The organism is Aeromonas sp. QDB14 (assembly GCF_027707845.1).
GTDB classification, from domain to species: domain Bacteria; phylum Pseudomonadota; class Gammaproteobacteria; order Enterobacterales; family Aeromonadaceae; genus Aeromonas; species Aeromonas caviae.
This window is the reverse complement of the sequence record NZ_JAPCJD010000034.1, coordinates 1-48,699: the sequence shown is the minus strand read 5'-3', so window position 1 is coordinate 48,699 and position 48,699 is coordinate 1. Positions and strand designations below refer to the sequence as shown.

The following is a 48,699-nucleotide window of genomic DNA, read 5'->3' as shown; positions in this document are numbered from 1 at the left end:
CCAGGGCGGTGAAGATATCAAAGACCCGTTTTCCGGTAAATCGCAATGCGGCTCCGCTTAAGTGAACAGCATTGCGCACGGGGCGGGGTCTCAAGTGATGAAAAACAGACAAAACACACACAACAAAGGTTCACACGCAGAGTCAACCTTTCCCAAACCCGATGGCCATCGACCTTGGGAAAGGCGGGTCTTGCGACCCACCTTGCGTTATGGATTGAGAGCTATCAGTTCAGCTCGGTGACGCGGCTGGTACGCTTGCCATCGAAGCTGGTGGTACGCAGCCAGACCTTGCCATCCACGGTCGGCTTGGCGGCAGCGTCGTAGGCGCTCCAGCTCTTGCCATCCAGGCTGTACTGGATGGGCAGACCCGGCAGATCCACATTCGCTTCCAGCACACCGTTCACCACCTTGGCACCCGGTACGGAGAGGCGATATTCCACCCCGGCCTGGTCCAGTTTGGGCAGCACTCGCTGACCCAGCACGTTGGCAAACTGGTTCCACTCCTTGTTCAGGGTGGCCTTGTTGACATGCTTGGTAGTGCCGGAGAACTCGCGACCCTTCACGTAATCGAGCTCGAAGCCGCCCTTGTGCCAAGCGCGCTCGGCCACGGAGAAGATGCGCGGATAGACCATGTACTCGTACTGGGCATCGGTGCGCACGGTTTCACTCCATTGCTGACCGGAGATCCCCTTGAACTTGACCGGATCCTGATCCCCCTTGGCCACGAAGGCGTTGCCGTCGCGATCAACCGAGGTCTCGGCGTTCTGCGGCAGGTTTTCCGGGGCAAAGGCGAACACCTTGCGGGTGTCGTTGAAACGGGTTGCCCAGTAGTAGCCACGCTCAGCCGGGTGCACCTCGTTCGGGAAGTCGAAGTAGAGGTAATCCGGGTTGGACAGGACCACTTCGTAACCCTTGTGCGCCCACTTCATCGCTTCGTTGAAGCCACCCCAGTAGAGGGTTTCCCAGAAGTTGACACGGGTCTTGTCGGTGGCGAATACGCTGGCATCCGTGGCGTACTTCAGGCCATCTTCCCACGCCTGCAGGGTGGAGAAGCCGTGGCCCTTGACCATCTCGCCCACTTCCTTGGCGAAGTAAACCGGCAGTTCAGCAACGTCCTTGATCTTGCCATCGTCGATCATCTTCTGGCACATCGGGGACTTGCCAAACGGCTTGTCCTGCTTGCTGGAGTCGACGTTGCCTTTCCATGCCACCAGCTCTTCTTTCTTGGTGACGGCCGGATCCTGATAACCACCGCCCTGCATGATGTTCTTCGCCTCGTCACCACCGTAGTGCCAGGCGGTCAGCGGCTGGCCGGCGGCCTGGTGCATCTGGGCCACTTCATCCATCACCTTGGCCACGAAGGTGGCGGCACCCGGCTGGCAGGGGTTGATGAAGGACATCTTGTCGTAGAACTGTACCGAGGTGACGTTGGAGGTATCGGCCGGGTCAGTCAGACGGAACTGGTTGGCCTCGGCTTCTTTGCCCTCGCTCATCAGACGCTTGTAGCGTGCCTCCATGGAGACCACGGCGGCACGGGCGTGGGCCGGCATGTTGATCTCGGGGATCACGGTCACACCGCGGGCCTTGGCATAGCGTACCAGGTCGATGTAGTCCGCCTTGCTGTAGAAACCGGAGCCCTGGTTGTCACTGGTGGGGCCGGAGCCGAGCTGCGGCATCAGGCACTTGGTTTCGGACTCGTCATGGCAACGCTGGCTGCCGACGTCGGTCAGCTCCGGCAGGCCCGGGATCTCCAGACGCCAGCCTTCATCGTTAGTCAGCCCCAGGTGCAGCACGTTGAGTTTCATGGCGGACATCTGGTCAACCAGCTTCTTCAGGGTCTCGGGGCTTCTGAAGTGACGGGCTACGTCGGTCTGCATGCCGCGGTATTCAAAGCGTGGCGCATCCTCGACGCTCATCTGGCTCACCAGCTTGTCGTCAACGCCCAGCAGGGAGATCAGGGACTGGGCGCCCCAGAAGGCGCCGTCAACGTCGTGCCCCTGAATGACGGTGCCCTTCTGGCCGATGGTCATGTCGTAGCCTTCGGCCTGCTTGAGCTTGCTGCCGAGCTTGATGGTGACCGGGTAGCCGGTGTCGGAGAGGGTAACACCCAGCTTGGTCAGTTGCGCCTTCAGGGCCTCGGCGCGATCGCTCGGCAGGTCAAGGGCATTGAGCTTGATGGTGGAGAAGTCGACTTGCGGGCCGGCCTTGACCACCTGCTTCATCGGGCTTGGCAGGATGCGGTCGTCAATCTTGCCGGCAGGCAGCAGGGTACTGGTCTGGTTCGCGGCGAAACGGGTCTCGCTGTTCATCAGGATGTTGTTGTCATCCTTGGTGCGCTTCCAGCCATCGGCCGGCATCGGCTTCTCGTAGGTGCTGGCATCGTCGATGTTGCTCATGCTGGCCAGCACTTTCGGCTCGGCCCCTTCACTGGCGACATACCAGTTCGGCATGATGTCAGATTCGAACAATACCCAGTATTCCACCACCAGGGGCACCTCGACCGTGGCGTCCTTGGCAAAGCCCTGGAACTTCTCGGTCGGCGTCAAACGATAGAGGTCGCCGGTCAGGTGGGTGATGGTGAACTGGTCGTTGTCCACCCGCTGGATGCGGCGGATGGAGGAGACATAGATGCTCCAGTCCTTGGAGGTGACGTCGGCACCGGTATTGGTCAGGTGCAGCTTGGCAACGCCGCAGCTTGCCCACTCGGAGCCCAGGGCCTGGCAGTCAAGACCGGCGCCGGCACCGTCATTGGTGACGACTTCGTACTTGACGACGAGGTTGCTGGCGAGGGCGTCGACCACCGCTTGCCTGGCAGCATCGGCTGCAAGTGCGGGACCGGCGAAAACGGTAGACATGGCAATGGCTAACAGAGAATGTTTCAAGTTCATAACTGCTGCTCTCATTTGAAGTAAAGGTTGGATTTTATTGGCTTTTTTTATATGGGGCCCCGAGGCGGGGCCCTTAGTTATGTCAACAATGGACTTAGACTTGAGGTGAGCGAGTCGCTCGATTAACGCAGGGCTTTCATCTCACCGGCGATGATCTCGGCCAATGGGCCCAGAATCACCTGCAGGTTCTGCTCACCGAGCTTGACCACACCGGCCGCGCCCAGAGCTTTGAGCTTGCGCTCGTCAACGATGCTGCGGTCTTTCAGGGTCAGACGCAGACGGGTGATGCAGGCATCGATGGTCACCAGGTTCTCCTGACCACCCAGCACTTCCAGATACTGCTTGGCCAGCTCGGTGCGGTCGGTGGTTTGAGCCTGTACCGGTACGGCTTCGTCATCTTCACGACCCGGGGTTTTCAGGTTGAACTTGGCGATCACGGCGCGGAAGACCACGTAGTAGAGGCCGAAGAAGACCAGACCCTGTACCAGCAGCATGTACCACTGGGTCGCCAGCGGGTTGCGGCTGGAGAGCACCATATCCACCAGACCGGCGCTGAAGCCGAAACCGGCGATCCAGTGCATGGAGGCTGCGATGAACACGGAGATACCGGTCAGCAGGGCATGGATGACGTACAGTACCGGCGCCACGAACATGAAGGAGAACTCGAGCGGCTCGGTCACCCCGGTGAAGAAGGCGGCAAAGGCGGCAGCGATCATGATGGACGCAACCTTCTCTTTGTTCTCTTTCTTAGCGCTGTGGTAGATGGCCAGTGCGGCACCCGGCAGACCGAACATCATGATGGGGAAGAAGCCGGCCTGGTACATGCCGGTCACGCCCACGACAGCCTTGCCGGCGTCGATGGAGGATTGGCCACCCAGGAAGTTCGGGATGTCGTTGATGCCGGCCACGTCGAACCAGAACACGGAGTTCAGGGCGTGGTGCAGACCGACCGGGATCAGCAGACGGTTGAAGAAGGCATAGATGCCTGCACCGGTGGAGCCCATGCTGACGATGGATTCACCGAAGCTCACCAGGCCACCGTAGATGACCGGCCAGACGGCCATCAGGATGAAGGAGACGACGATCATCACCACGGAGGTCACGATCGGCACCAGACGACGACCGGAGAAGAAAGCCAGCGCCTTGTGCAGCTCCACGCTGCTGAAGCGGTTGTACAGCTCGGCGGCGATGACACCACACAGGATGCCGACGAACTGGTTGCTGATCTTGGCAAAGGCTGCCGGCACCTGGTCGGCCGGGATACCCTTGATCTGGGCCACGGCGCCCGGGCTCAGCAGGGTGGTGACCACCAGGAAGCCGACCAGACCGGCCAGCGCGGCGGAACCGTCTTTATCCTTGGACATGCCGTAAGCGACGCCGACGGCGAACAGAATGGGCATACTGTCGATGATGGCGGCGCCCGCCTTGATCAGAAACGCAGCCAGAGGGCTTCCGCCACCCCAACCGTTCGGGTCAATCCAGTAGCCAATCCCCATCAGGATCGCGGCGGCAGGCAATACCGCTACCGGCACCATCAGGGCACGGCCGATCTTTTGCAAATAACCGAGAATGTTCACGGTTCCTCTCCTTAGTTGGTGTTTTTCTAGAAATTAAGTGCTTATCACGTTCGACGCATAAGCCATCAAGGCTTGATTGGCAGTCTATGTGTTTTATTTCGCTGCGCAAATTAATAAACCAGCTTTCGTGATCATTATCACTCAACAGAGATAAAGGTAGCCGATAGATGTGGCTTAGTTCGCAATCTTTATTTACGCTATAAAACAACTTGAATCCGTGTCTGGTCCCTTGCCGTCATTCCCTGTGCGGCAACCGTACTGAGGTATATAGAATGCGCCTGATCCCGTTGAAGTCTGCCAGCCAGGTGGGTCTCTGGTCTGCCCGTTACATCGTTGACCGCATCAATGCGTTCAAACCCACTACCGAGCGCCCCTTCGTGCTGGGTCTGCCCACTGGCGGCACCCCGCTCAACACCTACAAGCGCCTGATTGAGCTGCATAAAGCCGGCGAGGTGAGCTTCCAGAACGTGGTCACCTTCAACATGGACGAGTACGTGGGGCTGCCCAAGGAACATCCGGAGAGCTACCACAGCTTCATGCACAACAACTTCTTCAATCACGTGGACATTCGCCCGGAAAACATCAACATCCTCAATGGCAACGCCGAGGATCTGGTGGCCGAGTGCCAGCGCTACGAAGACAAGATCAAGTCCTACGGCAAAATCCACCTGTTCATGGGCGGCGTCGGCAATGACGGCCACATCGCCTTCAACGAACCGGCCTCTTCCCTGGCTTCCCGTACCCGGGTCAAGACCCTGACCGAAGACACCCGCATCGCCAACTCCCGCTTCTTTGGCGGCGACATGGAGCAGGTGCCCAAGCTGGCCCTGACCGTGGGTGTCGGCACCCTGATGGACGCCGAAGAGATCCTGATCCTGGTGGTCGGTCACGCCAAGGCCCAGGCCCTGCAGGCCACCGTGGAGGGCAGCGTCAACCACATGTGGACCATCTCCACCCTGCAACTGCATCCGAAAGGGATTGTGGTGTGCGACGAACCTTCCACCATGGAGTTGAAGGTCAAGACGGTGCGCTACTTCCAGCAACTGGAAGCCGACAACATCAAACACCTCTGAGGAGCCCCCATGTACGCTCTGACTAATTGCACTCTCTACACCGGCAGCTGCGTGCTGACCGGTTATGGCGTGGTCATCGATGGCGACAAGATTGTCGCCATCTCCCGCCAGGCAGAACTGCCCGCCGGCATCGAGCAGATTGACCTCCAGGGCGCCAACCTCAGCGCCGGCTTCATCGACGTGCAGCTCAACGGCTGCGGTGGCGTCATGTTCAACGGTCACATCACCACGGACACCCTGGCCACCATGCAGGCGGCCAACCTGAAATCCGGGACCACCAGCTTCCTGCCGACCCTGATCACCAGCCCGGATGCGGACATGAAGCAGGCCGTCGCCGTCACCCGCGACTACATGGCCGCCCACCCCAACGAGGTGCTTGGCGTCCATCTGGAAGGGCCCTATACCAACCTCAAGCGCAAGGGGATCCACCCGGCCGAACAGATCCGCCAGCCCGCCGACGAGATGATCGACTTCTTCTGCGACAACGCGGACGCCATCGCCAAGATCACCCTGGCGCCGGAGCGCAACAAGCCCGAGCACATCCGCCGTCTGGTGGAAGCCGGCATCCTGGTCTCCGCCGGCCACACCGCCGCCAACTACGACCAGGCCATGGCGGGCTTTGACAACGGCATGCGCTTTGCCACCCACCTCTACAACGCCATGACCCCGACCCTGAACGGTCGCGAGCCCGGCGTGGTCGGTGCCATCTACGATCGCAAGGATGTCTATGCGGGCATCATCGTCGACGGCCACCACGTACACTGGGCCAACGTGCGCCTGGCGCACAGGATGCTGGGGGAGCGGCTGGTGCTGGTCACCGATGCCACCGCGGCGGCAGGTGCACCGGAAGGCTTTGAGAAATTTGATTTTTGCGGCGCAACCGTCTATTTCCGCGATGGTCAGTGCGTCGATGAGAATGGTACACTCGGCGGCTCCGCCCTCACCATGATCGAAGGGGTGGAAAATCTGGTCAAACAGGTCGGATTGCCGCTCGACGAAGCACTGAGAATGGCCACCCTTTACCCCGCTCGCGCCATTGGATGGGACTCGCGTCTCGGTAGTATCCAGGTCGGAAAAATTGCCAACCTCACCGTCTTTGATCAGGCCTTCGCGGTCTGCGGGACCGTGGTTAACGGACACTACACAACACAGTGACACTATGACTGGCGGACAAATAGCAAACGTAGATCTTATCAAGCAGGTAAACAGTGCGGTCGTCTATCGCCTCATTGACCTGCAGGGGCCCATCTCGCGGGTCAAAATTGCCGAGTTGAGTCAGCTGGCCCCGGCCAGCGTGACCAAGATAACCCGGCAACTGATCGAGCACGGTCTCATCAGGGAAACCTCGCCGCAAGCCTCCACCGGCGGGCGCCGCGCCATCTCCCTGACTACCATCAAGCATCGCTTCCAGTTTGTGTCCGCCAAGCTGGGTCGCGGCTACCTGCAGCTCTCCCTGTATGACCTCGACGGCAAGGAGCTCGATCAGCACATCACCCAGGTGACCGAGATCGAGCAGCAACCCGTGGTGGACATGCTGCTGCGGGAGATTGGCGCCTTCATCGACGCCAATCAGGATCGCAGCCGCAACCTCATCAGCATCGCGCTGACCATGCCGGGTCTGGTCAACCCGGAATCCGGCATGGTCATCTACACCCCCACCTACCAGATCCGCAACCTGGGGCTCGCCAAGCTCCTGGAGCACCACTTCAACCTCCCCTGCTACGTGGGCAACGACACCCGTTCGCTGGCGCTGGCCGAACACTTCTTCGGCGAGTCCCGCGACTGCATGGACTCCATCCTGGTGAGTGTCCACCAGGGGACGGGCTCTGGCATCATCACCAAGGGCAAGGTGTTTCTCGGCCAGAACCGCAACGTCGGCGAAATAGGCCACATCCAGGTCGAACCGCTCGGCAAGCGCTGCCACTGCGGCAACTTCGGCTGCCTCGAGACCATCGCCTCCAACGAGGCCATCGTCGACAAGGTGAAGGAGCTCATCAGCCGCGGCCACCTGAGCACCTTGCAGGAGAAGCACATCACCATCCAGGAGGTGTGCAAGGCGGCGGTGGCCGGTGACGAGCTGGCCCGCAGCGTGATCGAGAACGTGGGGGAGCACCTGGGGCGCGCCATCGCCATCACGGTCAACCTGTTCAACCCCCAGAAGGTGCTCATCGCCGGTGAAATCACCGCCGCCGAAGAGATCCTGATCCCGGCTATCCGCCGCTGTGTCGAGCACCAGTCTCTGCCAAGTTTCCATCGCGGCCTGCCCATCGTGAAGGCGCGCTTCCAGAACCAGCCCACCATCGGCGGCTTCGCCCTGGTCAAGCGCTCCCTGCTGGAAGGGGATCTGCTGCAGATCATCATGGAGCAGAAGTAAGGCCTACCCCTTCGGACACGAAAACGGCAGCCAGTGGCTGCCGTTTTTTTATGGTCTGTTTTCGCCGGTTCACCCCGCCCGGCACGGTTTGAACAGATCCAGCTTGCCGTCATAGACCTGGGTCTGCACGTCCATGATACCGAGCATGGAGTGGAACAGGTTGTCGTGGGAGAAGCGCTTGCTGGCTGCCTCCTGTTGCAGGCAATCCAGATTGAGCTGACGGTCTGCCTGCAACTGGGGAGAGAACCAGGTCAGGAGCGGCACCCGGGTCTGATCGTCCGGTGCGAACTTGTAGGGGGTGCCGTGCAGATAGAGCCCCATGGCACCGAGGGATTCGCCGTGATCCGACAGATAGACCAGCCCCACGTTGTACTGGCTCTCCAGGCTCTTGAGCTTGTCGATGAGCTGGGCCAGCACCTTGTCGGTGTAGCGGATGGTGTTGTCATAGGTGTTCACCAGCTCTTCGTTGCTGCAGTTCTCGATGTCGCTGCGCGGGCAGTCCGGCAGGAAGATGCGATCGGCGGCCGGGTAGCGGCGATAGTAGGTCGGACCGTGGCTGCCCATCAGGTGGAAGGCCACCAGCTTGCTGCCCTGCTTGCCCTGCATGTCGGCGATCTGCTGATCCAGCCCCTGCAACAGCACCTCGTCATGACAGGCATTGCCGGAGCAGTATGCGGGGAATGCCTTGGGCTCAATCTCGATGGTGGGGACGTTTTTGCACACCCCCTTGCAGCCGCCGTCGTTTTCCTTCCAGAGCACCGAGATCCCGGCATGTTGCAGCACGTCCAGCAAGCCGTCCTGGGACTGGGCCCTGGCCTCGTCATAGCCACGCCGGGTCATGTTCGAGAACATGCAGGGCACGGAGAGCGCAGTGGCGGTGCCGCAGGAGCGCACGTTCCTGAACGAGACGACATTGGCCTCCTTCTCGGTGAAGCCGTTGGTCTCCTTCTTGTAGCCGTTGAGAGAGTAGTTCTGGCTGCGGGCCGTCTCCCCCACCACCAGGAACATCAGGGTCGGCTTCTCGTGCTGGCCGATCACCCTGGCATCGGTGCCGATCTGCTGGTAGGGAATGGGAGTGGCGAAGACCACATCCCGGGCGTACTTGTAGAGCCCGTGCACATAGTTGGCGGGCACTATCTCCTTGCCGAGGGACTTGTTGTTGCGCCCGACCGAGGCGTAATCCTGGTAATAAAGGGCGGCAGCCCCCACCAGAAACAGCAAGGAGAGGGCGATGGAACCGAGGCGCAGACCCAGCCCCTTGTACCAGGGACGGGGGTACTCAATCTTCACCCACAGCAGGACCAGCACCGGCAGCAGGCCGGTCAGCAGGAACCAGAGCACCACGGAACCGTTGAGGTAGGAGCCCGCCTCCCCGCTGTTGGTTTCGATGATGTTCTGCATCATGCCCATGTCGAAGATCACCCCGTACTTGAGCATGGCGTAGCTGACGAGGGAGCCGGTCATGATGAGCACGGCGAAGAAGGGCTTGAGCAGATAACGGAAGGTAAAGGGCAGGAACACCGCGTTGAGGGCCGCCACCAGTACCAGGGGAATGGAGAGGACAAACCCCGCCTTGACGTGTTCAAGGGCGCTGAGAATACGATAAAAGTGCAGGAAAATGGGCCAGTTGAAGACCAGTGCAAACAGCAGCACCAGCAACAGATTGACCTTCATCACTCCCAGAGTGAGACGCATAGAGAGACTCCGACAAACCAGTGGAACTAACAACCTGCCAGCAGGCTTCGTGGTGACCATCCCGACACTCGGCCCTGAAAAACAGGACAAGAGCCAGGGAGGTCCAGATACGGGGTCATCCTAGGACGGCAAACTTAAGCGAACATTAAGAAAGGAAATCGAACCACAAGGGGAGGTGATCGGTCTGGCACATAAAAAAACGGCAGCCCGGGCTGCCGTTTTTGCGAAGGTGAACAAGGTGTCGCACCTGTGTGTTCGCGAACCTGAACAGGGTCGCGGCAATCTCGTCGGAGCCGGAGGAGAGGACCGTTGTGGTCGCCCTCCCCCCTGCCCTGGGTCTCACAGCGTTCCCGAGAGGCAATTACAGGGTCGCGGCAATCTCGTCGGAGCCGGGGAAGAGGACCGTTGTGGTCGCCCTCCCCTTGCCCTGGGGGATCACAGGGTCGCGGCGATCTCGTCGGAGATGGAGCCGTTGTGGTACACCTCCTGCACGTCGTCCAGATCTTCCAGCATGTCGATAAGGCGCATCAGCTTGGGCGCGGTCTCGGCATCCAGTTCCGCCTCGGTGGAGGGGATCATGGTCACTTCGGCGCTCTCGGACTTGAAGCCGGCGGCTTCCAGACCGTCCAGCACGGTGCCGAAGTCGTTCGGGGTGGTGTAGACCTCGATGGTGCCATCTTCTTCGGTCACCACGTCGTCGGCACCGGCTTCCAGCGCGGCGTCCATCAGGGCGTCTTCATCGGCGCCCACGAAGGTCAGCACCCCCTTCTTGGTGAACAGATAGGCCACGGAGCCGTCGGTCCCCAGGTTGCCGCCGCACTTGCTGAAGGCGTGACGCACTTCGGCCACGGTACGGTTGCGGTTGTCGGTCAGGCACTCCACCATGACGGCGGAACCGGCCGGGCCGTACCCTTCGTACACGATGGTCTCGAGCTGCTCGCCGTCACCGCCGCCGGCCCCACGGGCGATGGCGCGGTTGATGGTGTCGCGGGTCATGTTGCTGGTCAGGGCTGCCGCCACCGCCGCACGCAGGCGGGGGTTATTGGCAGGATCGGCATCACCCAGACGCGCGGAGGTGGTGATTTCGCGGATCAGCTTGGTGAAGATCTTGCCGCGCTTGGCGTCTTGCGCCGCCTTGCGGTGTTTGATGTTGGCCCATTTACTGTGACCTGCCATAGGGACTCTCCGTTATAGTTGGAAATTTCAGTAACACTGGTTGCGCCCAGAGGGAAACGGGAAAGGCCGCATCGCTGCGGCCTTTGTTGCCGATAACGGCTTATTCGTCACCCTTGACGGTGGTCGCAATCGCCAGCTCGCCCAGTTGGGCCGGGTTGGCAAAGCTCGGGGCGTCTGTCATCAGACAGGCGGCCGCCGTGGTTTTCGGGAAGGCGATGACATCCCGGATGTTGTCGGTGCCGGTCAGCAGCATGCTGAGGCGGTCCAGACCGAAGGCCAGGCCAGCGTGGGGCGGGGTGCCGTATTTCAGGGCATCCAGCAGGAAGCCGAACTTCAGGCGCTGCTCGTCCGGGGTGATCCCCAGGATGTCGAACACGGTGGACTGCATCTCGCTGTTGTGGATACGCACAGAGCCGCCACCCACTTCGTAGCCGTTGATCACCATGTCGTAGGCGTTGGCGTAAGCGCCCACCGGGTTCGCTTTCAGCTCGGCCGGGCCCAGGTTGCTCGGGGCGGTGAAGGGGTGGTGCATGGCCGCCAGGCCGCCTTCGCCATCTTCTTCGAACATGGGGAAGTCGATGACCCACAGGGGCTTCCAGACGTTCTCCACCAGGCCCAGATCGCGGCCCACCTTCAGGCGCAGGGCACCCATGGCATCGCACACCACTTTCTTGGAATCGGCGCCGAAGAAGATGATGTCGCCATCCATCGCGCCGGTGCGGGCCAGGATCTCGCGCACGATGGCATCAGAGAGGAACTTGGCCACCGGGGACTGCACCCCTTCGAGGCCGCTCCCGGCGTCGTTGACCTTCATCCAGGCCAGGCCCTTGGCACCGTAGATGCCGACGAACTTGGTGTACTCGTCGATCTGCTTGCGAGACAGCTCCGCGCCGCCCGGTACCTTCAGGGCCGCCACACGGCCTTTCGGATCCTTGGCAGGACCGGCGAACACCGCGAATTCCACCTCGGTCAAGAGATCTGCCACGTCCACCAGCTCCATGGGCAGGCGCAGGTCCGGCTTGTCGGAGCCGAAGCGGCGCATGGCTTCGTCGAAGGTCATGATGGGGAAGTCGCCCAGGTCCACGTTCAGGATGTGCAGCCAGAGCTTGCGGATCATCTCTTCCATGATTTCACGCACCTGGGGCGCGGTCATGAAGGAGGTCTCCACGTCGATCTGGGTGAATTCCGGCTGGCGGTCGGCACGCAGGTCTTCGTCGCGGAAGCACTTGACGATCTGGTAGTAGCGGTCGAAGCCGGACATCATCAGCAACTGCTTGAACAGCTGGGGGGACTGCGGCAGGGCGTAGAACTTGCCCTTGTGCACGCGGCTCGGCACCAGGTAGTCACGGGCCCCTTCCGGGGTCGCCTTGGTCAGCATCGGGGTCTCGATGTCGAGGAAGCCGTGCTCGTCCATGAAGCGGCGCACGAAGGCACTGGCCTTGGCACGGGTCTTCAGGTACTTGGCCATCTCGGGACGACGCAGGTCCAGGTAGCGGTACTTGAGGCTCACCTCTTCGCTGTTGACCTGGTTGAAGTCAAGGGGCAGCGGCTCGGCACGGTTGATGATGGTCAGCTCGTGGGCGAACACCTCGATGGCACCGGTGGCCATGTCGCTGTTGCGCTGGGAGTCGGGGCGGGTACGCACCACGCCGGTCACCTGGATGCAGAACTCGCCGCGCAGCTCGGAGGCCAGGGCAAAGGCGTCCGGCTTGTCCGGATCGAAGAACACCTGCACGATGCCCTCGCGGTCGCGCATGTCGATAAAGATGAGGCCGCCGAGATCACGACGACGATGGACCCAACCGCACAATGTAATGGTCTGCCCGGCATGGGCCTCATTGACCTGTCCGCAATAGATAGAGCGCATGGACTTCTTCCTTCGAAATGGTAGAGAGACGGTTCATCCTGGGTCGCCGGGCACGACTGGCAAGCACCGTCTGTCTCACAGCTGGCCAGATCCTGCTTCTTGCCCGGTTTGAAATCTGTCTCGGGTCATCCGGCTCCCCGAGCCGGATTCTTGCCGCCGTCCCAGGCATGCCCCCGCTCCCGACCGGGATGACGAGTGGGCGCCGGGGTATCGGCTGGCGTCGTTGTCTGGCCACTGCCGGGCCGCGATCATCGTCACCCGGGGGCTCGGTCGCGCGCATTACGACAATGTGGCAAACAAAAGGGTTGGCATTATAGAGGAAAACCTCCATTTGGGTAAAATGGCCCGCAGCCCCCTTTACCCTGTTTTTTGTTGTTCTGGCGCAAAAAGGAGGGCAAAAGTGCGCCAACCTGCCGACAGGAACCATCATGAGCCTCTATTTGGGCCTGCCCCAGTGGTCACACCCGGCCTGGCCCGGCCAGTTGCTGGGGATGAATGCCAGGCCCGCCGAGCACCTCGCCGACTATGCCCGGGTGTTCAACTCCGTGGAGGGCAACACCACCTTCTACGCCTCGCCGACCCCGGAGACGGTGCAGCGCTGGGCCGATGCGGTCCCCGACCACTTTCGCTTCAGCTTCAAGTTTCCCAAGGAGATCAGCCACCAGAGCGATCTGGTGAGCGTGGACAAACAGGTGACGGCCTTCATCCGCCTGCTGGCCCCCCTGCATGACAAGCTGGGGCTGCTCAAGCTGCAACTGCCCGCCCGCTTCGGGCCAGAGGGGCTGGCCCGTCTGGATGCCTTCTTCGCGCGGCTGCCCCAGGATTTCACCTATGCCCTCGAGGTGCGCCACCCCGATTTCTTCGCCAAGGGGGAGGCGGAACGGGCCCTCAACCGGATGCTGATGGCGCGGGGCATCAATCGCATCATGCTCGACAGCCGTCCGCTCTTCTCGGTGCCCGCCACCACGGCCGCCATGATCGATGCCCAGGGCAAGAAACCCAGGTTGCCGGTCCATCTGCTGGCCACAGGGGGTGCCCCGGTGGTGCGCCTGATTGGTTTGCCTCAAATCGAGGACAATCACCCATTTTTGCCACCATGGTTGCCACATTGGAAACAATGGCTCCAGGAGGGCAAGGATCTCTACCTCTTTGTCCACACCGCCGACAATGCCCGGGCCCCCGAACTCGCACGGCAGATCAGCCGCCTGCTCGGCCAGGAGATGGCCCCCTGGCCAGGAGAAAACGATCGCGCCCGCCAGGGGGTGCTGCCCTTTTGAGCGGCCCCCTCCCCGCCCCTTCTCCGTCCCCAAAAAAAGCCGCTTTTTTTGTGGTCCCACCGGGGTTGGCGTCAAGACAAACGCCCGCCTTTCCTCTACACTAGCGCCCCAAGTAAGGTCCCGGGCCTGGGTGCATGGCAATGCGTTGCCCACCCCAGCCCGGCACCCTGAGGGCCCGGACCATGGCCCGTTGCGAATAGGGGCAGCCCGACGGATCCCGGAGCAAGCCACCCCGTTCGTCAACCGGTGACGACGCCATTTCGATGCCCGTCCACCCAAGATTCAATTGAATAAAACAGCCGCCCACCACACCGGCTGTCAGGTTGCGTCAGCATGCACGATCAGATTTTTGCCGCCCCTATCGCCCGTCTGGGAGACTTCTGCTTTGACGAGCAGGTCGTCGACGTCTTCCCCGACATGATCCAGCGCTCGGTGCCGGGTTACAGCAACATCATCTCCGCCATCGGCATGATGGCCGCCCGCTACGCCCAGCCCCAGAGCCGCCTCTACGATCTCGGCTGCTCCCTCGGCGCCGCGACCCAGGCCATGCGCCGCCACGTCACCCAGCCCGGCTGCCAGATCACGGCGGTGGATCTCTCCCACCCCATGATCGAGCGGGCCCGCGCTCACCTCTCGGGCTTCAAGTCCGAGGTGCCGGTGGAGCTGGTGAAGGCGGACATCTGCGACATCCCCATCGAGAACGCCTCCGTGGTGGTGCTCAACTTCACCCTGCAGTTCGTCGCCCCCGAGAAGCGGGCCGCCCTCATCGCGCGCATCTTTGACGGCCTGCGGCCCGGCGGCATCCTCATCCTGAGCGAGAAGTTCCGCTTCGATGACGAGCAGGTCAACGAGCTGCTCATCGACTTGCACCTCGACTTCAAGCGGGCCAACGGCTACAGCGAGCTGGAAATCAGCCAGAAGCGCACCGCCCTTGAGAACGTGATGCGCACCGACACCCTGGCGGTCCATCAGGCACGCCTGCGGGACGCCGGCTTCACCCACCTGGACCTCTGGTTCCAGTGCTTCAACTTCGGCTCCATGATTGCCATCAAAGCCAGCGACACCAACTAAGCCATGATCGATTTCGCCCATTTTTATCAACTGATCGCCAAGAACCGGTTGAGCCACTGGCTGCACACCCTGCCCGCCCAGCTGCACGCCTGGCAGCACGACAACCTGCACGGGGATCTGCCGCGCTGGAACCGCGCCCTCGCCAAGCTGCCCGTCGTGGCCCCCGGCCGGATCGAGCTCAAAGAGCGGGTCGCCATCGGCGGCCCCGATAGCCTGGGAGAGGGTGAGCGCAAGAAGACCGAGAGCCTGCTGCGCCAGCTCATGCCCTGGCGCAAGGGCCCCTTCCATGTGCACGGCATCCACATCGACACCGAGTGGCGCTCCGACTGGAAGTGGGACCGGGTGCTGCCCCACATCAGCCCGCTCCAGGGCCGCTACGTGCTGGACGTGGGCTGCGGCAGCGGCTACCACCTCTGGCGCATGGTGGGGGAAGGGGCGAAACTGGCGGTCGGCATCGACCCGAGCCCGCTGTTCCTCTGCCAGTTCGAAGCCATTCGCCACTTCGCAGGCAACGACCAGCGCGCCCACCTGCTGCCGCTCGGTATCCAGGAGCTGCCGGATCTGCGGGCCTTTGACACCGTCTTCTCCATGGGGGTGCTCTATCATCGCAAGTCCCCCATCGAGCACATCGAGCAGTTGCGCAACCAGCTCAAAGACGATGGGGAGCTGGTGCTCGAGACCCTGGTGGTGGACGGCGACGAAAACCAGGTGCTGATGCCCTCCGATCGCTACGGCAAGATGCGCAACGTCTGGTTCCTCCCCTCGAGCGCGGCCCTCACACGCTGGGTCGAGCGCTGCGGGTTCACCGATGTGCGCATCGTCGACGAGAATATGACCAGCACCGACGAACAGCGTCGTACCGACTGGATGATTAACGAGTCCCTGAGTGACTATCTGGATCCACACAATCCTGCACTCACGGTCGAAGGATACCCGGCACCCAAACGTGCCGTACTGATCGCCAGAAAGGCCAAAGACTAGCCGATGGCGGCTGTGGAAGTTACACTGATCCAATTCCAGGAAGCACAGTTAAATGAATGACATGAAAAGCAAATTAAAAGGAATGACCCTGCTCTCCCTGCTCAGTCTCGGCGGGTGTGTCAGTATGGAAAAAGCCCCCCCGGCCCCGACCCTGACGCTGGCCGAGCTGCGCAACGAGATCTCGTTGAGCGAGCAACGTCTGCAAACATCCATGGAACAGCAACAGAAGCAGTATGTGCAGCAACAGCACCTGCTGGTTCAGCTCAACACCGATGTCACCAACATGAAAGAGTCCGTGAAGAAAGTCGACAGCAAGCTGGCTACCCTGCCTCCCGAGCCGCCCAAGGCCATGCCCATTCCCACCGAGAAGTGCCCGGCGCCGAGCCAGGGCCACACCGTCGATGGCAAGCTGCTGGTGGGTGAAGCGGAGTGGATCTGGGTTGACGCCGCCAACGACGCCTTCCAGGCCCGGGTCGACACCGGCGCCACCACCTCCTCCATCAGCGCCCAGGAGATCACCATCTTCGAGCGCAACGGCAAGAACTGGGTGCGCTTCTTCCTGAGCCACCAGGAGATGGACGACAAGATCCAGATTGAAGCGCCCCTGGTGCGTCACGTGCGGGTCCGTCAGGCTTCCGCCGACGATCTCGACCGTCGCCCCGTGGTCCGCCTTGCCGTGCGCATCGGCGACATGACCGAGAAGGCCGAATTTACCCTGAAGGACCGCAGCGACATGACCTTCCCCGTGCTGCTGGGCCGTGAATTCCTCAAAGACATCGCCGTGGTCGACGTGGCCCGCGAATATATCCAACCCAAACCCAAGCTCAAGGATGTGAAATAATCCATGGTTTCCCGTAAGCCGTTCTATCTGCTGGTCGCCCTGCTCTACATCGTCGGCCTGGGGATGACCTTCTATCATCACATCGCGCTGGACGTCCCGCTCACGCCGGGTGAAAAGCGCCAGATCTGGTCCATCGAAGCCAAGCTCGAATTCGAGGCCACCGGCGAGCCGGTCATCGCCTCCCTGGCCATTCCGGGCACCCAGCCCGGCTTCACCCTGATGAACGAGAACGCCGCGAGCCCGGGCTATGGCCTGTCGTTCGTGGAAAAAGACGGGGATGCCCGCGCCGAGTGGTCCATCCGCACCGCCTCCGGCCGTCAGGAGCTCTACTACCGGGTCGACATGATGGCCGATGCCCATGCCAAGCCCGCCGCCAACCCGCAGCCGCCCGCCATCGAGAAGCAGATCGAGAGCGAGCCCTACGCCACGGCCATGAAGCAGATCCTGGAGCGCGCCCAGGAGCGCTCCGCCGACGGGTACACCCTGACCCGCGAGATCATCAAGGAGATCGAGAAGCAGGAACAGAACGCCGAGCTGCTCAAGTCCCACAAGAGCCGCGCCAATCTGATCGCCGAGCTGCTCAACAACGCGGACGTCCCGGCCCGGGTGGTTCACGCCCTCAGCCTGGAAGATGGCCGTCGCCGTCAGGAGCTGGTGGATTACCTGCAGGTCTTCAACAGCCCGACCGACTACAAGCTGTTCAACCCGCAAAGCGGTGAACAGGGTCAACCGGCCAACCTGCTGCTGTGGGAGTACAACTCCGGCGCCCTCCTGGACGTCACCGGCGGTCACAACTCCCGCGTTACCTTCTCGATGATCGAGCAGGAGCAACCGGTCAACGTGGCCCTGGCCCAGAAGTTCGAAAAATCCGAGATGATGAACTTCTCCATCCACAGCCTGCCCCTGGAAGAGCAAGCCCTGTTCAAGGGTCTGCTGCTCATCCCCATCGGCGTGCTGATGGTGGTGTTCCTGCGGGTCATCGTGGGGATCAAGACCTCCGGCACCTTCATGCCGGTGCTGATCGCGGTCGCCTTCATCCAGACCTCGCTGGTCACCGGCCTCATCGGCTTCCTGCTGATCGTCGGCACCGGCCTGGTGATCCGCTCCTACCTCTCGAGGCTGAACCTGCTGCTGGTCGCCCGAATATCGGCGATCATCATCATGGTGATCTCGATGATCGGCATCTTCTCTGCGTTCGCCTTCAAGCTGGGGCTGACCGACGGCATGAAGATCACCTTCTTCCCGATGATCATCCTCTCCTGGACCATCGAGCGCATGTCCATCCTGTGGGAAGAAGAGGGTCCCAAAGAGGTGTTCCGCCAGGGCGGCGGCTCCCTGCTGGTGGCGGTCATCGCCTACCTGGCCATGGACAACGAGCTCATTCGTCACCTCACCTTCAACTTCCTCGGCCTGCAGCTGGTGCTGATGGCGACCGTGCTGTTGATGGGTAACTACACCGGCTACAAGCTGAGCGAGCTCAAGCGCTTCAAGCCGCTGGTGGACGAGATGAAGTCTGGTGCCACCCCGGGTAAGGACAAGTAACAGATGTGGTTCTGGCAGAAATACACCAGTCCGTGGAGCCTGTCCCAGGCAGGCATCCTCGGCATGAACAAGCGCAACCACTCCTACATCAGCCGCTACAACCCGCGCCGCCTCTATCCGCTGGTGGATGACAAGCTCAAGACCAAGCGCATCGCGCTGGATGCGGGGGTGACGGTGCCTGAACTCATCGGCACCATCCGCGAGCAGCACGACGTGACTCGCATCACCGCGCTGGTGAAGGACTGGCCGGGCTTCTGCATCAAGCCGGCCCGCGGCTCCGGCGGCAAGGGGATCCTGGTGATCCTGCGCCAGGAGGATGGCCTCTTCTACAAGCCCAACGGCAGCGCCGCCAACGGCCAGGATCTGGAGCGCCATGTCTCCAACATCCTGGCGGGGCTCTATTCCCTCGGCGGCAAGCCCGACGTGGCGCTGGTGGAAGGGCTCATCAACTTCGACGACGTGTTCGACGGCTACTCCTTCGAAGGGGTCCCCGATGCCCGGGTGATCATCTTCAAGGGGTTCCCGGTGATGGCCATGATGCGCCTCTCCACCTCGGCTTCCGACGGCAAAGCGAACCTGCACCAGGGCGCCGTGGGGGTGGGCCTGTGCCTGCGCACCGGCCGCGCCCTGCGGGCGGTGCAGTTTGGCAACCCGCTGCGCCACCACCCGGACACCGGCCTGGATCTCTACGATCTGAAGGTGCCCCACTGGGACACCCTGCTCAACCTGGCGGCCTCCTGCTACGAGATGTCCGGTCTTGGCTATATCGGGACCGACATGGTGCTGGACAAGTTCCGCGGCCCCATGCTGCTGGAGCTCAACGCCCGTCCGGGCCTTGCCATCCAGATCGCCAACGGTCGCGGCCTGGTGCCCAACCTCAAGACCATCGAGAAGCTGGGTCAGGTCAAGATGAACGTGGAGCAGCGGGTCAACTTCGCCAAGGATCACTTCGGTATCTTCGACGAATAGTCCGCTCCCCTTCTGCAAAAACGCGCCCACCGGCGCGTTTTTTTATGGCCGCTCCTGCGCGCAGGGCGCCCCGCCCGAAGGCCGATCCCCGTCACATCCCATGGCGGCGCCCCTTCAATGGCGCGGCACAAGGGGATAAGCTCCTGACCAATGAGGGGTGGCCAGCCCATCGGAGCAGGCCACCCCATGTGCGTGAGGCAGTGCGCCTGCCAGGGGGCACCGATTTGTCGGCGACAACGGGGCTTCTCGATGGTAGATTAATCAAATCAGATAGATAGCATCGATCGGGTTTCTCCTATGCAACGTTGGCCCAGCCTGAAGCAGCTCCAGTATCTGGTCGCTCTGGACGAGCACAAGAATTTCAACCGCGCCGCCAAGGCCTGCCATGTCAGCCAGTCGACCCTGAGTACCGGGATCCAGACCCTGGAGGACATGATGAACCTGCAACTGGTGGAGCGGGATCACAAGAGCTTCATCATGACGCCGGTCGGCATGGAAATCGTGGCGCGGGCGCGCAACCTGCTCTCCGATGCCCGGGATCTGATGGAGCTGGGGCAGCAGCAGGGGGGCGTCATGCACGGCACGGTGCGCCTGGGCTGCATCCCCACCATCGCCCCCTTCCTGCTGAGCAAGCTGCTGCAGGTGTGCGGCAAGGCCTATCCGGATCTGGAACTGCTGCTGCGGGAAGACACCACCACCAATCTGCTCAAGCAGCTGGAGCAGGGGCAGCTCGATCTGCTGATCCTGGCACTGCCGGTGGAGATCGGCGGCTTCCACAGCAAGACCGTCGGCCAGGATCCCTTCCACATGGTGATGCCCTCCCACATGGCGGCGGGCCTGCACATGCCGTTCGACTACAAGGAGCTGCCCAACCAGAGCATCTTCCTGCTGGAGCGGGAGCACTGCCTGACGGAGCACGCTGTGAGCGCCTGCCGGCTGCGGGACAAGAGCAAGATCAACCCGTTCGCCGCCACCAGCCTGCACACCCTGGTGCAGATGGTGGGGGCCGGTCTTGGCACCACCTTCCTGCCCCAGATGGCCATAGATGCGGGCATCCTCGACAACACGGACCTGGTGGCCATTCCCCTGCCCGGTGAGAAACCCTATCGGGAGATAGGCCTGGTGTGGCGCCCCAGCACCACGCGGGTACAGACCTTCTACAAGATTGCCGAGCTGCTGACGCCGCTCATTACCCCCAAACCGGCGGGGTGATCCAGTGGCTGCCCCACAGGCGGCCACTCGTCAATGCCGTTGTCATTCAGGTTCCAGGCAGGATCATCGTCTATGATGAACCCCGTGCCCTATCAAGGAGTTGAGATGTTTCGCACCTTGCTGCTGCCCCTGCTGGCCCTGCTTCTCGCCGCCTGCTCCAGCACGCCGGAGCCTCCCCCTCCCGTGCGCCAGAGCGGCGCATTCGACAACTTCTATCAGCAGTGGCGCGGCGTGCCCTATCGCATGGGCGGTACCAGCCGCGCCGGTCTCGACTGCTCCGCCTTCACCCAGCTCGCCTACAGCCAGGTGCTGGGCTTCACCCTGCCCCGCACCACGGAATCCCAGGCGAGCCTCGGCCGCCCGGTGGACAGATACCGTCTCCAGCACGGGGACCTGGTCTTCTTCAAGACCGGCTGGCAGCAGTACCACGTCGGGGTCTACACCGGGGCAGGTGAGTTCATCCACGCCTCCACCAGCAAGGGCGTGATCCGCTCGCGCCTCGACAACGTCTACTGGAACAGCCGCTACTGGCAGGCCCGCAGGCTGGTCCAGTAGGTGCGACCCCCAACATGAAAAGGCCCCGAGGGGCCTTTTCATGTTGTTGCCGGGTCAGTGCTTGCGGTGCCAGCGGGGCGAGGTGGCGCGCTCTCCCCAGGGGGTCATGCAGGGCAGCAGGGCCCCCTCGATGACGCCCTCATGGCTCGCCAGCGCCAGGGCAATCTTCTCGTGGAGCAGGCGCAGCAGGTTCTTCTCCTGGCCCGCCAGGGAGTGGCCTGCGGCGAAATACTCCTGCTGATGTTGCAGCGCCAGCTTCTGGGCAAACTCATAGGTATTGAAACTGTCCGGCATGCGCGCGATCACGTCATCCAGCCGGGCCAGCAGGCTATGCAATTCCCTGGTCATGTGCGGTTCTCCCTCCGAGTTGGTGACCCACAATTACCCCTTATTGGATATAAGACCAATCCGGATGCCTCAAAAATGGGAGCCCGGACACAGTTCCGGACAACGCCGCCCACTGGCAGCCACCCTCTGCCCCTGCCCGGTTTACAAGTCGGCAACGAATCGCTAGATTTGGACCGACTAATCAGTCGGTCACTTTTCGTGCGGAGCATGCCATGGACACCACCGTCACCCCCGCCTCACCGGACAAGTTCTCCCTCCCCGAGCAACTGCATCGGCTCAGGCAGGCCAGCCAGGCCACCCCCATGCCGGATCTGGCGTCCCGCCGCGCCAGACTTGACGCCCTCAAGCAGGGGTTGCTGCGCCACAAGCAGGCACTGTGTCAGGCCCTGGCCCGGGACTACGGCCAGCGCAGCGATTACGACAGCCTGATCGCCGATGTGCTCCCCTGCGTCATGCAGATCAACTACACCCTGAAACGGCTCAAGGGGTGGATGAAACCGGAGCGCCGTCATTCCGGCCTGCTGCTGGCACCCGCCAGGGTCGAGGTGCACTATCAGCCCCTCGGCGTGGTCGGCATCATGGTGCCCTGGAATTTCCCGGTGATGCTGAGCCTCGGGCCCTTCATCGGCGCCCTCGCCGCCGGCAACCGCGCCATGATCAAGCTCTCCGAGTTCACCCCTCACACCAACGCCGTGCTGCGCACCCTGCTCGATGAGGCCCTCGGCGGTGACGAGGTGGTGGTCATCGAGGGGGATGCGGGGATCGCGGCCGCTTTCAGCGTCCTCCCCTTCGACCATCTCATCTTCACCGGCTCCACGGCGGTGGGTCGGCTGGTGATGGCCGCCGCCGCCCCCCAGCTCACCCCCCTCACCCTGGAGCTCGGCGGCAAGAGCCCCTGTCTCATCGCCCCCGACATGCCCCTGGCCCTGGCGGTGGAGCGGATGATCTTCGGCAAGAGCCTCAATGCCGGCCAGATCTGCGTGGCCCCCGACTACGTGCTGCTGCCGAGGGGGCAGGAGCAGGCCTTCATCGAGGCCTATCAGGCCCATTTTCGCCGCCTCTACCCCAAAGGGCTCGAGAGCCCGGATTATGGCGCCATCATCAACGCCCCCCAGTACGAGCGGCTCACCGCCTGGCTGGAGGAGGCGAGGCAGGCCGGCGCCCAGCTCCACCCCTGCGTCACGCCCGCCCGGGATGACGCCACCCGCAAGCTGGTGCCCCACCTGCTGACCGAGGTGCCCGGCCACTGCCAGGTGATGCAGCAGGAGATCTTCGGCCCCCTGCTGCCCCTGGTGCCCTATGACGACATCGAGGAGGCCCTGGCCTATGTGGCGGCCCGGCCCCGCCCCCTGGCGCTCTATCTGATGAGCCTGGACGAGACGCTGCAGCGCCGCCTCATCCGGGAGACCCACGCCGGGGGCATGGCCATCAACGAGAGTCTGTTCCAGGTGGCTGCGGACGATGCCCCCTTCGGCGGCATCGGTCCCTCCGGCATGGGCCACTATCACGGCCGCGAGGGGTTTCTCACCTTCTCCAAGGCGAAAACCGTGCTGCGCCGCGGACGCTTCAGCACAGGCTCCCTCATTCATCCCCCCTATCGGCGCTGGTACCAGCGGCTGATGATGGCCCTGTTCCTGCGCTAGGAGGCGAGATGCGAGAGACCATGACCGACAAACGCCGCCAGATCCTGGATGCCGCCCTGGCCCTGTGCGCGGAGGATGGCCTGCAGGGCGCCGCCACCGCCCGCATCGCCAAGGCGGCCGGGGTGGCCAATGGCACCCTGTTTCATCACTTTCCCAGCAAGGAGGTGCTGATCCAGAGCCTCTACCAGGACATCAAGCTGCGCCTTGGCGCCGCCATCACCGAGGCCGATGCCGCCCTGCCGCTCCAGGCGCAGGCCCGCCACTACTGGCACCAGGCCATGGGCTGGATGCAGGCTCACCCCCGTGAGCTCAGGTTCGTGCTGGGCTTTTTCCACTCCCCCCTGCTGGCCCGCCCCCTGCGCAGCCAGATCCTGGCGGAGACCCTGCATTTTCTGCCGAGCCTGCTCGCCCGGGGCCAGGCCAGCGGCAAGCTGATGTTGGCCCCGCCGGCCCTGATGCTGGAGGTGTGCCAGGGCCAGTTTCTGGCCTGCGCCTCCCTCTTTGTCGATCAGCCTGAACTGGGAGAAGACCCCCACTGGCAGGAGAGCGCCTTCGCCCTCTTCTGGTCCGCCATCAGCGGAGGTTCCCATGCGCCCTGACGCCCTGCTTGCCACCGGCAGACGCCTCTGGATTGGCAGCCTGCTCTGGATCATCGGCCGCACCCTGTGCCGCGCCGCCCGGGTCGACGAGGCGGTGCGCCGCGAGCTTGCCCCCCTGCCGGACGGCCTCACCATCAGGCTGGAGGTAAACGGCATGACCCGGGGGCTGAGTCTCTACAAGTTCGCGGGGCGCTGGCACTGCGGTGAGGAGGCTGGCAGGGCGCATTCGACCTGTGCCCATAACGGCCCCCACCCCCTGCGGGTGCGCTTCAAGCACCCCGCCGTCGCCTTTCGCGCCCTCAGTTTTCGCCTCGGCATCAACCAGGCCTTTTGCGAAAACCGGCTGCTGGTGGAGGGGGATCTCGACGCGGCCATGCACCTGGTGCGGGCGCTTGAGCAGTTGCAGAGCCTGATCCTGCCCGCCTTCATCGCACGGCCCCTGCTTCGCCACTACCCGGACCCGCATCGCAAGCTCGCGCGGGCCTGCCACATCTATCTGGGTCTGCTGACCGGTTGAACACGAGGAGAACGGGATGAGCCGTTATTACGATTTTTTCTGCCCGGTCAAGCTGATGGCGGGGGAGCAGGCACTGGAGCAGTTGCCGGATGCCTTGAGGGGATTGGGGGCTGGCCGCCCGCTGCTGCTCACCGACAAGGGGGTCAGCGGCAGCGGGCTCGCCACCCTGCTGGCCGATGTGATGGCCGAAGGGGCCTTGCCGGTCGCCGCCATCTGGGACGAGATCCCGGCGGACTCCTCCACCGCCGTGGTGGAGCGGATCGCCCGCCACTACCGGGAGCTGGGCTGTGACAGCCTGCTCGCCCTTGGCGGCGGCTCCGTCATCGACACCGCCAAGGCGGTGAACATACTGGCGACCCTGGGGGGCGAGCGGCTGCTCGACTATGCCGGAGCGGATTGCCTGACCCGTCCCCTCAACCCCCTGGCGGTGGTCCCCACCACCGCGGGGACCGGCTCCGAAGTGACGCTGGTGGCGGTGATCAAGGATGAAGGGAGCGGGCGCAAGGTGCCCTTCACCTCCCCCTTCCTGCTGCCCCGGCTCGCGGTGCTGGATCCCCGCTTCACCCTGGGGCTGCCTCTGCCCATCACCGCCGCCACCGCCATGGATGCCATGACCCACGCCATCGAGGCCTTCATCGGCAACGGCAAGAACCCGGTCAGTGACGCCCTGGCCCTGATGGCGGTGGAGAAGATTGCCACCGCCCTGCCCAGGGTGCTGGCCCACCCGACGGACAAGGGCCTGCGGCTGCAACTGGCAGAGGGCTCCACCCTGGCGGGCATGGCGTTTTCCAACTCCATGGTGGGGCTGGTGCACGCCCTCGGCCACAGTCTGGGGGCGCGCTGCCACCTGCCCCATGGCCTCTGCATGAACCTCTTCCTGCCCACCGTGCTCGACTACAACCGGCCCGGCATCGACCCCGAGCTCGCCCGCCTGCTGCTGCCCCTGGTGGGGCCGGAGCGCTTTGCCGCGACCCCGGCCGAGGGGAGACCCCAGGCCACCATCGAGGCGTTGCAGGCACTGCGCGATACCCTGTGGCAGACGGTCAAGCTGCCCCGCACCCTGCGGGAGGCGGGCCTCACCGACAAGACGCTGCTGCCCGGGATCCGGGATCTCGCCATCAACGACGGCGCCCTGCTCTACAACCGCAAGGATGCGGACAGGGAACAGTTGCTGGCCCTGCTGGAGCGGGCCTGGGAGTAGCGGGCCCTTGCCCGTCAGGCATCGGGGGTGAAGACCCCGGTGGAGAGGTAGCGATCCCCCCGATCGCAGATGATCGCCACCACCACCCCCTGCCCGATCTCTGCCGCCACCCGCAAGGCCCCGGCCACGGCGCCACCCGAGCTGACACCGCAGCAGATCCCCTCCTCCCGCGCCAGGCGGCGCATCATGACGAGGGACTCTTCCAGTGTCACATCCAGCACCCCATCGACCCGCGCAGGCTCGAAGATGGCGGGCCGGTAGGCCTCGGGCCAGCGGCGAATGCCGGGGATCTGGCTCCCCTCGGCCGGTTGCAGGCCGATCACCGCCACCGCCGGGTTCTGCTCCTTGAGGTAGCGGGAGACCCCCATGATGGTGCCCGTGGTGCCCATGGCCGAGACGAAGTGAGTGACCGCCCCGCCGCTCTGGCGCCAGATCTCGGGGCCGGTGGAGCGGTAGTGGGCATCCGGGTTGGCGGGGTTGTTGAACTGATCGAGCACCAGCCCCTCCCCCCGCGCCTGCATGGCCAGGGCGAGGTCTCGCGCCGCTTCCATGCCCTCTTCCACCAGCACCAGCTCGGCGCCGTAGGCCTGCATGGCGTCGCGCCGCTCCTGACTCATGTTGCTCGGCATGATGAGTCGCATCCGGTAACCCCGGGACGCCGCCACCATGGCCAGCGCGATGCCGGTATTGCCGGAGGTGGCCTCGATGAGCCGGGCTCCTGGCGCTAAGTGACCACTCGCCTCTGCCTGCCTGATGAGGTTCAGCGCCGCCCTGTCCTTGACGGAGCCGGCGGGGTTGTTGCCCTCCAGCTTCACCAGCAGGGTGACGCCGGGGTGCGGATTGATGCGGCGCAGCGCCAGCAGCGGGGTGTTGCCTATCAGATCGTCCAGGGTGGCGAAGGCCATGACGGATCCATCCTCTCTCAATGTTCTATACCTTGCCTTGCGACCATTCGCAGGCCGGCCAGTGTAAGCGAGCCCGCCATGGGCGCAAAGAATGGCGTTGGCAAACCCTGTCCGCCATGTTCTGATCTTCCCATTCACCCAGAGAGGACTCCCGATGAGCGACATCCTTCACCAGGCCGATCAGCAGCAGTTTGTCTGCACCGTGGACGACAAGCTCTCCCGCCTTGCCTATCGCCGGCTGGACGCCACCACAGTGGACGCCTACAGCACCCAGGTTCCCCCCGAGCTGCGCGGACAGGGGATTGCCGACAAGCTGGCCCGCAGCTTCTACGACTGGACCCTCTCTGAGGGGCTCACCATAGTGCCGAGCTGCAGCTACATCGACGTCTGGTTGCGCCGCAATGCAGGTTGAAGCCGGGGCGCTGCGGGAGGCGCACCTGCGGGCCTGCACCGAGGCCCTGCTGCGGGCTGATCACCCGCGCATGGATTGCCTCCGGGCTGCGCGGGAGCTTGCCCTGCCCGACTGGGCCCTGGGGGCGGGGTTTGTGCGCAACCTCATCTGGGATCACCTCCATGACAAGGCCGAGCCCACCCCGCTCAACGACATTGATCTTATCTATCTGGACAGCGCTGATCCGACTGGATTGAAGGAGGCCGATCACGAAGCCTGGCTCGCCGCCAGGATGCCGGGCCAGTTGTGGGAGGTGCGCAACCAGGCCCGCATGCATCTGCGCCAGCAGGTGCCTCCTTTTGCCAGCTCGCTCTCGGCCCTCAGCCACTGGGTGGAGATACCCACCTGCATCGGGGTCCGCCTGCTGGCAGATGATGCGTTCGAGTGGCTGGCCCCCTACGGCTTTGCCCCCAACTGGTCCCTGGTGGTGAGCCCCAATCCGCGCTGTCGCCAGGAGAGCCGTATCTTTAGCGAACGGGTCAGGGCCAAGGGGTGGCAACGCATCTGGCCTGACCTTGTGGTGAACTGGCCATGAGCGGATTGCAAAGGGCCGACAACCTTGGGCACACTAAGAAAAAGATGTTTGTAACTCAATGGGTTAAATAATGCGCGACTTCTTCTCTCTCGAGCGCTGGCTGCCGGGGCTCGCCGCCTTGCTGCAATACCAGCGGGCCTGGCTGATGCCGGATCTTCGCGCTGGCCTCTCGGTCGCGGCCGTGGCCCTGCCCGTGGCCATCGCCTATTCGGAGCTCGCCGGGGTAGGCGCCATCGTCGGCCTCTACTCCTGCATCCTGCCCATGGTGGTGTACGCCCTCTTTGGCACCTCCCGTCAGCTCATCGTCGGTCCGGATGCCGCCACCTGCGCGGTGATCGCCGCCGTGGTAACGCCGCTCGCCGCCGGGGATCCCACCCGTCACTGGCAACTGGTGATGACCATGACCGCCATGACCGGCTTCTGGTGCCTCATCGCCAGCCGCTTCAAACTGGGGGTGCTGGCAGACTTTCTCTCCCGCCCCATCCTGATGGGGCTGCTCAACGGGGTGGCCATCACCATCATGGTGGGCCAGCTCTCCAAGATCTTCGGTTTCACCTTCAGCGAGCGCTACCTGATAGAGCGGATCCTGAACGGCACCAGCTACATTACCCAGACCCATCTGCCCACCCTGGCCATGAGCCTGACCGCTCTGCTCACCCTGCTGCTGGCCAAGCGCTACAGACCGGCCTGGCCCTCCTCCATGGTGGCCATGGTGGTGACGGCGGCCCTGGTGTGGCTGTTCAATCTCGGCCGCGTCGACATCGCCACCCTGGGGACCATCGGCTCGGGGCTGCCCGCCTTCCAGATGCCGGACTTTCCCCCCGGGCTTATCCGTGAGCTGGTGCTGCCCGCCCTCAACCTCGCCATGGTGAGCTTCGTCTCCATGATGCTCACCGCCCGCAGCTTTGCCGCCAAGAACGGCTACGAGATTGATGCGGACAAGGAGTTTAGGGCGCTGGGCATGGCGAACCTGGCGGCGGCGGCCTCTCAGGGCTTTGCCATCAGCGGGGCGGATTCGCGCACCGCGGTCAACGACGCCAACGGCGGCAAAAGCCAGCTGGTCTCCATCATCGCCGCCGCCGTCATCGCCCTGGTCACCTTCTACCTGACGGCGCCGCTGCAATACATTCCCACCGCCGCCCTCGGCGTGGTGCTGGTGATGGCCTCCCTGTCGCTCACGGATTTTCGCGGCCTCTGGGCCCTGCGCGAATCGGACCGCGCCGCCTTCTGGCTCGCCCTGGTGACCTTTGTCAGCGTGCTCACCATGGGGGTCATTCCGGGCATCACCCTCGCGGTGCTGCTAGGGCTGTTCCAGTTCCTGCGCAACGTGATGCGTCCCACCGACCAGCTGCTCGGCATGGACGACGAGGGCGTGGTGCGCACCCTGGGGGATAACGAGCAGGCCAAGGCGATTCCTGGCATCCTGGTCTACCGCTTCAACTCCCCGCTCACCTACTTCAACGCCCCCTACTTCAAGCGGCGGGTGCTGGCGCTGCTGGTGCAGGATCCCCACAATCCCAGGTGCCTGGTGGTGGATGCGGTGGCCTGCTTCACCCATCAGGACATCAGCGTGATGAGCATGGTGGGAGAGCTGCACAAGGAGCTCAAGCGGCGCGGCATCCACATGGTGATGGCCGGTCGGCACGGCCAGATGAGCCAGTGGTTCAAACAGGCGGGGATCCGGGTCGGCGAGGATGGCATCATCCTCTGCCCCGACATGTATCAGGCCCTGCGCATGACCCGCTGCTACCGGGAGCCGGTGTTCCGGGACGACGAGGGGGTGGAGAGCACCACGGATGCCCTGCTCACCCGCTGGCCGCACGATGACGACCTGCCCGACTCGGCGCGCCTCACCCGCCCCAGCGAGCAGGAGGCCGGCGCCACGCCGGTCTGAGACACATCCCCCGGTCACAGGCCCCCTCCTCCTGCGACCAGGATTGCACCCCGCCCCCGCTTGGTGTTAAATGCCCCTCCAGTTGGCCCTGACGAGGGCCATCGCCAGCACCTGGATATCCCATGCAGACTCAATCCCACGCGGGCCCGGGCTCCCTCTTCGCCCTGACCTGGCCACTGTTCATCGATCTGGCCCTCCACTTTCTGACCGGGGCCCTCAACACCTTCATGGTGGGCCACGTCTCCTATCAGGGGGTGGCGGCCCTCGCGGTGGGCAACCAGGTCTTCGATCTCGCCATCACCCTGTTCAGCTTCGTCAGCATCGGCACCAGCGTGGTGATCACCCAGTATCTGGGGGCGGGAGACAAGGAAAAAGCCCGCGTCGTCATCCACACCGCCATCGGTTTCAACCTGCTGGTGGGATTGGTGGCCGCGGTCGGCGTCATGGCGGGGGCCGGCACCATGCTGGCGCTGATGAACCTGCCTGCCCACCTGATGAGCGACGGCAGCCTCTACCTGCAGATCATCGGGCTTTGCCTGCTGCCGGAGGCGGCGGCCCTCTGTCTGGCCGCCACCCTGCGTGCCCACGGCCACACCCGCCAGGCCATGTACGTGACCCTCATCGTCAACCTCATCACCTTCGTCGGCAACCTGCTGCTGCTCTATGGCTGGTTCGGCCTGCCCCAGCTCGGGGTCGCCGGGGTCGCCATCAGCACGGTGGCGGGGCGCATCGTCGGGGTGGTGCTGCTGGTATGGCTGGTGGCGCGCAAGACCGGCATCCGGCTGCGTCTGCCCGAGATCGTCCGCCCAAGCCGCGCCATGCTGGACAAGGTGCTGCACATCGGGCTGCCGGCGGCGGGGGAGAACCTCTCCTGGATGCTGCAGTTCATGGTGGTGACCGCCTTCGTCGGCCTGCTCGGCGACAAGGCGCTGGCGACCCAGTCCTACTTCTTCCAGATCTGCCTGTTCATCCTGCTGTTCGGCCTCTCCATCGGCCTTGGCAACGAGATCATCATCGGCCACCTGGCGGGGGCCCGACGCTTCGATCAGGCCTATCGCCAACTGATGAAGAGCCTGAAACTCGGCCTCATCGTCACCGCCGCCATCGCCATCGCCGCCGCCCTCAACGGCCGCGCCATCATCAGCCTGTTCACCGACGACGCCGACATCATCACCCAGGTGGCGCAGCTCTTCCTCATCAGCCTCATCCTCGAACCCGGTCGCACCTTCAATCTGGTGGTGATCAACGCCCTGCGCGCCACCGGGGATGCCCGTTTCCCGCTCTACATGGCGCTCGTCTCCATGTGGGGCATTGCCGTTCCCCTGGCCTATTTCCTTGGTATCATGCAGGGCTATGGCCTGGTAGGCATCTGGCTGGCCCTCGCCTGCGACGAGTGGGTGCGCGGTCTGGCCATGTTCTGGCGCTGGCGCAGTCGTCGCTGGCAAAACAAAATTCTTGTCGAAACATAAGCGGAATCACCATGAAGAAAATCGGACTCTTGTTGACGGCCATCCTGCTCAGCCCGCTCGCCATGGCGCAAACCGCCCCGGCGACCCCCAAGGCGCAGGCTCCCCAGACCTGGTATGTGGCCCCCATCGTCATCGACGAGACCAGCGAAGCCCAGAAGGCCCTGACCAAGGAGTTCACGGCCCAGATGATCAAGACCATCAAGATCAACGAGTACCAGACCGGCAAGGCGGTGGGCAAGACCAAATCGCCCAAGTGGCTGATCCGCACCAAGCTGATGCCCGCAAGCCAAGAGCCCCTGGTCGGCAAGAAGCACCCGCAGGGCCTCACCTATGGCAAGGGCATCCCCACCCAGGAGATCGTCGGCGAGCTCATCATGAACGGTACCCTGGTGGCCCACATCGGTCAGGGCTGGCGCGAACCCATCGTGCCGGGCACACCGGTGGCGGAGAAGATCTCCATCGCCAACTACCAGTACGCCATCGGCAACGAGGCCAAGGCGCCGGATCTGGAAGAGCTGGCAGCGCAGATCGGTTTCGAGGCGGGCAAGGTGATTGCCAGAGACGGCAAGCCCCTGCCCGAGAAGAAAAAGAAAAAAGAGTAAACGGCTCACCCGTTTCCAGTCAGGGGCCTCGCGCCCCTTTCTGTTGCCCGCCCCGTTGCAGACCCCCTCTCCCGAATGTGAAGCGGATCCCGCTTCTTTCCTCTGCTGCCCCTGGGTCAGCAGGCAATCATCATGTAATTCAAACAGTTAAAAATCACCCTTCCCATGCAGCAATTCCGTGGCCCCGAATTGGATCGGGATCACGTTTCTCCCCGGCAGTAAGGGGTACTTTGGTCTTGCAGGCACAATCAAACGACAACAAGGAGGCTTCATTACATGTTTCCGGAGTACAGAGATCTCATCTCGAAACTGAAGAGCAGTGATGTCCATTTCCAGAAGAAGTTTGACTTGCACAACGACCTGGATGCGGAGATCAGAAAGCTGGAGAAACACCACGCCAGCGACTACAGCTCCGAGGTGAAGGATCTGAAAAAACAGAAACTTAAACTGAAAGAGGAGATATACGACATCCTCAAACAACATCCACACTAGACGCCTCGACGAATACCTGGATAAGCAACTTATCCTGCCAGCCCGGCCCGACGCCGGGCTTTTTATTGACCGCCCCAAGGCGCGGCAACGGCCACTTCCCTTGGCACCGGAAAACGAAGCGGGCCAATGGCCCGCTTTGTCATACCTGTTTCACCCCATCCTCACACCGGCGGATGGAAATGGCTGGCCTCGCGGGTGGCCATCTCCTCGTAGGTGGCCCACTTCTGCCACGCCACTTGTTGCGCCACCTGCATCAGCCGCTGTGCCTCTTCCGGGTGGCTCTGGGCCAGCACCCGATAACGGGTCTCCTCCTGCCGATATTCGGCAAGGGGAATGGAGGGGCGCAGGCTGTCGAGGCTGAAGGGGTTCTGCCCGGCGCTGCGCAGTACCGGGTTGTAGCGCATCAGCGGCCAGTGGCCCGAATCGACCGCACGCTTCTGTTGGGCCAATCCCTGCTCCATGTCGATGCCGTGGGCGATGCAGTGGCTGTAGGCGATGATCAGCGACGGGCCCGGATAGGCCTCCGCCTCCCGCAAGGCCTGCAGCGCCTGCTGCGGGTTGGCACCAAAGGCGATGCGGGCAACATAGACGTTGCCGTAGGAGATGGCCTGCAACGCCACATCCTTCTTGGCCAGCGTCTTGCCTCCCGCCGCGAACTTGGCGACAGCGCCGAGCGGGGTCGATTTCGACATCTGACCGCCGGTGTTGGAGTAGACCTCGGTATCCATCACCAGCACGTTCACATCGCGGCCGGAGGCGAGCACATGGTCGAGCCCCGCCGAGCCGATGTCATAGGCCCAGCCATCGCCGCCCACTATCCAGACCGAGCGGCGCACCAGCTGATCAATCAAGGAGAGCAGTTCGCGGGCCTTGCCGGATTTCACCTCTTCCAGCCGCTCCCGCACTTGGGCGACCCGGGTACGCTGGGCGCGGATCTCCGACTCCAGCCGCTGCGGGGCGCTAATCAGGGTATCGACCAGCTCGGCGCCCAGCTCCCCCTTCATCGCTTCAAGGGCCGCCACCGCCTGACCGTGATGCTGATCGGCGGTGAGACGAAAACCAAAGCCAAACTCGGCGTTGTCCTCAAACAGGGAGTTCGACCAGGCCGGCCCCTTCCCTTCGCCGTTCTTGGCCCACGGCGTAGTCGGCAGGTTGCCGCCGTAGATGGAGGAGCAACCGGTGGCGTTGGCCACCAACATGCGATCCCCAAACAGCTGGGTCAGCAGCTTGAGATAGGGGGTCTCGCCACAGCCGGCGCAGGCACCGGAGAACTCGAACAGGGGTTCGAGGAACTGGGTGCCGCGCACCGTGGAGAAGTCCACCCGCTCGCGGGCAGGCCAGGGCAGGCTTTCGAACCAGCGCAGCGCCTGTTTCTGACCAGCCAGATGGGGCGCCTTGTCCATCATGGCGATGGCGCGCTCGCCCTCGTGTTCCTCATCCGCCCCGACCCGCACCGGACAGGCCTGCACGCACTGGCCGCAGCCGGTGCAATCTTCCGGATAGAGCTGCAAGGTGTAGCGACTGTCGGGGAAGCCCTTGGCGGTGACGGGCACCGACTGCGCTGCCTCGGGGGCGGTCGCCAGCCAGTCCTGATGGTAGAACTTGGCCCGCAGCGCCGCGTGGGGGCAGACAAAGACGCAGTTGCCGCACTGGATGCAGATATCCGAATGCCAGATCGGGATCTCGCGGGCGATATCCCGCTTCTCGAAGCGGCTGGTGGCGGTGGGGTAAGTGCCATCCACCGGCAGCATGGAGACCGGGATGCGATCGCCGCGCCCCGCCAGCATCTCGCCGGTGACCCGCTGCACGAACTCGCTGCCGCCCGGTGCCAGCGGCAGCGGATAGTCATCGCAGCGCTCATCCCCCGCCGGGAGGCGCACCCGCTGCAGGTGGGCCAGGGTGTCGTCCACCGCGGCGAAGTTGCGCGCCACCACATCTGGCCCCTTGCGGGCATAGCTCTTCTCGATGCTCTGCTTGATGAGGGCGATCGCCTCGCCTCGCGGCAGCACCCCGGCCAGGGCGAAGAAGCAGGTCTGCATGATGGTGTTGATGCGATTGCCCATGCCGTTTTGTTCGGCCACCCGATCCCCGTCGATGCAGTAGAGCCGGATATCGAGGGCGCGGATGCGGGCCCGCAGCTGCTCGGGCAGCTCGGCCCAGACACGGTCAGGCTCATAGGGAGCATTGAGCAGCAGGGTCGCCCCTTCGGCGGCGTGCTCCAGCAGATCTACCGACAGGGCGAAGCCCCACTGGTGGCAGCCGATAAAGCTCGCCTGCTCGATAAGCCAGGGGGCGCCGATGGGCTCGGGGCCAAAGCGCAGGTGGGAGACGGTGCGCGAGCCCGACTTCTTGGAGTCGTAGACGAAGTAGCCCTGAGCGTGGAAGCCCTCCAGCTCGCCGATGATCTTGATGCTGTTCTTGTTGGCGCCGACTGTGCCGTCGGCACCAAGGCCGAAGAAGAGCGCCCGTACCCGACTGGCGGGCTCCAGATCGCCGATGGGATGCCAGGCCAGACTGAGGCCCGACACATCATCGACGATCCCCACGGTAAAGCGGGGGCGCGGCGCATCGGATGCCAGCTCCTCGAATACCGCCGCGCACATGGCGGGGGTGAACTCTTTGGAAGAGAGGCCATAGCGACCACCACTGAGCCACGGCAGCCGCTTGATAAGGCCGCGCTGCAAACCGTCGATGAGGGCGCTCTGCACATCCAGCAGCAGCGGCTCGCCGCCCGCCCCCGGCTCCTTGGTGCGATCCAGCACCGCCATGCGCCGCACGCTCGCGGGCAGCGCATCGAGCAGTGCCTGTACCGGGAAGGGGCGATAGAGGCGAATGATCAGCACCCCGGTCTTGCGATCTTGCCGGTTGAGCCAATCCACGGTCGTGCGGGCGGTGGCCGCCCCCGAGCCCATCAGCACGATGACGTCGGTGGCATCCGCCGCGCCGTGGTACTCCACCAACTGGTAGTGGCGGCCAGTCAGCTCACCGAGGCTCTCCATGCACTGCTGCACCCGCGCCGGCACCGCCTCGTAGAAGGGGTTGACGCTCTCGCGGGACTGGAAATAGGTGTCCGGGTTCTGGGCCGTGCCACGCATCACCGGATGATCCGGGTTGAGCGCCCGGGCACGGTGGGCGCGTACCCAGTCGTTGTCGATAAGGGCGCGAATTTCATCTTTGTGCAGCGCGACTATCTTGTTCACCTCGTGGGAGGTGCGAAAGCCGTCGAAGAAGTGGATAAAGGGCACCCGGCACTGCAAGGTGACGCTGTGGGCAACCAAGGCCAAGTCCTGCGCCTCCTGCACCGAGCCGGAGGCGAGCATGGCAAAGCCGGTGCTGCGCGCCGCCATCACATCCTGATGGTCGCCAAAAATCGACAGCCCCTGCGCCGCCAGCGAGCGGGCCGCCACATGGAACACCGCCGAAGTCAATTCACCGGCGATCTTGTACATGTTGGGCAGCATCAGCATCAGTCCCTGACTGGCGGTGAAGGTGGTGGCGAGCGCCCCCGCCTGCAGGGCGCCGTGTACCGTGCCGGCCGCCCCCCCTTCACTCTGCATCTCCACCACTGTAGGGATGTTACCCCACAGGTTGGTCTGCCCTTCTGCCGCCCAGGCATCGGCCAGTTCGGCCATGGTCGAGCTCGGGGTGATGGGATAGATGGCACACACTTCGCTCAGCTGATACGCCACCCGGGCCGCGGCTTCGTTGCCGTCAACCATGATCAGTTCATGTTTCATTGGGACTCCTCCGGTTGGCGCAGCTCGATGGCGTGACAAGGGCATTGGTCGTGGCAGGCACCGCAGCCGGTGCAGCGCTCGGCATCCACCTGATACCCCAGACCCGGCCCCAACTTGGCGATGGCCTGCTCGGGGCAGCTGCCATAGCAGCCGTCGCACTCGAAGCAATTGCCGCAGGAGTAACAACGCGCCGCCTCGTAGCGGGCTGCCACCTCATCCAGCCCGCCGATGATCTCGCCAAAGTCGTCCCGCGCCCACGCCGGTTTGACCGGCTGGCTGCTGGCGGGCGCGTGGGTCTGGAACCAGAGTTGCAACTGCTCCGGCCCCACCAATGAATAGGAAAGCGGTTTGTGGTAGAGGCGACCGCGCAGCCAGGCATCCATGTGGCGCGCCGCCTTCTTGCCGTGACCGGTGGCGATGGTGACGGTGCGCTCGGAAGGCACCATGTCGCCGCCGGCAAACAGACCCGGCACATCCGTCATCAGGTTCTCGCCGACCTGCACCACCCCCTCCTTGTTGACCCGTACCCCGGGAATGCTCTCCAGCACCGAGAGGTCGACCTCCTGACCGAGCGCCAGAATAAGGGAGTCCGCTTCGAGGGTTTCAAACTGGCCGGTGGGCACCGGCTTGCCCTCAGCATCCAGCGCCATCACCTCCACTTCGATATTGGTACTGTCGAGCTGGCGGATGGTGCGCAACCAGTTGATCTTGATCCCCTCCTCCTCGGCCTCATCGGCTTCGAAGGTGTGGGCCGGCATATGATCCCGGTCGCGGCGGTAGATGATCATCGCCTCTTCCACCCCAAGGCGACGGGCGGTACGGGCCGCGTCCATGGCGGTGTTGCCGCCACCGTAGATGGCCACCCGCCGTCCCAGTTTTGGCGGTGGCAAGCCCTGTTCTTCGGCAAGACTGGCCTGCTCGAGGAAACTCACCGCATCGAGGATCTTGCCCGCCTCCCGGGCCGGAATATCGACCCGCTTGGCCAGATGGGCGCCGATGGCCATGAAGACGGCGTCAAAGCCCCCCTCGTCGCGCACTTTGAGCACGTCTTCCACCTTGTGGTTGAGAGTCAGCGTCACCCCGGCCGCCACGATGCGGGCCACCTCCCTGTCCAGCATCTCGCGAGGCAGACGGTAAGCGGGAATACCGAAGCGCAGCATGCCGCCGGCCAGCGGCCCCGCTTCGCGGATCTCCACCTGATGGCCGAGCCGATTGAGGTGCCAGGCGCAGGAGAGGCCGGAGGGACCTGCACCGATCACCAGCACCTTCTTGCCGCTGGCGGGTGCGGGGGGCACAGGCTGCCAGCCCCGGGCCAGCGCCTCGTCGCCGAGGAAACGCTCGATAGCGTGGATGGAGACGGCATCATCCACCTGGGCACGGTTGCAGGCCGTTTCGCAGGGGTGATAACAGACCCGCCCGTGGACTGCAGGCAGGGGATTTTCTTCGATGAGTCGTTGCCAGGCCGCCTCAAAGCGGCCTGCTTCGGCCAGTGCAAGCCAGGCCTGGATGTTCTCGCCAGCCGGGCAGGCATGGTTGCAAGGTGGCAGGGCCGGCCGCCAGACGGGCAGCCGGGTGCGGACCGGGCCTGTTCCCGTTTTCTGGGAGAGATCCGGCTGCGGGGTCATATCCAGTTGTTTGCTCATACATTGCTTTCTTCTTTTTGTGTGACAGGCCCCATCCGAATGCGCTTGATACCGTTTTGCCTGGGCAGACGGTGGCCGGAGAGGGAAGAAGCGAAAGCGTCAGAAACTGGAAGCTGGCCCGATGATGGGCCTTTTTTTGTACGACATGGTGGATCAGGATCAATAAATGTTGCGCTTTATGGGTCGCCCCCTTCACAACCGGATCCCCGTCACACCCCGCAGCCATTCGGGCCTGTCGCCCGAGCCCCCTCACCGCCCTCGACATGGGCAGCAGGAGAAGATTGCCGCCCGGGGCAGGAATCGTTATCTTCCCCTCTTCACAGGAATCGCCACAGCACAAGGACCAGGACATGCCGACCCTCGCCAGCATACATCTCTACCCCATCAAATCGACGGCAGGCATGCCGCTGGAGCGCGCCCGGGTGACCCAGGAGGGACTTGCCGGGGATCGCCGCTACATGGTGGTCAAACCGGATGGCACCTTTATCACCGCCCGCACCCATCCCCAGTTGCAGCAGGTGGTGGCCACCCCCGTCGAGGGGGGGCTGCAACTGCGCTATCCAGGTCTGCCCCCCCTTGCCCTCATGGAGGCGGCGTTCAGTCGCGCCCCTCAGCACACCGGTGTCTGGGGGGATCGCTTTACCGCCCTGCACACCGGGCCCGAAGCCGATGAGTGGCTGAGCCGGGTGGCGAGGGAGCCGGTGCGCCTGCTCTGGCTCGGGGAGGCATCCGATCGTTTTCGGGAGAAGACCGGCACCCGGGTGAGCTTTGCTGACGGCTACCCCTTGCTGCTCATCAGCCAGGCTTCCCTTGAGGATCTCAACCTGAGATCCGATGCCTTGCACCAGATGAGCCAGTTTCGTACCAACCTGGTGGCGAGCGGCACCCGCCCCTTCGAGGAGGATGGCTGGAAGCGGATCCGCATCGGCGAGGTGGAGTTTCGGGTGGACAAGCCGTGCAGCCGCTGCATCATGACCACGGTGGAGGCAGGCACGGAGCGCTTCAATGCCCTTAAAGAGCCGCTGGCTACCCTCACCCGCTACCGCCGTGGCGAAGATGGTGAGGTCTATTTCGGCCAGAATCTGGTGGCCCTGAACGAGGGCTGGATTGAGGCGGGCAGCGAGATCGAGGTGCTGGAGCGGGCCCGGGCGCCGGTCTACCCCAACGCGGCCCCGAAAAAGCGGGAGCTGGTGTGCGTCGCCCGGGAACCCCTGGCCCGGGATCTGGAAACCTTCTGGTTCGAGGCCGCCGACGGCGAGCCCCTGCCCGACTACCTGCCTGGCCAGCACCTGCCCATCAGCCTCGATATCAAAAACACACGGGTTCAACGCCGCTACACCCTGAGCTCCACGCCGGAGCGGCCCGAGCGTTACAGCATCAGCGTCAAGAAGCTGGCCGATGGCCGCCTCTCCCCCTGGCTGCACCATGAGCTGCGCGTGGGCGATCACCTGCTGGCCGCCCCCCCGGCCGGCGAGTTTCACTTAGGGTCCGAGCGCAGGCTGCTGCTGCTCTCGGCGGGATCCGGTGTCACCCCCATGCTCTCCATTGCCCGCACTCTGGCACTACGGGGGGAGCTCGGTGACGTCCACTTCATGCACCTGTGTCGCAGCGAGGCAGACATTCCTGCCGCCAGCGAGTTGCACGCCATGGCGCAGCAGGGAATGACCCTCACCCTGATCCTGAGCCAGCCTGACAAACACTGGCAGGGGCTCAGCGGCCGTCTGAATGACGATCACCTGGGCCGGATCCGGGATTTGCAGGAGCGGGAGGTGTTCATCTGCGGCCCCCACGGCTTCATGGCCGATGCAGCCAACCGGCTGACCGCCCTCGGCGTACCGGCCGGGCGCATCCGCCAGGAGAGCTTTGGCGGGGCCCTGCTCTCGGTGGCCCGCCCCCATCAGGCGGTGCAACTGCGTATCGGCGAGCGGGAGTTTGCGGGCAACAACCAGGGCACCGTGCTGGATCAGGCCAACAAGCAGGGGGTAGAGCTGCCCTGGAGCTGCCGTGCCGGCATCTGCGGCAGTTGCAAGCAGACCCTGGTCTCGGGCGAGGTGGATCACCCCGATGCCCCCGCCATCAGCGCCGCCGAGCGTGCCGAGGGCAAGATCCTCACCTGCTGCGCCGTGCCCCTGACGGATCTGGTGATCAAATAGGGTGATCGGGGGGCAAAACCCCGTCCCCGGAATGCAAAACGGCTGCCCGAGGGCAGCCGTTTTCTTTAGATGACTGGCTATCAGCCACGCAGGGCGGCGATGCGCTGCTCGATGGGCGGGTGGCTCATGAACAGCTCGCTCATGGAGCGCTTGCCGTTGATGCCGAACGCCATCATGGAACCCTCCATCTGCGGCTCTGCACCGCGGGCAAGACGCTGGAGCGCGGCAATCATCTTGTCGCGGCCGGCCAGCTTGGCGGCACCGGCGTCGGCACGGAACTCGCGCTGACGGCTGAACCACATGACGATGATGGAGGCGAGCACGCCGAACACCATCTCCAGCACGAACACGGTGATCATGTAGGCGAAACCGCCGGTGCTGCTGCTCTCTTCCTCGTTGTTGGAGCTGAAGAAGTTGCTGATGACGCCGGCCACGATGCGGGCGAAGAACATCACGAAGGTGTTCACCACCCCCTGGATCAGGGTCAGGGTCACCATGTCGCCGTTGGCCACGTGGCTCACCTCGTGGGCCAGCACGGCTTCCGCCTCGTCGCGGCTCATGCTGTAGAGCAGACCGGAGGAGACGGCGACGAGGGAGTCGTCACGGCGGGCGCCGGTGGCAAAGGCGTTCATCTCGGGGGAGTCGTAGATCCCCACTTCCGGCATCTTGATGCCAGCCTCACGGGCCTGACGGGCAACAGTGCTCACCAGCCAGTGCTCGGTCTCGTTGCGGGGCTGCTCGATGACCTGGACGCCATAGCTGCGCTTGGCCATCCACTTGGACATCAGCAAGGAGATAAAGGAACCCCCAAAACCGAACACGGCGCAGAACACCAACAGACCGGAAATGCTGGACTTGTTGATCCCCAGAACCGAGAACAGGATATTGAGTACCACCCCCAGCACCAGCATGACGGCCAGGTTGGTCACCAGGAATAGCATAATTCGCTTCATATTGACTCCTTGTGAGATATGGATGCATGGTTCGGGGCGCCCCAGGGGCGACCGATGCCACACTTGCCCCAGATAATAGACAGACTCGATGAATGTTTGCTGAATGTCTGGCCTCAGAGCAAGGGCGACACATCGAGACAGTGGTGCAAATCCACCTCATTCACCGCGTCCACGAAGGGGAGCTCCCCCAGAAATGGGGCCGGCAACATGGCTTTCAAGGTGTCCAGGTTCTCCTCGTAGCGGCTCATGTGCGGATCCACCCGGTTGATGACCCAGCCCGCCAGGGTCAACCCCTGCTGGCGAATGGCGCTGACGGTGAGCAGGGCATGGTTGAGGCAGCCCAGCCTGGCCCCCACCACCAGGATCACCGGCAGCCGCTCCTGGGCGACCCACTCCGAGAGCAGACGCTGATGATCCAGCGGCAGGAACCAGCCCCCCGCCCCTTCGACAATGACGAGATCGGCCCCAGCTCCCTCAATCTCCCGCAAGCCGGCGGACAGCCCCTCGAAGGGGATGCTCGCCCCCCGCTCACGGGCGGCGATATGGGGGGCGATGGGCGGCTCGAAGGCATAGGGATTGACCTGCTCGTAGGGCAGCGCAACCGTGGCCGCCTGCTGCAACAGCAAGGCATCCAGATTGCGAAGCCCCTCCGGGGTGCGGGTGCAGCCCGCCGACACCGGTTTGTACCCGGCGCAACGAATGCCTCTGGCGGCAAGCGCCAGCAACAGGGTGCGGGCCACCAGGGTCTTGCCCACGTCGGTGTCCGTGCCCGTGATGAAATAGGATGTCCCCATGATATTTCCTCGATGCAGTGCAGGGGCGCAGAGGCGCCCCGATATCCATGGTGAAAGGCAGGCGCGCGTCCTGCCGCTGAAGGGGTGGGTGCGCCGGGTCTTTTTGTGTCAGCGCCGCACCAGGCTCCCGAGGCAGACCTCGTAGCTGGCGGCCAGCAGGCCGTCCGGTTGACGGTGGCGCTCGTAGGCCTCCCCCAGTCGCACCAGGCGCTGGCGATGACCCAGGCCCGCAGACCGCTCGTCGTTGACCTGGCTCGCGCCTATCCCCTTGAGGTCGCGCAGCAGTCCGCTGAGCGCCGGGTAGGCGAGGGACCAGGTCAGCGGGCAGAGTGCCGGGGCCTCGAAGCCCCCGTCACGGGCCGCCTGCTGCAACTGGGGCAACGTCAGGAAGCGATTGACATGGTCACGACCATCCACGGCCCGCCAGGCCTCCCGCAGTTGCCACAGTGACCCCGAAAGCAGGGTCGAGAAGAAGACCTGTCCACCGGGTTTGAGCACCCGGTTGAGCTCGGCAAAGGCCTGGGCCGGCCGCTCGCACCACTGCAGGGCCAGGCTGGAGAAAACCCAGTCCAGGCTCTGGTCGGCAAAGGGCAGCCCCTCCGCATCGCCGCACACCAGGCGGGCTCCGCTGCCGCGAAGGGCCGCCTGGGCCAGCATGCCGGGAGCGAGATCCAGCCCGGTCAGCGTCTCGCAGCGCGGCGCCAGGGCAGGCAGGAAGAAACCGGTGCCGCAGCCCAGATCCAGCCCGGCCCCTGAGCGCACCTCTTTCACGCCCCCCTCGTCCATGCGCGCCAGCAGCGACTGCCCCACCTCCTGCTGGAAGCGGGCGTGGGCGTCGTAGTGGCGGGCCGCCGCCCCGAAGCGGCGGGCGAGCTGCGCCTTGTCCACCGACTGGAAACGCTCATGCACCATGGGCGCCCCCTCTCTCGTCGGTGGATGGGCGGGGTCCCAGGGCCTCGAGCAGGCGATCCACGTCATCTTCGCCATGGGCGGCGCACAGGGTGATGCGAAGGCGCGCCGTGCCGACCGGCACCGTGGGTGGGCGGATGGCGCCGGCCCAGACACCGCACTCCCGCAGCCGCTCGGCCAGTTGCAGGGCAGCGACGCTCTCCCCCACCAGCAGCGGCTGGATGGGGGTATCGCTTGCCCCAAGCCGCCAGCCGAGCGCCTGCGCCCCCTGCCGGAACCGGGCGACAAGGCGAGCCAGGTGGGCACGGGCCTCGTCGGCTACGCGTACCAGCTCGATGCTCTGGCGCACGGCGCACGCCTGGGCGGGGGGCATATGGGTGCTGTAGACATAGTGGCGGGCAAAATTGACCAGGTACTCCACCAGCTCGCGACTGCCACCCACAAAGGCGCCGGCCACCCCGAGCGCCTTGCCGAAGGTCCCCATCTGGATGTGCACGCTGGCAGGAGCAACCCCCTGGGCCGCCAGGGTGCCGCGCCCCTCGGCACCCAGCACGCCGAGGCCGTGAGCATCATCAATCATCAGCCAGTTGCCGCTTCGGGATGCGAGTGTGGCCAGCTCAGCCCAGGGGGCCTGATCCCCGTCCATGCTGAAGACCCCTTCCGAGATGATCAGGCCCCGGTTTGGCTCAAGCAGCCGCTCAAGGGCCGCCATGTCGTTGTGGCAAAAGCGCTTCATCTTGCAGGGGAGCTGGCTCCCCATCTCCTGCAAGGAGGCGTGGTTGAGCCTGTCCTGCCACAGCAGGTGATCCTTGCCGAGCAGCGCCTTGAGCACAGCCTGATTGGCGGAGAAGCCGCAGTTGAACAGCAGCACCGCCTCCACGCCGAGCCAGTCGGCAAGCGTCTCTTCCAGCTGCTGGTGAGCGCGACTGTAACCGGTCACCAGGGGCGAGGCGCCTGCCCCTGCGCCATATTGCGCCACCCCCGCCGTGAAGGCGGCCTTGATGGCGGGGTGACCCGCAAGGCCCAGGTAGTCGTTGCCAGAGACATTGAGGTAATCGCGCCCCCCGACCCGGATCCGCCCGCCGCTCGCCACATCCACCGGGGTGCGTCGGCGCAGCAGGGTGGCCTGTTCACGCTCGGCCAGCGCCTCTCCCAGGGCAAAGGGGCCGGTAACAACGGGCGTCATCATGGACGGAGGACATCTGCGCGGGAACGGGTGGCATCGTAGAAGAGTTCGCTCGGCTCGCTCTGGCGGTTCACCTCGGCCAGCAGCTCCTCCTCTTGAACCTGATCCGGCTTCTGGGCCCGCTGGGCGGGGCGAATGCCAAGGCGCTTGAAGAGCTGCATGTCGCTGTTCTCGTCCGGATTGGGGGTGGTCAGCAGCTTGCAGCCGTAGAAGATGGAGTTTGCCCCGGCCATAAAGCACATGGCCTGCATCTGCTCGTTCATCTTCTCCCGCCCGGCGGAGAGGCGCACGTGGGAGGCCGGCATCATGATGCGCGCCACGGCGATGGTGCGGACAAATTCGAACGGGTCAAGGTTCTCCTGGTTCTCCAGGGGCGTCCCCTTCACCTTGACCAGCATGTTGATGGGCACGCTCTCCGGGTGGCGCGGCAGGTTGGCGAGCGCCATCAGGAGGCCCGCCCGATCTTTCGCCTGCTCCCCCATGCCGACGATGCCGCCGGAGCAGACCTTCATGCCGGCACCGCGCACATGCTCCAGGGTGTCGAGCCTGTCCTGATAGGTGCGGGTGGTGATGATGTCGCCGTAAAACTCCGGCGAGGTGTCGAGGTTGTGGTTGTAGTAATCCAGGCCCGCGGCCCCGAGACGCGCCGCCTGATCGGCGGTCAGCATCCCCAGCGTCATGCAGGTCTCCATGCCGAGCCCGCGCACCTCTTCAATCATGCGCAGGATGTAGGGCATGTCCTTCTCTTTCGGGTTGCGCCAGGCCGCCCCCATGCAGAAGCGGGACGAGCCGTTGGCCTTGGCCTCCCGGGCCCGCTCCAGCACTTTTTCCACCTCCATCAGCCGCTCGGTCTCGAGCCCGGTGTGGTAGCGAGCGCTCTGGGGACAATATTTGCAATCTTCCGGGCAGGCCCCGGTCTTGATGGAGAGCAGGGTGCTTACCTGCACCTCGTTCGGGTCGAAATGGGCGCGGTGCACCGTCTGGGCCTGGAACAGCAGATCGTTGAATGGCAGGGCAAAGAGATCCTGAACCTCGGACAGGGTCCAGTCGTGACGAAGGGCGTGGGCACCCGCGGTGAGAGCATTCATACATGGCTTCCGGTTGTTATTGGTGGGATCCTGCGCCGCGCTCAAGAGAGCGTTCGCCGCAAGACCCGCCAGCTGGACAGCGCGATGCCAGGGCGTTCGCGAAGCCAAGTGGCTGAAATTGTTGGCTAGTGTAGAGAGCACGCGTAGACTGTCAACACCGACCAGATCAAATCAATTGACAACAGAGCACAATATGACCAACCAAGAATTCGACCTGCACCACGTCTGGCACCCCTATACCTCCCTCACCCATCCCCTGCCCTGCTATGAAGTGGCCAGCGCCAAAGGGGTGACCCTCACCCTGACGGACGGGCGCGAGCTGGTGGATGGCATGAGCTCCTGGTGGGCCTGCGTTCACGGCTATCAGGTGCCGGAACTAGACGCGGCCGCCACCGCCCAGCTCGGCAAGATGTCCCACGTGATGTTTGGCGGCCTGACCCATGCCCCGGCGGTCGAGCTCTGCCGCAAACTGGTGGAAATCACCCCGAAGGGGCTGGATCGGGTCTTTCTGGCGGATTCCGGCTCGGTGGCGGTGGAGGTGGCCCTCAAGATGGCCCAGCAGTACTGGCATGCCAAAGGGACGCCCCGCGCCAAATTCGTTGCCCTTCGGGGCGGCTATCACGGCGACACCTTCGGCGCCATGAGCGTGTGCGACCCGGATGGCGGCATGCACGAGCTCTACCAGGGCTTCCTGCCCGAACACCATTTCGTCGAAGCGCCAAGCTGCCGCTTCCACGCCCAGTGGGACGAGCAGAGCGTGGTGGAGCTGGCCACCCTGGTGGCGGATCATCACGAGGAAATTGCCGCCATCGTGCTCGAACCCATCGTCCAGGGGGCGGGCGGCATGCGCTTCTATCACCCCCGCTACCTGCAGTGGGTGCGCGCCCTGTGCGACGAGTTTGGCCTGCTGCTGATTGCCGACGAGATAGCCACCGGCTTTGGCCGCACAGGCCAGCTCTTTGCCTGCGACTGGGCGGGGATCAGCCCCGACATCATGTGTCTGGGCAAGGCGCTCACCGGTGGCTATCTGACGCTGTCGGCCACGCTCACAACCGAGCATGTGGCTCGCACCGTGTGTGACGGCAAGGCGGGCGTCTTTATGCACGGCCCCACCTTCATGGGCAACCCGCTTGCCTGCGCGGTGGCCAACGCCTCCATCGAGTTGCTGCTCGCCTCGCCTTGGCAGGCGCGGGTGCAAGCCATCGAACACCAACTCAAAACCGAACTGGTGGAACTGACCCTGCACCCGGCGGTGGCGGATGTGCGGGTGCTCGGCGCCATCGGGGTGGTGGAGATGAAGGAGCGGGTGGACGTGGCGCGCATCCAGCGCAAGTTCGTGGAGCTGGGTGCCTGGATCCGTCCCTTTGGCAAGCTCATCTACCTGATGCCCCCCTTCGTCATCACCCCTGAAGAGCTGCGGGTATTGACCGGCGCCATCCACGAGGCCATCACCAGCGGCGAATATTGAGTCCGGATGAACGGGCCCTGCATGAGAACGCAGGGCCTTTTGGCGCTTTTTCATCAGAATGTGAGCAAGACACCAAAACCCGTCCGGCGAGGAGAGTAGACTGCGCGGGTTTTACCCAACAGATGTACCAGTCCCATGCGCCTCTCCATTGCTGCCAAGATCAACTTCTTCCTGCTCTTCATCTTCTCCATGGTGTTGGTGTTTTCCGCGGCCTATCAGGCGGTGCGCGAGCGTGACCTCATCCTGACCCTCATCAAGGAGCAGAGCCGCGAGCAGACCGAGGCCTACTTCGACGGCCTCAACATGCTGATGCTGACCGGCAAGATGGACGCCCGCGACACCCTGCGCACCAAGTTTCTCGATCACGCCCACGTGGAAGATGCCCGCATCGTGCGCGGGGCGGCGGTCAACAAGCAGTACGGGCCGGGCCGTGACGACGAAGCCCCAAAGGACAGGTTTGATGCCCTGGCGCTGGCGGGCAAGGGGAGCCTGGAGGTAGAGCATGACGGCATGCACAACCGGCTGGTGGTGACCCGCCCGCTGCTGGCCAGAAAGGATTTTCGCGGTACCGACTGCACCAGCTGCCACCAGGTGCCGGAAAACACCGTGCTGGGGGCGGTGCGTTTTGACTACTCCCTCGACACCCTGTTTACCCGGGTGGAGCAGAACATCCTCACCTCGGCCCTGAGTCTCACCCTCATCTTCGGGCTGGGACTCCTGCTCACCCTCTGGGTCATCCGCACCTGGATAGTCCGCCCCCTCAACCAGCTGACCCGTTCCATGGAGGAGGCCACCGATCGCAACGACTTCGGCCACAGGCTGGAGGGGGATGAAGGGGACGAGATTGGCCGGGTGGCGCTCGCCTACAACCAGATGCTCGACAGCGTGGAGCGCCAGATAGGCAAGCGCCCCGCCTCTCAGGGGCTGGATGACGGCGACGGCCCTCAGCCCCGATAGTAAAGCAGCAGGCAGGCCACCAGGATCAGCAGCAGGATGAAGAGATTGACGTGGCGGGCATCTTCCTGCCGACGGCTGCGGCCACGGGCCAGCACCAGCACCACCAGGGTCAGCAGACAGCAACCCCAGAGCCCACGCTCCAGCCAGGGGGTAAGCAGGGGGTCCCAGCTCTGGCGCACCTTGACGCCCCCATAGACCAGAAAGCCGTAAGCCACCTCTGGCCGGGCGAAGTGATAGAGGGAGAGCAGGGCGACAAAGCCGCCCCAGCAGAGGATCACCAGCCCCTGCAACACCCGTATCCAGCCATCCGGCCCCCGCCTGCGCTCCTTCACCCTCACCCCCGTCCAGCCGCCATGATCCATGCACGATGCATGGGGAAATCCCCGCAAGGGTCCGACATTTTTGCTTGTTTATCAAACCTGCGCGGGTAAGATGAACGGCTTAGTCTGCCATGGTGGGCCAACTGCGCCCGGGCCAGACCCCTAGTGTTGCAAATAGCGCTGCAAGAACAAGCTGGAGACAATATTTCGATGACGCACGCATCCGTAGTTGATGTGCTGGCCGGTAAGTATTCGGTCGGCACCACCCTGACTGTGAAAGGGTGGATCCGGACCCGCCGCGATTCCAAGGCGGGGATCTCATTTTTGGCCGTTTCCGATGGCTCCTGCTTCCATCCGGTGCAGGCCGTCGCCCCCAATACCCTGGCCAATTACGAGAATGAAGTGCAACGTCTGACCACAGCTTGCTCCGTCGAAGTGACCGGCACCGTGGTCGAGTCCCAGGGCAGCGGCCAGGCGTTCGAACTGCAGGCCACCGAGGTCAAGGTGGTGGGCTGGGTCGAAGATCCGGACACCTACCCCATGTCTGCCAAGCGCCACAGCATCGAGTACCTGCGCGAGCAGGGCCACCTGCGTGCCCGCACCAACATCGTCGGTGCCGTGACCCGGGTGCGCAACTGCCTCTCCCAGGCCATTCACCGCTTCTTCCACGAACAGGGCTACCTCTGGATCGCGGCGCCCCTCATCACCGCCTCCGACACCGAAGGGGCCGGCGAGATGTTCCGCGTCTCCACCCTGGACATGGAAAACCTGCCGCGCACCCCCGAAGGCAAGGTGGACTACGACAAGGACTTCTTCGGCAAGGAGACCTTCCTGACCGTGTCCGGCCAGCTGAACGTCGAAACCTACGCCTGCGCCCTGTCCAAGGTCTACACCTTCGGCCCGACCTTCCGCGCCGAAAACTCCAACACCAGCCGCCACCTAGCCGAGTTCTGGATGGTGGAGCCGGAAGTGGCCTTCGCCGATCTGGAAGACAACGCCGCCCTGGCCGAAGCCATGCTGAAGTATGTCTTCAACGCCGTGCTGACCGAGCGCCGCGACGATCTGGAGTTCTTCGCCCAGCACGTGGACAAGGACGCCATCGGCCGTCTGGAGCGCTTCGTCGCCTCCGACTTCGCCCAGATTGACTACACCGACGCCATCGACGTGCTGCAAAACTGCGGCAAGAGCTTCGAGTTCCCGGTCTCCTGGGGCATCGATCTCTCCTCCGAGCACGAGCGCTACCTGGCCGAGGAGCACTTCAAGTCCCCGGTGGTGGTGAAGAACTACCCGAAAGACATCAAGGCCTTCTACATGCGCCTCAACGACGACGGCAAGACCGTTGCCGCCATGGACGTACTGGCCCCGGGGATCGGCGAGATCATCGGCGGCTCCCAGCGTGAAGAGCGTCTCGAGGTGCTGGATGCCCGTCTGGCCGAGATGGGTCTGAACAAGGAAGACTACTGGTGGTACCGCGATCTGCGTCGCTACGGCACCGTGCCCCACTCCGGCTTCGGTCTGGGCTTCGAGCGCCTGGTGGTCTACGTGACCGGCATGGGCAACGTGCGCGACGTGATCCCCTTCCCCCGTACTCCCCGCACCGCCGAGTTCTAAGGCGACCCGCCCACTCGCACCGTGCAAAAGCCGACCCCCCGGGGTCGGCTTTTTTTAGGTTCTTCGCGGGATCTTGGGGAAGTGGAAGTTGACAGACAGGGTGCTGGTAAACTGGCTGTCTCCAAA

40 protein-coding genes are annotated in these 48,699 nt (G+C 63.9%); 25 read left to right on the top strand and 15 right to left on the bottom strand.

Annotated features, from left to right (window positions below; translation table 11 throughout):
* Positions 1–224: 224 nt before the first annotated feature.
* Positions 225–2,888, bottom strand: coding sequence for a beta-N-acetylhexosaminidase (locus PG887_RS12720; RefSeq protein WP_270821875.1), 2,664 nt, complete (start codon positions 2,886–2,888; stop codon positions 225–227).
* A 122-nt stretch (positions 2,889–3,010) separates the two neighbouring features.
* Positions 3,011–4,465, bottom strand: coding sequence for an N-acetylglucosamine-specific PTS transporter subunit IIBC (gene nagE, locus PG887_RS12715; protein ID WP_039039841.1), 1,455 nt, complete (start codon positions 4,463–4,465; stop codon positions 3,011–3,013).
* A 272-nt stretch (positions 4,466–4,737) separates the two neighbouring features.
* Here nagE and nagB point away from each other — a divergent pair, with 272 nt between their 5' ends.
* Genes nagB through nagC form a run of 3 tightly spaced genes read left to right on the top strand, consistent with a single transcriptional unit; the run spans position 4,738 to position 7,912 of the window.
* Positions 4,738–5,538, top strand: a complete 801-nt coding sequence (gene nagB, locus PG887_RS12710) for a glucosamine-6-phosphate deaminase (RefSeq protein ID WP_124812807.1) — start codon at positions 4,738–4,740, stop codon at positions 5,536–5,538.
* 9 nt (positions 5,539–5,547) lie between these two features.
* Positions 5,548–6,693, top strand: a complete 1,146-nt coding sequence (nagA, locus tag PG887_RS12705; RefSeq protein WP_039039842.1) for an N-acetylglucosamine-6-phosphate deacetylase — start codon at positions 5,548–5,550, stop codon at positions 6,691–6,693.
* A 4-nt stretch (positions 6,694–6,697) separates the two neighbouring features.
* Complete coding sequence (gene nagC / locus PG887_RS12700) at positions 6,698–7,912, top strand: DNA-binding transcriptional regulator NagC (protein WP_270821871.1); 1,215 nt, start codon at positions 6,698–6,700, stop codon at positions 7,910–7,912.
* Positions 7,913–7,981: 69 nt separating this feature from the next.
* On the opposite strand, the gene PG887_RS12695 is transcribed toward nagC, so the two are convergent.
* The 3 genes from PG887_RS12695 to aspS all read right to left on the bottom strand — a co-directional run bounded on the left by PG887_RS12695 (position 7,982) and on the right by aspS (position 12,650).
* On the bottom strand, positions 7,982–9,607 hold the full coding sequence (locus PG887_RS12695) for a phosphoethanolamine transferase (RefSeq protein ID WP_270821869.1): 1,626 nt from the start codon (positions 9,605–9,607) through the stop codon (positions 7,982–7,984).
* A gap of 435 nt (positions 9,608–10,042) precedes the next feature.
* Positions 10,043–10,783 (bottom strand): YebC/PmpR family DNA-binding transcriptional regulator, encoded by a 741-nt coding sequence (locus PG887_RS12690; RefSeq protein WP_270821868.1) that lies wholly within the window; start codon positions 10,781–10,783, stop codon positions 10,043–10,045.
* Positions 10,784–10,883: 100 nt separating this feature from the next.
* Positions 10,884–12,650: an aspartate--tRNA ligase gene (aspS, locus tag PG887_RS12685; RefSeq protein ID WP_010674093.1), complete on the bottom strand. Its 1,767-nt coding sequence runs from the start codon at positions 12,648–12,650 to the stop codon at positions 10,884–10,886.
* Between the two features lie 428 nt (positions 12,651–13,078).
* Between aspS and PG887_RS12680 the strand changes: the two genes are divergently transcribed.
* The 8 genes from PG887_RS12680 (at position 13,079) to PG887_RS12645 (ending at position 21,098) form a co-directional block, all read left to right on the top strand.
* The gene (locus tag PG887_RS12680; protein ID WP_109112019.1) at positions 13,079–13,927 is read left to right on the top strand and encodes a DUF72 domain-containing protein; all 849 of its coding nucleotides are present in this window, start codon (positions 13,079–13,081) and stop codon (positions 13,925–13,927) included.
* A 333-nt stretch (positions 13,928–14,260) separates the two neighbouring features.
* Positions 14,261–14,998: a carboxy-S-adenosyl-L-methionine synthase CmoA gene (cmoA, locus tag PG887_RS12675; protein WP_270821867.1), complete on the top strand. Its 738-nt coding sequence runs from the start codon at positions 14,261–14,263 to the stop codon at positions 14,996–14,998.
* A gap of 3 nt (positions 14,999–15,001) precedes the next feature.
* A complete protein-coding gene (gene cmoB, locus PG887_RS12670) occupies positions 15,002–15,979 on the top strand; it encodes a tRNA 5-methoxyuridine(34)/uridine 5-oxyacetic acid(34) synthase CmoB (RefSeq protein WP_104452671.1) in 978 nt (325 codons plus the stop codon).
* A 52-nt stretch (positions 15,980–16,031) separates the two neighbouring features.
* Entirely contained in the window at positions 16,032–16,820 is a 789-nt protein-coding gene (locus PG887_RS12665; protein ID WP_039039848.1) for an ATP-dependent zinc protease family protein, read from the top strand.
* Positions 16,821–16,823: 3 nt separating this feature from the next.
* Positions 16,824–18,362 carry an inactive transglutaminase family protein gene (locus PG887_RS12660; RefSeq protein ID WP_010674088.1) on the top strand — a complete coding sequence of 513 codons (1,539 nt, stop codon included), beginning with the start codon at positions 16,824–16,826 and terminating at the stop codon, positions 18,360–18,362.
* A gap of 3 nt (positions 18,363–18,365) precedes the next feature.
* Complete coding sequence (locus PG887_RS12655; protein WP_010674087.1) at positions 18,366–19,331, top strand: alpha-L-glutamate ligase-like protein; 966 nt, start codon at positions 18,366–18,368, stop codon at positions 19,329–19,331.
* A 297-nt stretch (positions 19,332–19,628) separates the two neighbouring features.
* Complete coding sequence (locus tag PG887_RS12650; RefSeq protein ID WP_010674086.1) at positions 19,629–20,543, top strand: hydrogen peroxide-inducible genes activator; 915 nt, start codon at positions 19,629–19,631, stop codon at positions 20,541–20,543.
* A 105-nt stretch (positions 20,544–20,648) separates the two neighbouring features.
* Positions 20,649–21,098, top strand: a complete 450-nt coding sequence (locus PG887_RS12645; protein WP_029314241.1) for a C40 family peptidase — start codon at positions 20,649–20,651, stop codon at positions 21,096–21,098.
* A 54-nt stretch (positions 21,099–21,152) separates the two neighbouring features.
* Here PG887_RS12645 and PG887_RS12640 read toward each other — a convergent pair whose 3' ends face one another.
* Positions 21,153–21,446 (bottom strand): hypothetical protein, encoded by a 294-nt coding sequence (locus PG887_RS12640; protein ID WP_010674084.1) that lies wholly within the window; start codon positions 21,444–21,446, stop codon positions 21,153–21,155.
* A 212-nt stretch (positions 21,447–21,658) separates the two neighbouring features.
* Here PG887_RS12640 and PG887_RS12635 point away from each other — a divergent pair, with 212 nt between their 5' ends.
* Genes PG887_RS12635 through PG887_RS12620 form a run of 4 tightly spaced genes read left to right on the top strand, consistent with a single transcriptional unit; the run spans position 21,659 to position 25,406 of the window.
* Positions 21,659–23,089, top strand: coding sequence for a coniferyl aldehyde dehydrogenase (locus tag PG887_RS12635; RefSeq protein ID WP_270821865.1), 1,431 nt, complete (start codon positions 21,659–21,661; stop codon positions 23,087–23,089).
* Positions 23,090–23,097: 8 nt separating this feature from the next.
* Positions 23,098–23,688 (top strand): TetR/AcrR family transcriptional regulator, encoded by a 591-nt coding sequence (locus tag PG887_RS12630; RefSeq protein WP_270821863.1) that lies wholly within the window; start codon positions 23,098–23,100, stop codon positions 23,686–23,688.
* A complete protein-coding gene (locus tag PG887_RS12625; protein WP_113977966.1) occupies positions 23,678–24,205 on the top strand; it encodes a hypothetical protein in 528 nt (175 codons plus the stop codon). Before PG887_RS12630 ends, PG887_RS12625 begins: the two co-directional genes overlap by 11 nt.
* 16 nt (positions 24,206–24,221) lie before the next feature.
* Entirely contained in the window at positions 24,222–25,406 is a 1,185-nt protein-coding gene (locus tag PG887_RS12620; protein WP_270821862.1) for an iron-containing alcohol dehydrogenase, read from the top strand.
* 14 nt (positions 25,407–25,420) lie between these two features.
* Here PG887_RS12620 and cysM read toward each other — a convergent pair whose 3' ends face one another.
* The gene (gene cysM, locus PG887_RS12615) at positions 25,421–26,311 is read right to left on the bottom strand and encodes a cysteine synthase CysM (protein ID WP_128273275.1); all 891 of its coding nucleotides are present in this window, start codon (positions 26,309–26,311) and stop codon (positions 25,421–25,423) included.
* 154 nt (positions 26,312–26,465) lie between these two features.
* Between cysM and PG887_RS12610 the strand changes: the two genes are divergently transcribed.
* From PG887_RS12610 to PG887_RS12585, 6 genes are all read left to right on the top strand, one after another.
* Positions 26,466–26,723 carry a GNAT family N-acetyltransferase gene (locus tag PG887_RS12610; protein ID WP_270821861.1) on the top strand — a complete coding sequence of 86 codons (258 nt, stop codon included), beginning with the start codon at positions 26,466–26,468 and terminating at the stop codon, positions 26,721–26,723.
* Complete coding sequence (locus tag PG887_RS12605; protein WP_270821860.1) at positions 26,713–27,297, top strand: nucleotidyltransferase family protein; 585 nt, start codon at positions 26,713–26,715, stop codon at positions 27,295–27,297. The genes PG887_RS12610 and PG887_RS12605 overlap by 11 nt, the downstream gene beginning before the upstream one ends.
* 70 nt (positions 27,298–27,367) lie before the next feature.
* Entirely contained in the window at positions 27,368–29,191 is a 1,824-nt protein-coding gene (locus tag PG887_RS12600; RefSeq protein ID WP_182976443.1) for a SulP family inorganic anion transporter, read from the top strand.
* Positions 29,192–29,313: 122 nt separating this feature from the next.
* Complete coding sequence (locus PG887_RS12595; RefSeq protein ID WP_010674075.1) at positions 29,314–30,660, top strand: MATE family efflux transporter; 1,347 nt, start codon at positions 29,314–29,316, stop codon at positions 30,658–30,660.
* Positions 30,661–30,671: 11 nt separating this feature from the next.
* The gene (locus tag PG887_RS12590) at positions 30,672–31,262 is read left to right on the top strand and encodes a hypothetical protein (RefSeq protein ID WP_039039859.1); all 591 of its coding nucleotides are present in this window, start codon (positions 30,672–30,674) and stop codon (positions 31,260–31,262) included.
* 276 nt (positions 31,263–31,538) lie between these two features.
* Positions 31,539–31,754, top strand: coding sequence for a YdcH family protein (locus PG887_RS12585; RefSeq protein WP_005313020.1), 216 nt, complete (start codon positions 31,539–31,541; stop codon positions 31,752–31,754).
* A 161-nt stretch (positions 31,755–31,915) separates the two neighbouring features.
* Here the strand turns inward: PG887_RS12585 and nifJ are convergent, their stop codons facing one another.
* Together nifJ and PG887_RS12575 are read right to left on the bottom strand one after the other, a co-directional pair.
* Positions 31,916–35,491: a pyruvate:ferredoxin (flavodoxin) oxidoreductase gene (gene nifJ / locus PG887_RS12580; protein WP_270821857.1), complete on the bottom strand. Its 3,576-nt coding sequence runs from the start codon at positions 35,489–35,491 to the stop codon at positions 31,916–31,918.
* Positions 35,488–37,134 (bottom strand): NAD(P)-binding protein, encoded by a 1,647-nt coding sequence (locus PG887_RS12575; protein WP_270821855.1) that lies wholly within the window; start codon positions 37,132–37,134, stop codon positions 35,488–35,490. The genes nifJ and PG887_RS12575 overlap by 4 nt, the downstream gene beginning before the upstream one ends.
* Positions 37,135–37,484: 350 nt before the next feature.
* Between PG887_RS12575 and PG887_RS12570 the strand changes: the two genes are divergently transcribed.
* Complete coding sequence (locus tag PG887_RS12570; RefSeq protein WP_270821853.1) at positions 37,485–39,287, top strand: MOSC N-terminal beta barrel domain-containing protein; 1,803 nt, start codon at positions 37,485–37,487, stop codon at positions 39,285–39,287.
* An 80-nt stretch (positions 39,288–39,367) separates the two neighbouring features.
* Here PG887_RS12570 and htpX read toward each other — a convergent pair whose 3' ends face one another.
* The 5 genes from htpX to bioB form a co-directional block, all read right to left on the bottom strand.
* Positions 39,368–40,240 carry a protease HtpX gene (htpX, locus tag PG887_RS12565; protein ID WP_010674070.1) on the bottom strand — a complete coding sequence of 291 codons (873 nt, stop codon included), beginning with the start codon at positions 40,238–40,240 and terminating at the stop codon, positions 39,368–39,370.
* 113 nt (positions 40,241–40,353) lie between these two features.
* A complete protein-coding gene (bioD, locus tag PG887_RS12560) occupies positions 40,354–41,034 on the bottom strand; it encodes a dethiobiotin synthase (RefSeq protein WP_041215555.1) in 681 nt (226 codons plus the stop codon).
* Between the two features lie 108 nt (positions 41,035–41,142).
* Positions 41,143–41,946 (bottom strand): malonyl-ACP O-methyltransferase BioC, encoded by an 804-nt coding sequence (bioC, locus tag PG887_RS12555; RefSeq protein ID WP_201889826.1) that lies wholly within the window; start codon positions 41,944–41,946, stop codon positions 41,143–41,145.
* Positions 41,936–43,132: an 8-amino-7-oxononanoate synthase gene (bioF, locus tag PG887_RS12550; protein WP_270821852.1), complete on the bottom strand. Its 1,197-nt coding sequence runs from the start codon at positions 43,130–43,132 to the stop codon at positions 41,936–41,938. Before bioF ends, bioC begins: the two co-directional genes overlap by 11 nt.
* Positions 43,129–44,217 carry a biotin synthase BioB gene (gene bioB / locus PG887_RS12545; protein WP_041212692.1) on the bottom strand — a complete coding sequence of 363 codons (1,089 nt, stop codon included), beginning with the start codon at positions 44,215–44,217 and terminating at the stop codon, positions 43,129–43,131. The genes bioF and bioB overlap by 4 nt, the downstream gene beginning before the upstream one ends.
* A gap of 193 nt (positions 44,218–44,410) precedes the next feature.
* Between bioB and bioA the strand changes: the two genes are divergently transcribed.
* The gene (gene bioA / locus PG887_RS12540; protein WP_201889828.1) at positions 44,411–45,685 is read left to right on the top strand and encodes an adenosylmethionine--8-amino-7-oxononanoate transaminase; all 1,275 of its coding nucleotides are present in this window, start codon (positions 44,411–44,413) and stop codon (positions 45,683–45,685) included.
* A gap of 135 nt (positions 45,686–45,820) precedes the next feature.
* Positions 45,821–46,642 carry a HAMP domain-containing protein gene (locus PG887_RS12535; protein WP_270821850.1) on the top strand — a complete coding sequence of 274 codons (822 nt, stop codon included), beginning with the start codon at positions 45,821–45,823 and terminating at the stop codon, positions 46,640–46,642.
* Here the strand turns inward: PG887_RS12535 and PG887_RS12530 are convergent.
* Positions 46,630–46,932 (bottom strand): hypothetical protein, encoded by a 303-nt coding sequence (locus PG887_RS12530; RefSeq protein WP_010674063.1) that lies wholly within the window; start codon positions 46,930–46,932, stop codon positions 46,630–46,632. The genes PG887_RS12535 and PG887_RS12530 overlap by 13 nt on opposite strands.
* A 240-nt stretch (positions 46,933–47,172) precedes the next feature.
* On the opposite strand from PG887_RS12530, the gene asnS reads away from it, so the two are divergent.
* Entirely contained in the window at positions 47,173–48,573 is a 1,401-nt protein-coding gene (asnS, locus tag PG887_RS12525) for an asparagine--tRNA ligase (RefSeq protein ID WP_039039869.1), read from the top strand.
* Positions 48,574–48,699: the final 126 nt, after the last annotated feature.

What these genes read in the sequence shown, in the direction of transcription:
- PG887_RS12720 (WP_270821875.1), bottom strand. Translation starts at nt 2,888, where the DNA reads ATGAACTTGAAACATTCTCTGTTAGCCATTGCCATGTCTACCGTTTTC.
- nagB (WP_124812807.1), top strand. Translation starts at nt 4,738, where the DNA reads ATGCGCCTGATCCCGTTGAAGTCTGCCAGCCAGGTGGGTCTCTGGTCT.
- nagA (WP_039039842.1), top strand. Translation starts at nt 5,548, where the DNA reads ATGTACGCTCTGACTAATTGCACTCTCTACACCGGCAGCTGCGTGCTG.
- nagC (WP_270821871.1), top strand. Translation starts at nt 6,698, where the DNA reads ATGACTGGCGGACAAATAGCAAACGTAGATCTTATCAAGCAGGTAAAC.
- PG887_RS12695 (WP_270821869.1), bottom strand. Translation starts at nt 9,607, where the DNA reads ATGCGTCTCACTCTGGGAGTGATGAAGGTCAATCTGTTGCTGGTGCTG.
- PG887_RS12690 (WP_270821868.1), bottom strand. Translation starts at nt 10,783, where the DNA reads ATGGCAGGTCACAGTAAATGGGCCAACATCAAACACCGCAAGGCGGCG.
- aspS (WP_010674093.1), bottom strand. Translation starts at nt 12,650, where the DNA reads ATGCGCTCTATCTATTGCGGACAGGTCAATGAGGCCCATGCCGGGCAG.
- PG887_RS12680 (WP_109112019.1), top strand. Translation starts at nt 13,079, where the DNA reads ATGAGCCTCTATTTGGGCCTGCCCCAGTGGTCACACCCGGCCTGGCCC.
- cmoA (WP_270821867.1), top strand. Translation starts at nt 14,261, where the DNA reads ATGCACGATCAGATTTTTGCCGCCCCTATCGCCCGTCTGGGAGACTTC.
- cmoB (WP_104452671.1), top strand. Translation starts at nt 15,002, where the DNA reads ATGATCGATTTCGCCCATTTTTATCAACTGATCGCCAAGAACCGGTTG.
- PG887_RS12665 (WP_039039848.1), top strand. Translation starts at nt 16,032, where the DNA reads ATGAATGACATGAAAAGCAAATTAAAAGGAATGACCCTGCTCTCCCTG.
- PG887_RS12660 (WP_010674088.1), top strand. Translation starts at nt 16,824, where the DNA reads ATGGTTTCCCGTAAGCCGTTCTATCTGCTGGTCGCCCTGCTCTACATC.
- PG887_RS12655 (WP_010674087.1), top strand. Translation starts at nt 18,366, where the DNA reads ATGTGGTTCTGGCAGAAATACACCAGTCCGTGGAGCCTGTCCCAGGCA.
- PG887_RS12650 (WP_010674086.1), top strand. Translation starts at nt 19,629, where the DNA reads ATGCAACGTTGGCCCAGCCTGAAGCAGCTCCAGTATCTGGTCGCTCTG.
- PG887_RS12645 (WP_029314241.1), top strand. Translation starts at nt 20,649, where the DNA reads ATGTTTCGCACCTTGCTGCTGCCCCTGCTGGCCCTGCTTCTCGCCGCC.
- PG887_RS12640 (WP_010674084.1), bottom strand. Translation starts at nt 21,446, where the DNA reads ATGACCAGGGAATTGCATAGCCTGCTGGCCCGGCTGGATGACGTGATC.
- PG887_RS12635 (WP_270821865.1), top strand. Translation starts at nt 21,659, where the DNA reads ATGGACACCACCGTCACCCCCGCCTCACCGGACAAGTTCTCCCTCCCC.
- PG887_RS12630 (WP_270821863.1), top strand. Translation starts at nt 23,098, where the DNA reads ATGCGAGAGACCATGACCGACAAACGCCGCCAGATCCTGGATGCCGCC.
- PG887_RS12625 (WP_113977966.1), top strand. Translation starts at nt 23,678, where the DNA reads ATGCGCCCTGACGCCCTGCTTGCCACCGGCAGACGCCTCTGGATTGGC.
- PG887_RS12620 (WP_270821862.1), top strand. Translation starts at nt 24,222, where the DNA reads ATGAGCCGTTATTACGATTTTTTCTGCCCGGTCAAGCTGATGGCGGGG.
- cysM (WP_128273275.1), bottom strand. Translation starts at nt 26,311, where the DNA reads ATGGCCTTCGCCACCCTGGACGATCTGATAGGCAACACCCCGCTGCTG.
- PG887_RS12610 (WP_270821861.1), top strand. Translation starts at nt 26,466, where the DNA reads ATGAGCGACATCCTTCACCAGGCCGATCAGCAGCAGTTTGTCTGCACC.
- PG887_RS12605 (WP_270821860.1), top strand. Translation starts at nt 26,713, where the DNA reads ATGCAGGTTGAAGCCGGGGCGCTGCGGGAGGCGCACCTGCGGGCCTGC.
- PG887_RS12600 (WP_182976443.1), top strand. Translation starts at nt 27,368, where the DNA reads ATGCGCGACTTCTTCTCTCTCGAGCGCTGGCTGCCGGGGCTCGCCGCC.
- PG887_RS12595 (WP_010674075.1), top strand. Translation starts at nt 29,314, where the DNA reads ATGCAGACTCAATCCCACGCGGGCCCGGGCTCCCTCTTCGCCCTGACC.
- PG887_RS12590 (WP_039039859.1), top strand. Translation starts at nt 30,672, where the DNA reads ATGAAGAAAATCGGACTCTTGTTGACGGCCATCCTGCTCAGCCCGCTC.
- PG887_RS12585 (WP_005313020.1), top strand. Translation starts at nt 31,539, where the DNA reads ATGTTTCCGGAGTACAGAGATCTCATCTCGAAACTGAAGAGCAGTGAT.
- nifJ (WP_270821857.1), bottom strand. Translation starts at nt 35,491, where the DNA reads ATGAAACATGAACTGATCATGGTTGACGGCAACGAAGCCGCGGCCCGG.
- PG887_RS12575 (WP_270821855.1), bottom strand. Translation starts at nt 37,134, where the DNA reads ATGAGCAAACAACTGGATATGACCCCGCAGCCGGATCTCTCCCAGAAA.
- PG887_RS12570 (WP_270821853.1), top strand. Translation starts at nt 37,485, where the DNA reads ATGCCGACCCTCGCCAGCATACATCTCTACCCCATCAAATCGACGGCA.
- htpX (WP_010674070.1), bottom strand. Translation starts at nt 40,240, where the DNA reads ATGAAGCGAATTATGCTATTCCTGGTGACCAACCTGGCCGTCATGCTG.
- bioD (WP_041215555.1), bottom strand. Translation starts at nt 41,034, where the DNA reads ATGGGGACATCCTATTTCATCACGGGCACGGACACCGACGTGGGCAAG.
- bioC (WP_201889826.1), bottom strand. Translation starts at nt 41,946, where the DNA reads ATGGTGCATGAGCGTTTCCAGTCGGTGGACAAGGCGCAGCTCGCCCGC.
- bioF (WP_270821852.1), bottom strand. Translation starts at nt 43,132, where the DNA reads ATGATGACGCCCGTTGTTACCGGCCCCTTTGCCCTGGGAGAGGCGCTG.
- bioB (WP_041212692.1), bottom strand. Translation starts at nt 44,217, where the DNA reads ATGAATGCTCTCACCGCGGGTGCCCACGCCCTTCGTCACGACTGGACC.
- bioA (WP_201889828.1), top strand. Translation starts at nt 44,411, where the DNA reads ATGACCAACCAAGAATTCGACCTGCACCACGTCTGGCACCCCTATACC.
- PG887_RS12535 (WP_270821850.1), top strand. Translation starts at nt 45,821, where the DNA reads ATGCGCCTCTCCATTGCTGCCAAGATCAACTTCTTCCTGCTCTTCATC.
- asnS (WP_039039869.1), top strand. Translation starts at nt 47,173, where the DNA reads ATGACGCACGCATCCGTAGTTGATGTGCTGGCCGGTAAGTATTCGGTC.